This window comes from Sphingomonas mangrovi (assembly GCF_047975845.1).
Taxonomy (GTDB): Bacteria; Pseudomonadota; Alphaproteobacteria; order Sphingomonadales; family Sphingomonadaceae; genus Sphingomonas.
On sequence record NZ_JBIUCZ010000031.1, the window covers coordinates 1 to 43,985 of the forward strand.

Sequence of the window (43,985 nt, forward strand, 5' to 3'; positions counted from 1 at the left end):
CACCCGATCCCCGCCGCGTCGCCACTCCCGCCGCCGCAACCACCATTCACGCCACCGCTTCACCAAAAAACCGGTTATGCAAATGTCCCGCCTTCGCTGGGATACTTCGGGGGATCGTTGCGGAGGCTCCGCCACGCCGTGCCCCAGGCGGGACACTCGTCAGAGAGGTTCCCATTTCCGACGACACCGCACCTGGACCCCGGCCTTCGCCGGGGTACGCTTGGGGCTCGGGATGGCGGCAGACTGGGACGTGCGGCCCGCCGCTCGCTACTCTACCCCCTTACGGATGGCGCCGCGGCATCTCATGCCGCACGGCCAGCGCCTCCAGGATCGCGTCGCGCGTGTCGGCGAAGCGCAGGCCGTTCGCCTCCCCGGTCGCCAGATCCGCCGCCGCATCGTCGCCAAGGATCAGCAAGGGAAGCGACTGGTGCGCCTCCCCCACCAGCGACACCACGCGCTCCCGCGGGCGCGCCCAGACGACGTGCTCGACGTCGATCCGCTCGCGTAGCTGGGGGTACGCGGCCAGCACCCCCTCGATCACGATGCAATCGAAGCAGAAAAAATGCGCGTCGGGGTAATCCGGATCGGTGCTCGCCGGGTCGATCAGGATCAGCCGGTCGCGCGTGCCCTGCCCCGGCTCACTCATTGTCGAAGCCGCCATAGCCTTCGCCGACATAGTCGCTGAAGCGGGTGATCGTCGGCTCGAACTTCATCGTCACCTTGCCGGTGGCACCGTGGCGCTGCTTGGCGATGATCAGCTCGGCCAAGCCATAGACGCGCTCCATGTCGACCGCCCATTTGGCGTGATCCTCGAACACGCGCGCGTCGTCGCCATCACGCGGGCGCTTTGGCTCCTTGGCGGCGACATAATAGTCCTCGCGATACACGAACCATACCATGTCGGCGTCCTGCTCGATCGAGCCGGATTCGCGAAGATCGGAGAGCTGCGGGCGCTTGTCCTCGCGCTGCTCGACCGCGCGGCTGAGCTGCGACAGCGCGATCACCGGCACGCCGATGTCCTTGGCGAGCGTCTTCAGCCCGCGGCTGATCTCCGAGATTTCGTTGACGCGATTGTCGGAGCGGCCGCTGCCCTGGAGCAGCTGGAGATAGTCGACCACCACCAGCCCGAGCTGGTCGTCCAGACGCCGGTGGAGACGGCGGACGCGCGTGTGCAGGCCGCTGATCGAGAGGCCGGCGGTGTCGTCGATGTAGAGCGGCAGCGATTCGAGGTCGGCGGCGGCATCGGCGAGCTTCACGAACTCCGCCTTGCTGATCTTGCCCATGCGCAGCGCTTCGGAGCTGATGCCCGACTGCTCGGCGAGCACGCGCGTCGCCAGCTGGTCGGCCGACATTTCCAGGCTGAAGAAGGCGACCTTGGCGCCGACCGACTTGCCCTTCTCCACGCCCGCGCGCTGGTCGTCCATGAAGCGGCGCGCGGCGTTGAAGGCGATGTTGGTCGCAAGCGAGGTCTTGCCCATGCCGGGACGCCCGGCGAGAATGATCAAGTCGGAATGGTGCAGACCACCGATCCGCGAGTTGACGCTGTCGAGGCCGGTCGTCACGCCCGACAGCCCGCCGCCCGAGTTGAGCGCGCGGTCGGCCATCTGCACCGCCATCGTCGTCGCCTGCGCGAAGCTCTTGACCGTGTTGGCGGTCGTGCCCTCCGCCGCGACGCGGAACAGCGCCTCTTCCGCCTGCTCGATCTGCTTGCGCGGGTCGATCGTCTGGCTGGTGTCGAGCGCATTCTCGACCAGCGTGGTGCCCACGGTGATCAGCGCGCGCAACTGGGCGAGGTCGTAGATCTGCTCGGCAAACTGCTTGGCGCCGAGCAGGCCGGCGCCGCTGCCGGTCAACTGGGCGAGATAGCCCGGCCCGCCCAGCTCGCGCATGCCGGCGTCGTCCTCGAACAGCGGGCGCAGCGTCACCGGGTTGGCGAGCATGTTCTGCCGGCGCACGTCGCGGATCCGCTCGAAGATGCGCGCGTGGACCGGCTCGAAGAAATGATCGGGTTCGAGTCGCTCGACGATGTCGTCCGCCAGCCGGTTGTCGATCATCATCGCGCCCAGCAGCGCCGCTTCCGCCTCGACGTTCTGGGGAAGGCGCGCAGCCGGGGACGGAGCGGGCGTGCCGCCGATTTGTGCAAGGGTTGCCATGCCCGCTTTTCCCAGACGCGGGCGCTTTGCTCAAGCGAGCTGCGGCGAAACGTCTGTGGACAGGCGCGTTTCGCCAGCTTGGGCGTTGCCTTGCCACGCCAAACGGCTAAGCGCTGGCCGTCATGGCCGATCCGCGGATCATCGACGTCTCGCTCGACGAGCGCACCATCCTCTGGCGCAGTTCCGACGTCGAGCAGGAACGGCGGATCGCGATCTACGACCTGCTGGAGGGCAACCGCTTCGCGCCGCAGCGCGTGCATGCCGACGGCTATGCCGGGCCGTATCGCGTGCGGCTGCGTGTCGACGACGGGCGGCTGGCGATCGACATCCGGCGCGCCGACGACAGCCCGCTCGAGACGCTGGTGCTCGGCCTCGCCAAGTTCCGCCGGCCGATCCGCGACTATTTCGCGATCTGCGACAGCTATTACCAGGCGATCCGCCAGGCGACGCCGCAGCAGATCGAGACGATCGACATGGCCCGGCGTGGCCTCCACAACGACGCGGCCGAGCTGCTGATCGAGCGGCTTCAAGGCAAGATCGACATCGATTTCGACACCGCGCGCCGGCTTTTCACGCTCATCTGCGTGCTGCACATCAGGGGTTAACGGGTAGCGATGCGGGTTGTTAGGGCGATGCTGGTCATCGCGGCGGCGTCGAGTCTCGCCGGCGCGGCTGCCTGGAACTATGCGGTCGGATGGCACCCGTCGACCGGCGAATACCCCATCCAGGGCATCGACGTGTCGCAGGAGACCGGTCCCGTCGACTGGCTGACCGCGCGCGCCCGCGGCGTCGACTTCGCCTATGTCCGCGCGATCCGCGACGGCACCCGCCGCGACCGGCGGTTCCAGTCGAACTGGGCCGCGCTCGGCGAGGCGGGGATGCGGCGCGGCGTGCTCCACCAGTTCTCGCTATGCCGCCCGGCCGAGTCGCAGGCCGACGCCTTCGTCACCTTCGTGCCCCGCGCGATCGACGCGCTGCCGGCGGTGCTGGAGCTTGATCTCGACGCGGGTTGCGCGGCGCGACCCGATCGGGCGGCGGTGCTCGCCGCGATCCGCAGCTTCCTGGCGGTGGTGGAGCACCACACCGGATCGCCGATGCTGCTCAAGATCTCCGAGCCGTTCGAACAGGCCTATCCGGTGAGCGGCGCGATCGCCCGGCCGCTCTGGGCCAGCCAGGACTTCTTCGCCCCCCTCTATCTGGCACGTCCCTGGCGGATGTGGCAGGCGAGCACCATCCGGCGGATCGACGGCGTCGACCGCCCCGTCCATTGGGATGTCGTCGCACCATGACCGAACCCGAAGCCCTCATCGCGGCCGCGCGCGCCGCGGCTCGCAACGCCCACGCCCCCTATTCGCGTTTCGCCGTCGGCGCGGCGCTGCGCATGACCGACGGCAGCATCGTCACCGGCGCGAATTTTGAGAATGCGAGCTACGGCCTGTCGCTGTGCGCCGAAACGGTGGCGATCGCGACCGCCAGTGCGCAGGGGCGGCTGGGCGAGGTCGCCGAGGTGGCGGTGATCGGCGGCATGCTGGTCGAGGGCGTCCCCACGGGCGACGCGCCGATCCGCCCGTGCGGGCGCTGCCGGCAGGTGCTCAACGAGGCGGCGCAGATCGGCCGGCGCGATTTGACGGTCTATTGCGCCGGCGCCGAGGGGGACGCGTTCGAGGAGCACCGGCTGTCGGAGTTGCTGCCGCATGCGTTCGGCCCCGCGGACTTAGGGCTGTAAAGCGTCTCGTCATCCTGACGGGTGTTGTGGGGTACGAGTGCCGTTCAAGGTATCGCGTGCCCCGGCGAAGGCCGGGGCCCAGTTGCGGTGGTCTACCCGCATCGCACCTCACCGCCGCCTTCCCAACTGGGCCCCGGCCTTCGCCGGGGCACGCAAGCTGTCAGGCCGCCACCTCCGACGCCTCGGTGATCCACCCCAAGTGCGGCAGCGTGATCGAGCGCCGCCCGGACAGGTCGGTGCGGCACACGAACAGCTCGCGGCTTTCGATATAGGCGACCAGCCGCTTCACCCGCCCCATCGAGCTGGTGCCATAGGTGCGCGCGATCTCCTCGTCGCTCGGGCACGGCTCACCCGCACGCGCGGCGCGGGCGATCAGCAGGAACGGCCCGAGCATGTCGTCGGGCAGCGAGGCGGCGAGTTGAAGCGCGTCGCCCCATTCGGCTTCCGGCGATTCAAAGATGCCGGCGCGCGCGCACGACAGCCGGCGGGTGAAGGCCGGCAGGTCGAGCGGCGGCCGCGACAGCCCAGCCATGCGGCAGCGCACGCCGAAATCCTGGTAAAGCATCGCCGCAGGACGCTGCGCCGCGTCCTCGTCGGAGAGGATCGCGCGCAGCACGTCGGCGACGATCGTGTCGGTCTCTTCCTCCGAACGCTCCGGCAGCGCCGGGGTGGCGACCGGGCCGGCGGGGCGCTCGATCGCCGCCATCACCTCTTCGGGCGGCGGCGTCGGGCGCGGCGGCATGGCGAGCGGCAGCATTTCCTCGACCGGGGCTAGGAGCAGATCCTTGATGTCGGCGACCTGGCCGGAGGGCAGCGGCGTCAGCTTGGGGCTGCCGCTGCGCGCCGAGGTCTCGACCGCGCCGATCCGCACCGCCACCGGCCGGCGCGACACCGCAGGGCCCAGCGCCAGGAAGGTGCCGCGCTGCAGGTCGCGGATCTGCTCGGCCTGGCGCCGCTCCATGCCGAGCAGATCGGCGGCTCGCGCCATGTCGATGTCGAGAAAGGTGCGCCCCATCAGGAAGTTCGACGCCTCGGCCGCGACGTTCTTGGCGAGCTTTGCCAGGCGTTGAGTCGCAATCACGCCGGCCAGGCCGCGCTTGCGCCCGCGGCACATCAGGTTCGTCATCGCCGACAGCGACGCGCGGCGGACTTCCTCGGCCACCTCCCCGCCGGTGGTGGGGGCGAACAGCTGCGCCTCGTCCACCACGACGAGCGCGGGATACCAATGCTCGCGCGGCGCATCGAACAGCGCCGACAGAAAGGCGGCGGCGCAGCGCATCTGCCCCTCGGCCTCCAGCCCTTCCAGGCTGAGGACGACGGAGGCGCGATGCTCGCGTGCACGGGCGGCGAACTTCGCGACCTCGCGCTCGCTGTGGTCGACCGCATCGATGACGATGTGGCCATAGGCGGCGGACAGGGTGACGAAGTCCCCTTCCGGGTCGATCACCACCTGCTGGACGTGGCGCGCGCTGCGTTCGAGCAGGCGGCGCAGCAGGTGCGACTTGCCCGAGCCCGAATTGCCCTGAACCAGCAGGCGGGTGGCGAGAAGTTCTTCGAGATCGATCGGAACCGGCTTGCCGGCCGGATCGGTTCCCATGTCGACGGCAACGGTCATGCCAGCGCGTTTGGACGATGGCGGGGGGCTGCGGCAAGGGGGAAGCGTGGGTTTTCGCGGGCGACCCAATCCCCTGCCGGCCTCTCCCGATCCGTTCGCCTCGAGTAGCCGTCGAGCTTGTCGAGACGGCGTATCGAGAGGTCGGCGTGTGGGGCTCTCTCGATACGGGCTCTCGACAAGCTCGATCCCTACTCGAGACGAACGGGGGGAAAAGAGGCAAGGACCTCAGGCGAACAGCTGTCCCACCAGCGCCCCCACCGAGGCGATCGCCGCATCCGCCTTCTCCGGCGCGATTCCCGGCGCATCGAGGTAGCAGGCGATCAGGATCGGCTTGCGGTTCGGCGGCCAGACGACGGCGATGTCGTTCGCCTGCCCCTCGCCGCTGGTGCCGGTCTTGTCGCCGACTCGCCAGCCCTTGGGGAGCCCCGCGCGCAGCCGCTTGTCGCCGGTGCGGCTGCCGACCATCCATGCCGCCAGCCGGTCGCGCGACGCCGGCTCCAGCACGTCGCCGGTGAACAGCGCCTCAAGGAGCGTCGTCATCGCCATCGGCGTGGTCGTGTCGCGCAGCTCGCCGGGCTGGTACTCATTGAGCTCGGGCTCGACCCGATCCAGGCGGGTGATGCCGTCGCCGGCCGAACGCACGAAGCGGGTGAAGCCGGACGGCCCGCCCAGCTGCGGCAGCAGCAGGTTCGCGGCGGCGTTGTCGCTCCACTCGACCGCCGCCGCGCACAGCTCGGCAAGCGTCATCTGACCCCGTGGGAGGTTCTTGCGCACCACCGGTGCGTAGTCGAGCAGGTCCCCCTGGCTGAAGCGGATCGGTCGCTGGAGGTCGAGCTCCCCGCGATCGGCCCGCGCCAGGATCGCCGCGGCAAGCGGAACCTTGAAGGTCGAGCACAGCGGATAGCGCGACAGCGCGTCGCGCCACAGCCGGCGGCCGGTGCCGGTATCATACACCGACACGCCCAGCCGCCCGCCGGTCGTCGCGGCGATCGCCGCCAGCGGATCGGCCGGTGCAGCGAAGGCGGCAGTGCCCAGCGCCTCCAGCCAGGTCGGCAACAGCACCGCGGCCGCTGCCCCGGCGACGAACTCGCGCCGGCGCATCAGCCGCGCCGCGCGTCGGCGTGCGCGCCGGGGATGTGGACGGTCAGGCCGTCGAGCCCGTCGGCGAGCGTGATCTGACAGGCGAGCCGGCTGGTGCGGGTAGCACCGGGGGCGAAATCGAGCATGTCTTCCTCTTCGTCGGAGGGGGGCGGCAGGCGGTCGGCGAACTCGGCCGCGACGATGACATGGCAGGTCGAACAGGCCATCTGCCCGTCGCACGTGCCCTCCAGCGGCTGGCCATAGGCCTGCGCCAGATCGAGCAGGCGGTCGCCGGCGGCGCCCCGCGCGTCCTCGACCACGCCGTCGACGCCGATGAAGCGGACGATCATGCCGCCACCTGCTGCGCGCGCGCCGCCGTTTCGATCCGGGTGATGGCGTCCACCAGTTCCTCCTGCGTCGTCGTGCGGCCAAAGCCAATGCGGATGCTGCCCCTCGCCTCTGCGTCCGAAAGGCCGATCGCGGTGAGCACATGGCTGGGCCGGCCCGAGCCGCTGGCACAGGCGGAGCCCGCCGAAAAGGCGATGTCGCGCAGGTCGCTCATCAACCGCGCCACATCGAGCCCTTTGCGCCGCAGGTTGAGGTTGCCGCGGTAGCGATGCTCGGCCGAGCCGTTGACGATCCAGCCCGGTCCCAACGCTGCAAGCGCGGCGTGCGCGAGCCTTGCGACATGGCCCGCATCTGCGTCCATCCGCTCGCCCGCGAGCTTAGCGGCGGCGCCGAAACCGGCACACAGCGCCGGCGACAGCGTGCCCGAGCGGCCCGGCGCCTCCTGCCCGCCGCCGTGAAGCAGCGGCGCGAGCGCGACGCCGTCGCGGATCCACAGCGCACCGATCCCCTTCGGCCCGTGGATCTTGTGCGCGGAGACGGCGACCAGGTCGCAGCCGTCGGGCACCGGCATCCGGCCATAGCCCTGCACCGCATCGCACAGGAAGCGCGCGCCGGCGGCATGGGCGAGCGCCGCGAGTTCGGCGATCGGCTGGGTCACGCCGATCTCATTGTTGACCAGCATCGCCGCCACCAGACCGGTGCCCGGCCGGATCGCCCGCGCCGCCGTGTCGAGGTTCACGAGGCCATCCTCGCCGACCGGCAAGACGGTGACTTCGCGGCCCTTGCGCATCTCCGCGGCCACCGTGTCGAGCACGGCTGCGTGCTCGGTGGCGAGGGTGACGAGCGGCCCCGCACTGCCTTGGATCGCCCAGTTGAGCGCCTCGGTCGCGCCGGAGGTGAACGCAAGCCTGCCGTCCTTCGGCAGCAACTTCGCCACCTGATCGCGCGCCACCTCGACCGCGGCGCGGGCGGCGCGCCCCTCGCGATGCGGCGAGTGCGGGTTGGCGTGCTGGCGTTCGAGCCAGGGCAGCATCGCCGCCAGCGCCTCGGGCGCGAGCGGGGTCGTCGCCTGATAGTCGAGATAGGTCATGCCGCGCGGCTCCGCGCCTCGCGCGCGATGGCAGCCCAGGCATTGACGAAGCGGCGGACGTCCTCGGCACGCGTGGTCCAGCCGAAGCTCACCCGCACCACCTCCCGCGCCGCCTGCGCGTCCCAACCCATCGCGCCAAGAACATGGCTGGGCTTGAGGCTGCCCGACGAACAGGCGCTGCCTGCCGACACGGCGATGCCGCCGCCGTCGAAGCGGATCAGCTGCGCCGCCGCGGCCACCCCCGGCATGCGATAGGCGGCGATGGTGGAAATCCGCGGTGCAGTCCCGGCGACCACCGCCCCGCCCTCGGCGAGCACCGCCGCGTCGAGCAGCGCGCGCCATTCCGCCGCTTCGGCGAGCCAGTCGCGGGGCGCCTCCAGAGCGGCCGCGAACCCCAGGACGCCCGGCAGGTTCTCCGTGCCGCCGCGATAGCCCTGTTCCTGCCCGCCGCTCGGTTCGAGCACGCCGAGGTCGCGCACCAGCAGCGCACCGACGCCCGGCGGACCGCCTAGCTTGTGCGCCGACACCGCGATCAGGTCCGCGTCGGGAAGCGGCAGCTTGCCCGCGGATTGCGCGCAGTCGGCGAACAGCAGATCGCCGCACGCGCGAATCTCTGCCGCGAGCGTGTCGAGGGGCTGGAGCACCCCCGTCTCCGAATTGACCGCCTGGATCGCGAACAGCGTCCGCGCGTCGCCCGAGTCGGGCAGCACCACCTGCCCCGCGGCATCCACCGCCAGCCGCGCCGCGTCGCCCGCGGCGCGCAGCACCGCATCATGCTCCGTCGGCGCCACGGCGACGCGCACGCCCTTCGCGCGGCGGAGCGCCAGCGCGATCGCCTCGCTCGCCCCGCTGGTGAGGATCACCTCGTGCCGCCAGCCGAGCGCCCCAGCGATGCGCGCGCGCGCATCCTCCAGCGCGCGGCGGGCGGCGCGGCCTTCGGCATGGGGCGACGACGGATTGGCCCAGCGCGCCATGCCGTCCGCCACGGCGGCGATCGCCTCGGGCCGCATCGGCGTGGTCGCGGCATGGTCGAGATAGAGTCGGTCGGCCAAGAATCGTTCCGATTGCGCGGGAAAGCTCCCCGCCTATATAGCGCGCAGCTTGCTGCGCCCAACCGCGCGCCCCATTTCTCTCGGCAGGAAGCCCATGCCCGAAGTCATCTTTCCCGGCCCGGAAGGGCGCCTCGAAGGTCGTTTCGCCCCAGCCCCGCGCCCGCGCGCACCCGTGGCGATGATCCTCCATCCGCATCCCAACGCCAGCGGCACGATGAACAACCGCATCGTGCAGGAGCTCTACAAGACCTTCCAGCGCCGCGGCTTCGCGACGCTGCGCTTCAACTTCCGCGGCGTCGGCAAGAGCCAAGGGACGTTCGACAACGGCGTCGGCGAGCTGTCGGATGCGGCCTCCGCGCTCGATTGGGTGCAGAGCTTCCACCCGGAAGCGTCGACCACCTGGGTTGCCGGCTTCGGCTTCGGCGCGTGGATCGGCATGCAGCTGCTGATGCGCCGTCCGGAAATCCGCGGCTTCATCTCGATCGCGCCGCCGGCGAACATGTTCGACTTCACCTTCCTCGCGCCCTGCCCGTCGTCGGGCATCATCATCCAGGGCGAGGCGGACGAAGTGGTGACGCCGCTCGCGACCCAGAAGCTCGTCGACAAGCTGCGCACCCAGAAGCACATCACCATCCACCACGACGTCATCCCGGGCGCGAACCACTTCTTCGCCGACGAGATGCCGGAGCTGATGGGCAGCGTCGACCGCTACCTAGACATGCGGCTCGACCCCAACTCGCCGATCCGGTGAGGCGAAATCGCCCGGAGGAGTGCGCTCCTCCGGGCAGCTTCTTCAACATGATTGCCGCCCCCGCGGGCGCGGTGTAGGCGCGCCGTCGATGCGTGCGGCGCCCGTTCCTTCCTCGTCGTACCGCGCTTCGGGTCGGCCGCGCACGGTCGCGCTGGCGCTGGCGATCGGCATCAACCTGCTGATCCTGGTGATGCTGCTGACGCTGGCGCCCCGGCTGGTGGCCCCGCCGCCCAAGACCGAACCGCCGGTCTTCACGACCACCCCCGATCCGCCAGAGACCCGCGCCGCCGGCGATCCGCAGGCGGCCAAGACCGGCGGCGGGGCGACCGCACGCAGCCGCCCCAAGGACACGCTGACCGCGCCGCCGCCGCCGCCCAGCGCCCCGCCGGCGCCGGAACCGGCCCCCAACATGCTGGTGCTGAGCAGCGAGGATTTCGCCGCGTCCGATATCGGCGCGATCCGGTCGAGCCGCGGCGAGGAGGTCGCCGACAGCGGCGCGGCCAGCCAGGGCGGCAACGCCGCCGACAGCGGATCGGCCTATGGACCCGGCGACGGGCCGGGCGGCGAGCGGCTGTACAACGCCGAATGGTATCGCCGGCCGACCGACACCGAGCTCGGCGCCTATCTGCCGCCGCAGGGTGCCCCGGCCGGCGCCTGGGCGATCATCGCCTGCCGTACCATCCCCGACAATCGCGTCGAGGACTGCCGCGAGCTGGCGGATTCGCCGCGCGGGTCGCGCCTCGCCGGGGCGATCCGGCAGGCGGCGTGGCAGTTCCGCGTTCGCCCGCCGCGCGTCGGCGGCAAGCCGATGGTCGGCGCCTGGGTCCGTATCCGCATCGACTTCACCGAGAAACCCGGCCGCTGAGGCCACCGATACGACGCGCTGCGCGGATCAGGGCACCGAAATCGGCTCCGACCGCCCCGCCGCCAGCTGCCGCATCAGGGCCGACGCGAGCTTCGGCGCGATCGTCGCCGGGCCGTCGGCGGCGGCGCCCTCGACCTGGACGGTGGTGGCGCGCCCGCTCCAGACCGGCGTGGCGGCGCCGCGCAGCCGGATTTCGACGGCGAGGTCGGTGGCGACCAGCCCCCGGATTTGGTTCTTGCCCGACGGCAGCGGCACGAAGACCTGTCCCAGCGCCGCCATCGCCGGCAGCCCCCTCGCGTCGGCGGGCACGATACCGCGCGGCGTGCGCGTCACCGTCACCCGCGCGATGTAGCGGCTGTGGCTACGCAGCGGCAGCGGCGTGAAGCGCACGTCCGACAACGCCCGCGTGACCGCATCGCCGAACAGCCGCTCCGACGCCGGCGCGTCGTCGGCGATCTCCACCGCGATCGTTCCCGGCGTCACCGGGGCAGGCACCGCGGCCGAAGCCTGGGAAAGCAGCGCCCACGCCAGGAACGCCGCCGCTGGAATACCCGTCATCTTCTATCCTCCGGAACGCGCCGCCTTCGTGCCACGCCAGGCACGGCAAGAACAGCGATGCCGGAGTCGTTCAGGCACCCGGCTCCTCCGGCGGAAGGCCGCCATAGCCCATCTTGAACTGCACATGCTCGACGCAGCCCGTCCGCCCCGTGTTCGACGCCTGCTTGCGCGCGCTGCGTAGGACCTGCAGCGCGTGGTCGCCGAAGTCGGCGCTCGGCTCGCTGGCCAGCACGCGCAGGTTGCCGAGCTCGCCCCAGGGCGCCACGTCGAACATCACCGTCGCCCAGCCCTCGATCGAGCGACGTTGGTACGCCTTGGGATAGCGCAACACGGGCGCGGTGGCCCAGCCGCCGTCGTGCGGACAGCTGCCGTCCGGCGGGCGCTGCGCCGACGCCTCGGGAACGGCCGGCGCGGCGAGCGCGACGGGGCCGCGGGCGAAGGGGGAGCCGCAGCCGGTCCGTGCGCCGCCGGTGAACCGCGACGCCCGCATCGCCTTCACCGCAGCCGCATCCAGCGCGGCGTTGCCGGTGCTGTGGGTGGTGCGGACGCGTATCGGACGGCCGCTTGCGTTCAGATCATAGGCTACCATCGACCAGTCCTTAGCTCCGGGCGCGGCGGGGATGCGGTCGTAATCCGGATAGCGCATCGCCAGCGGTCGAGGTCGCGGCTCGATCCGGCACGACGTCTCCGGGGCGATCCGCGCCCACCCCTCCGGCGGCAGTTTTCCGGACAAGGGCGTCAGCGAGTAGGAGATCAGGTCCCCCACCGGCGAGTCCGCCGGCAAGGTGAGGCGCGGCGCATAGGCGATGGTGCAGTCGGCGCGCGGCGCGCCTGCGGCGAACCGGCTGGCGGCAAGCGACGGCGCCACATCCTCGCTGCCGGGCGCGACGCCGGCGCTATGGCGACGGATCGACAAGGGCCGACCGCTTTCGTCGATGCGGAAGCGGTAGCGTAGCCGCGCAATCTCCTGGTCGCGACTACCCCACTGCAGCGCGGTCAGCGGCCGCAGCATCGCCGCCGCCTTCACCGACGTGCCTTCGCAGCGCACCTCCTCCGGCATCCACGTCAGCAAGTGCCGAACGGGGGCCGCGCCCAGTTCCGTGGGCGTCTGCATCTCTGCCAGTGGAAAAGGCACGGCGGCGGCAGCGAGCAGCAAGAGCGTCTTCATTCGAACATTCTGCTTACCGTTTGTTTCGCGCGCAAGTCTTGCGTCGAAGGGAGATTTTCTTGGAGAGTTCTGGCGTCCATTTTTGCATGTAGGAACATCTTGCACGAAATTCGGCTACAGGCGCTCCACTGCAACCGGCACGGCATCGCCAACAGCTGCCTAAAATACGGGCACCGCCTCCCGATTTGCCGAAAAGCCGGGCAGGATCGACACGCGCGGCCGGATCGCCGATGCTGGTTCGCGTGAGTCGTGCCCTGGCACGGTTCTTGATTGGCAGCGCGCGTGCGCGAGGGCCGCTTCGGCCGGGGGGAAGACGCAAGGCATGAAGAAGATCGAGGCCATCATCAAGCCGTTCAAGCTGGATGAGGTGAAGGAGGCGCTGCACGAAGTCGGGGTGAGCGGCATCACCGTGACCGAGGCGAAGGGCTTCGGCCGCCAGAAGGGCCACACCGAACTTTATCGCGGCGCGGAATATGTCGTCGACTTCCTGCCGAAGGTGAAGCTGGAGGTGGTGGTCGAGGACGGCCTCGCCGAACGCGTGGTCGAGGCGATCGCCGGCGCCGCGCAGACCGGCCGCATCGGTGACGGCAAGATCTTCGTCATCCCGGTCGAGACGGCGCTGCGCATCCGGACCGGCGAGCGCAACGAAGACGCGATCTGATCCGCACCATTTGACGCATTGCAGCAAGGGCTTCGCCGCGGCTAATCGCAACATGGTTGCGCGATTCGCGGCTCGGTTGTTTTTTCCAGAAAGGGTTTAGTTCGATGGCCAACACCGCCAGCACGATCCTCAAGAAGATCAAGGACGAGGAGATCGAGTGGGTCGACCTGCGCTTCACCGATCCCAAGGGCAAGTGGCAGCACCTGTCGATGGTCGCGAGCCTGCTCGGTGAGGAAGAGCTGACCGACGGCCTGATGTTCGACGGCTCGTCGATCGAGGGCTGGAAGGCGATCAACGAGTCCGACATGGTGCTCAAGCCGGACCTCGACGCCGCCTATGTCGATCCGTTCTCGGCGACGCCGATGCTGATTCTGTTCTGCGACGTGGTCGAGCCGTCGACCGGCGAACTCTATGCCCGCGACCCGCGCTCGACCGCGAAGCGCGCCGAGGCGTACCTCAAGACCACCGGAATCGGCGACACGGTGTACGTCGGCCCCGAGGCCGAGTTCTTCATGTTCGACGACGTCCGGTTCGAGAACAGCTACTCGACCAGCTACTACAAGCTCGACGACATCGAGCTGCCGCACAACAGCGGCCGCGAATATGAGTCGGGCAACATGGGCCACCGCCCGCGCGCCAAGGGCGGCTATTTCCCGGTCGCGCCGGTCGACAGCGCCGTCGACATCCGCGGCGAGATGGTCTCGACCATGCTCGAGATGGGCCTGCCCTGCGACAAGCACCACCACGAGGTGGCGGCCGCGCAGCACGAGCTTGGCCTGACCTTCGGCACGCTCACCCAGACCGCCGACCGCATGCAGATCTACAAGTACGTCGTGCACCAGGTGGCGCACGCCTACGGCAAGACCGCGACCTTCATGCCCAAGCCGATCAAGGAAGATAACGGCTCGGGCATGCACACCCACTTCTCGATCTGGAACGAGGGCAATCCCCTGTTCGCGGGCGAGGGCTATGCGGGCCTGTCGGACACCTGCCTCTATTTCATCGGCGGCGTCATCAAGCATGCCAAGGCGCTCAACGCCTTCACCAACCCGTCGACCAACAGCTACAAGCGTCTGGTGCCGGGCTATGAGGCGCCGGTGCTGCTCGCCTATTCGGCGCGCAACCGCTCGGCGTCGTGCCGCATCCCGTACGGCACCGGCCCCAAGTCGAAGCGCGTCGAAGTCCGCTTCCCCGACGCGATGGCCAACCCCTATCTCGCCTATGCGGCGCTGATGATGGCGGGCCTCGACGGCATCCAGAACAAGATCCATCCGGGCGAGGCGATGGACAAGAACCTGTACGACCTGCCGCCGGCAGAGCTCGCCCAGGTTCCGACCGTCTGCGGCTCGCTGCGCGAGGCGCTCGACAGCCTGGAAGCCGACCACGACTTCCTGCTGAAGGGCGACGTGTTCTCGGCGGACCAGATCGAGGCCTATGTCGAGATCAAGCGCGGTGAAGTCGCCCGCTGGGAAATGACGCCGAGCCCGGTCGAGTTCGACATGTACTACTCGGCCTGATCGACACGCTCGATCGGCAAAGGAGGGGCGTCCGGAGCGATCCGGGCGCCCTTCGTGCGTTCAGGGCGGTTGCGCGCACCGGGGCCGAGGCCGAAAGGGCAGCTATGCGCAACGCTCACTATATCGACGGCCGCTGGGTCGAGAGCCTGGGGCGCCGGAGGGCAGACATCCTCGATCCGGCGACGGGCACTCCTTGCGGTCAGCTGACGCTCGGCACCGCCGCCGACGTGGACCGCGCGGTCGCGGGGGCGCGGCAGGCGTTCGAAGCCTTTTCGCGCACCCGCGTCGCCGACCGCGTGGCGCTGCTCGAAGCGATCCTGGCGGGCTACACCGCGCGCGTTGACGCGTTCGCCGACGCGCTGTGTCGCGAGGTCGGCTGCCCGATCGACATGGCACGGGACGCGCAGGCGGTGGCAGGAGTCGACCACCTGCGCGCCACCATCGCCGCGCTTGAAGGCTTCGTGTGGGAGGAGCGCGTCGGCACCCACGCGATCGTGCGCGAGCCGATCGGCGTCGCCGCGCTGATCACCCCGTGGAACTGGCCGCTGAACCAGATTGTCGCCAAGGTTGCGCCCGCGCTCGCCGCCGGCTGCACGATGGTGCTCAAGCCGTCGGAAGAAGCGCCGGGATGCGCGGCGCTGTTCGCCGAGGTGCTGGCCGAGGCCGGCGTTCCGGCCGGCGTGTTCAACCTGGTGCAGGGCGACGGCACCACCGTCGGTGCGGCGCTTGCCGCCCACCCCCAAGTGGACGTGGTGAGTTTCACCGGCTCGACGCGCGCGGGCATCGCCGTGGCGCAGGCGGCGGCACCGACCGTCAAGCGCGTGCACCAGGAACTCGGCGGCAAGGCACCAGCGCTGGTGCTGGCCAGCGCCGACCTCGCCGCGGCGGTGCGCGCGACGGTGGGCAGCGTGATGTTCAATTCGGGGCAAAGCTGCCTTGCCCCCACCCGCCTGCTGGTGCCCGAGGAGCGCTATGCCGAGGCGGTGGCGATCGCCCGCGAAGCGGTCGCCGCGACCGCAGTGGGCGACCCGAAGCGTCCCGGCGGCCACATCGGCCCGCTCGTCAACCGCCGCCAGTGGGAGCACGTCCAGCGGCTGATCGCCGGCGCGATCGACGCGGGCGCGACGCTGGAGGCGGGCGGGCTCGGCCATCCGGCGGGGTTGGAGCGCGGCTTCTTCGTCCGGCCGACGCTGTTCTCGAACGTCACCCCGGACATGACGATCGCCCGCGAGGAGATCTTCGGCCCGGTCGTGACGCTGATCGCCTTCGCCGACGAGGAAGACGCGATCCGCATTGCCAATGCCACCGACTACGGCCTCTCGGCGGTGGTGTTCGGCGCCCCGGAGGACGTGCGCCGCGTGGTGCCGCGGCTGCGCGCGGGCATGGTCTACGTCAACGGCGGCGTGCCCGATCCGACGATGCCGTTCGGCGGCACCAAGCGCTCCGGCAACGGTCGCGAATACGGCGCGCACGGCATCGCCGAATATCTGGAGGTGAAGTCGGTGCTCGGCGCCTACGCCTAGTGCACCGGCCACACCCATAGAATGAGCGGCGTGCCGAGCAGCAGCACGAGCAGCGAGAGCGGCGCGCCCAATCGGGCATAGTCGCCGAAGCGATAGCCGCCCGGCCCCATCACCAGCGTGTTGCACTGGTGCCCGATCGGCGTGAGGAAGTCGCAGCCTGCGCCCACCGCGGTCGCCATCAGGAACGCCTCCGGCCGATAGCCGAGGTCGTTGGCGAAAGTGGCGGCGATCGGCGCCATCACCAGCACCGTCGCCGCGTTGTTGAGGAACGGCGTCACCGCCATCGCCGCGACCAGGATCAGCGCCACCGCGCCCCAGGGCGGCAGCGAGGCGGCGGTGTGCGACAGCCACACGCCGATGATGTCGCTCATCCCCGTGGTGCGCAGCGTGTCGCTGACCGGGATCAGCGCGCCGAGCATCACCAGGATCGGCCACTCGATATGGCTATAGGCTTCGCGCACCGGCAATGCCCCGCTGAGGATCACCAGCGCCGCGGCGGCGAAGAAGGCCACCGCCACCGGCACCAGCCCGGTCGCCGTCGCGGCCATCGCCGCCGCCAGGATACCGAGCGGAAGCAGTCCCTTGGGCGCGCTCCCCAGCCGCAGCGAACGTTCGGCGAGCGGCAGGCAGCCGAGCGTCCGCAGCCGCTCGGGCAGCAGGCTCAGCGGCCCCTGCAGCACGATGACGTCGCCGGGGCACAGCACGGTGTTGGCGAGGCGGCGGGTCAGCCGCTCGCCGCGCCGCGAGATCGCGATGAGGTTCACGCCGTAGCGCGCCTGCAGCAGCATCTGTCCGGCGGTCTGGCCGACCAGCACCGAATCGGTGCCGACCACCGCCTCGATCACGCCCACGTCGTCGCGTTCGCTGCCGGCCGGGCGGGCGCGGTCCTGCCCCTCCAGTTCCAGCGCGTCGCCGGCGATCACCTGTTCGAGCGTGTCGGGTGCACCGCCCAGGATCAGCACGTCGCCGGAGCGCAGCTCCAGCTCGGGCCAGGGCATGCTGCGGATCCCGGCACGCAGCACCTGGGTGACCGCGACGTCGTGACCATGGCGCGCGACGAAGGCGGCGATCGTCTCTCCCGCCGCTTCCGACCGCTCCGCCACCCGCGCCTCGGTGATGTAGTGCTGGATGTCGAGCGCCTCGCCCATCGTCGGCGTCGCCCGGCGGTCCTGCGGCAGCAGGCGATAGCCGAAGCGCAGGAACAGCAGCCCCATCAGCGTGAGGCCCAGGCCGACCGGCAGATAGTCGAACATGCGGAACGGCGTGCCCGTCATCTCCTCCCGCACGCGGCTGACGATGATGTTGGGCGAGGTGCCGACCAGCGTCATCAATCCGCCGAGCAGCGAGGCGAAGGACATCGGCATCAGCAGCGCCGAGGGCGAGCCCTTCGACTTCTTCGCCATCTGGAACGCGGCGGGCATCAGCATCGCCAGTGCGCCGATGTTCTTGACCAGCGCGGAGGCGAACCCAACCGAGCCGCACAGCACCATCAGCTGCGACGGCAGCCGGGTGACGTGTTTCTGCACCAGCCGAAGCAGCCGCTCGATCACGCCCGATCGCTGGACCGCGCCGCTGATCACCAGCGCCGAGGCGACGATCACGACGAGATCGTCGGAGAAGCCGGTGAACGCGTCCGCGGGCTTCACGAGCCCGAGCGCGACGGCCGCGAGCAGCGCGATCACCGCGGTCACGTCGTAGCGGAACTTCCCCCAGATGAAGAGCAGCATCATGCCCGTCAGGACGCAGACGGACAGGATTTGCGGCGTGGTCATGCGAACGCGGTTCCCCCGGGACCTTTGATGATAAGGCAAACGCCCGACACGCGACGCGGGTGCCGTGTCAATAGTCGCGCGATACACGAAGGTTGGCGCTCTGCCGGCCGATCGTCGAAATCGACGACAGCAGCGAAAGCCAGCGGGTGACCCGGAACTCGACGTTGGTCGCCGAATAACCCTGCCCGTCGGTGACGATCTCGGCATAGAGCCGCCGCGTCAGATATTTACCCGCGGCGACCGACGTGCCCTGCCCGGTCTGCGGATCGGCGGGCAGGATGCGCAGGCGGTCCAGCCCGGTCGCGCGACGCACCGCATTGATCGGGTTGAGCCCGCCGTCGCCGTTCTGCAGCGCCGCCACCGCCGCCGCCAGCTGCAGCGCCTCGGGCGCCGACAGGTTGGTGATGGAGGTGCCGAACAACAGCCGCGACAAGAGCTCGTCCTGCGGCAGCGCAGGCGTGCTCGCAAAGTCGATCTCCGGCTTCAACGCCGTGCCCGTCACCCGGATGATGGCGTTGAGCCCTTCGGTATCCGCATCCGCGGCGATGTCGAGCGCGGGGTTGGCCGGCACCGATCCGTCGAAGCGGATGATGCCGCGCTGCAGCTCGAACTCACGCCCGGCGAACTCGACGTCGCCCTGCACCAGCGTGGCGCGGCCGGTGATCGCCGGATTGGTCGGCTCGCCGCGGATCTGCAGGTCGGCCGACCATTCGCTGGTGAGGCCGAGCCCGGTCACCGTCAGTCCCTTGCTGGCGCGTGCGTGCAGGTTCATCCGCCACGGCCGGCTGGGCGCATCGTCCTGCTCGTCGCCGCCGGGCAGGTTGATCTCGCGGACATTGATCCGCGGCAGCGGTGCGGAGGCCGCGGCGCGACCGAGCTGGTAGCGGCCTTCGTTCAGGCGCACGTCGCCGCCGATCACCCCGCCCGATCCGTCCGAGCGGATCGTGATCGGCCCGGTGACGGTAGCGGCAAGCGTATCGGTGTTGATCAGCCGCGCGCGCTGCGCGTCGATGTCGAGCGCGATGCCGAAGCCGCGCACCGCCGCCAGATCGAACGCGCCGGTGCCGCTCACCTGCCCCGAGCGGCCGTCGCTGGCGGTGAAGCGGTCGATCACCAGCCGCGACCCGCCGAAGCGGCCCTGCGCGTTGACCTGGGTGAGCACGGTGCCGGTCGCCCCGCTCTCGATCCGCGCGTTGGTGGCGCGCAGCGATCCGCGGATCTGCGGGTCGGCGAGCCGGCCGCTGACGTCGGCGCCGATCGCGAGCGGACCGGACAGGTCGAACAGCTCGATCCCGGTCATCCGCCACAGCGTGTCGGCGGGTCCGTCGTAGCGCAGCTGCGCAGCGAGCGGCGCGTTGGCGATGCGGCTCGCGAGTGTCCCGCCACTGCCGAGCGGCGACAGCCGCGCCTGCGCGCGGCCGATGATCTTGCCGCCGCTCGCCAGCAGCGCCCGCGCGCCGATCTTGTTCGAATCGAGCACCGCCGCCAGGCCGATGTCGATCGGACGCGAGGCGAGCACCAGTCCGGCGCGCGAGAGGCCGCGCACCGTCATGTTCACGCGCCCGCTCGGCACCCCGTCGCGCAGCGCATAGTCGAGCTTGCCCGAGGCGTTGCCGCTCAGCCCGAGGCCCGGATAGCCGATGTCGAGCACCGACAGCGGCATGCGCGTCAGTTCCAGCGCGACCTGGGTATCGCCGCCGCCGAACCGGCCCGACGCCTGCGCCTCGCCGCCCGCGAAGGTGAAGCGGGTCGGCGCGATCCGCCAGCCGCCGTCGGGGTCGCGGCGGATCACCGCCGGCGTCTCGAGCTTGAGCGGCCGGCCGTCGAGCGTACCCTGCGCCTGGACGCGATACTCGTCGGCGGTGACCTGGGTGATCGACTGGATGGCGAAGGCGCGCCCCTGCGATCCGGCGATCGAGGCGCGCACTTCGCCCTCGCCGCTGCGCAGCTTGGCGTTCGCGGCGAGCCGCGCGATCGACAGCGCCCCGCGCCGCAGGCCCTGCGCGGTGACGGTCGCGTCGACGGTGGTGCCGGCCGGGTCGAGCAGCACGCTCGCTTCCAGCCGGCCGGTGCGGACCCGCGCCGCGCCGCCGCCAAGCTGGGCGTTGCGGGCATCGGCGGCGATATCGATACGCTGCATGCCGTCCTGCGGCACGAAGCGAACCTCGCCGCTCAAGCCGCCACCGCCGAACGCCAGCCGCCCGTCGAACCCGTCCTCGACGATCGCGATCGCCCCGCTCGCACGGGTGCCGCTGACGTCGATCCGGTCGACGGCAATGCTGGCGGTCTGCCCCGCCGGCAGCAGGATCCTTCCCGCGCCGGTGAACGGTCCGAGCCGCGAGCCACCCTGCGCGGTGAAGGCGAAGCCCTCCGCCGTGGGATCGAGATGCGCGGTGACGTCGGCCAGCCCGAGCGTGTCGTTCGGCCGCTGGAACTTGAGGTCGAGCGTCGGCTTATCGATGCGTCCGTCGAGCACCAGCGTCAGCGGCCCGTAGGTGCGCTGCCGGCCCTGCCCCACGAAGCGGAAGGTGCCGTCGCGTCGCCGCATCCCGTTGCCGGTCAGCGTCAGACCCGGCGAGGTCAGCACGAGGTTGCGGAAGTAGAGCACCCCGTCGGTGCCGCGCTCCAGCCCGGTGGTGATGCGCGGCAGTCCTTCGGTGAGCGAGCGGAAGAAGCCGTTGTCGAGCCGCACCACCTGCGCCGCGCCGCGTCCGACGATGCGGGTGCCGCGGCCGTTCGGCCCCGGCACCGCCGTCAGGCGCGACTGGACGTCGACGATGCCGAGCCCCGGAATCAGGTAACGGCGCAGGCCGCCGGTCAGCCCCACCTCGTAGCGGCCGGTGCGCAGGTCGAGCACCAGCATGATCGTGCCGTTAAGCTTGTCCGACCGCAGCCGCAGGTTGCTGCCGGTCAGCGTCGTCGCGGTGACCTTGAGCGCGCCGTCTACCGACAAGTTGCGCAGGATGCCGCCAGCGACGTCGCCGACACCGGTCACGCGCTGGGCCGTGACGCGGATCGGCACGGTGATCGGCGCAGCGGACAGCCGCCCCTTGCCGCTGGCGCGCGCGCCTTCGAAGCCGGTATCGTCGAACGCCAGCCGATCGGCGGTGATGCGATAGTCGAAGCTCGCGGTGGCGAACGCCCCCTCCAGGATCGCGCGCAGCTCGATGTTGCGGCCGGTCATGTTGGGAAACAGCGCCGGCGGACGCAGCAGCCGCGCGCGCACCCGCACGTCGCGATAGGCGCTGAGCGCGAGGTCGAGCGCCCCTTCCGCGTCGAGGGTCAGCGCGGCCGAGCGCAGCCCCAGCCGCCCCTCCAGCCGCCGGTTGGCGAGAGTCGCGGCCCCCTCGACCCTGATGTTCGGCGACGACAGCCGCTGGAGCTTGCCCTTGAGCAACGACGCCGGCGCGAGCGTTCCGCCCAGCGTATAGGCGCCCGAGCGGTTGCCGAGCCGCAGGTCGATCACCCGGGCGTCCCCGGCGACGGCCAGCGCGCTCCCCTGCCACTGCCGCCACGTGCCGTCGCCGACGATGCGCAGCGAAAGCGACCGGCGGATCCCCGAAACCTGCGCCAGCACGCCGTCGGCACGGCCGACCGCGCGCGCGGCGACGTCGAAGCGGTCGCGATCCGGCTCGGCATCGAGGTGGATGCGCAGCAGGTCGCTACCGCCGACGCTCGCGTCGAGATCGACCAGCGCACGACCCGATCGAATGTCGGCGCGGCCCTTGACCTGGCCGACCCGCGCGACGCCGGTCACCGCAGGGGCGATCTCCAGCCGCTCGATCGAGAGCGCGCCGATGCGGATGTCGAACCCGGGCAGGATCGGGCCCTTGCGACCGGTCGGCCGCGGTTCCGGCAGCTTCGCGAGAACGGCGCGCGACACCGTCAGCGAGTCGATGTCGAGCCGGTTCGACAGCCAGGCGAAGGGGTTCCAGTCGAGGTGCGCCAGCGGCGCGCGGAAGACGAGCCCCTTGGGATCGTAGACGCGCACGTCGATCAGCCGCGCCTGCCCGTAGATCGATCCCTCGATCCGTCCGACGCGATAGCGCATGCCGTCGCTGGGCTGGAGCGCGGCGATGCGGTTGGCGATCAGGCGGTGCCCCGGCCCGGTGTCGAGCAGCAGCAGCAGCGCGGCGATCGTACCGAGCACCGCCAGCAGGATGGTGGCGACGCGACGCGGCCAGCGCCGGCGGCGGCGCACCACCACCGTCTCCTCCGCGGGCGGCTCCTCGCTCAAAACGCCTGCCCCAGCGAGACGTAGACGGCGACCTTGGCATCGCCCTTCTGCGGGTTGAGCGGCGTGCCGACGTCGACGCGGATCGGTCCGAAGCTCGAATAATAGCGCACGCCGAGGCCAGCGCCGTAGCGGAAGCCGGAGAAGTCGGGCAGCGTCGAGGTGTAGATGTTGCCGCCGTCGAGGAACGGCACCACGCCGAACACGCCGAAGGTGCGCACCCGCGCCTCCAGCGCGAATTCCGCGAGGCTGCGGCCGCCGATCGGATCGTTGTTCGGATCGCGCGGACCGATGTCCTGATAGCCGTAGCCGCGCACCGACGCGCCGCCGCCCGCATAGAAGCGCCGCGATGGCGCCACCGCGTCGCGCGGCGCGCCGAGGATCGAGCCGACCCGCACCCGCCCGGCGAGCACCACGCCGTCGCGGATGGGCCGATAGGCGCTCGCGTCGATCTGCGCACGAGTATAGCCGAACGCCTTGCCCGACAACGACAGCTCGGGGCTCAGCCGCCCGCCCAGCCGGAAGCCGCGGGACGGATTGAGCAGGTCGTCCGAGCCGTCGTAGTTGAGCGAGGTCGGCAGCGCGGCGATGAAATAGGTCCGCCGCCGCGGCTCGCCGGTGGAGACGATCACGTCGCGCTCGTCGGTCGCGACCAGTTCGGCGCCCAACGACCAGGTCCAGGTCTTCTGGAAGAAGATGTTGGTCTGGCGTTCCAGCGCGCCGGAGATCGAGAAGGTATCCGCCTCATAGGCGTCGCGTTCGAGGTGCGAGGCGGAGATCTGCCCGGTGAGCACCCGGTCGCGCCCGTGGAAGTTGTTGCGACGGAAAGTGAGCGCGCCGAGCTGCTCGCGGGTGCCGAGCACGCCGCGCACGGTGAGCCCGCCTTCGGGCGGGAACAGGTTGCGGTGCGTCCAGCTGAGTTCGGCGCGCGCGCCCTCGCCGGTGCCGTAGCCGAGCTCGCCGGCGATGGTGCGCGGCGGCGCGGGCTCCATCGCCACCGCCAAGTCGACGGTGCCCGGCGTCACCCCTTCGGTCTCGCGCACCCGCACCGAAGAGACGAGCCCGGTCTGGACGATCGCCCGGCGCAGGTCGTCCACCTCGGCCGCATCGTACGGGTCGCCCGGATCGAAGCGCGCGATTTCCTGGACGTGATCGCCGTCGAACACCCGCGCATCGGGGGTGGTGATGCGGCCGAAGCGGCGCTCGCCGCCCGGAGCCACCGGCAACTCCAGCGTCGCGGTGCGGGTGGCGTGGTCGACCACCACCACCGGCGGAGTCACCCGCGCGAACGGGAACCCCTCGCGGCCCACCGCGGTGCGTACCCGCTCCTCGCCCGCCGCGATCGCGTCGCCGTTGACCGGATCCTGCGCCGCGACGCCCAGCGCGGATTCGAGCGCCGGCGCCTTGGCGCCCGCATCGGCGACGCCGGGCAGCGTCACCTGGTCGAAGCGGTAGAGCGGCCCCGGCTCGGCACGCAGCGTGACGACCAGCTTGCCACCCTCGGTGTCGGTGGTGGTGCCGACATGGGCGTCGTAATAGCCCTCGTTGCGGAGCAGATCGACGAGCAGCGACGCATCCTCGCGCGCGCGGCGATCGATCTGCGCGGCGTTGGCAGGGCGCGATTCGTTGGTACGCAGCGTCGACAGCTCGTCGAAGCGCTGACGGAACAGGTCGCCGCCGATCCCCTCGATCCCGGTGACGCGATAGTCGTAGCGCCGCTCGACCGCGGCCAGATCGACGCTCGGGTCGGCCGCGACCGCCGCCTCGGCCGGATCGAGCGCCAGGTCGGGCCACTCGACGCCGATGTCGGGCATCGGCGCCAAGGGGGATGCCGGATCGAGCGAGGAAGCGGGAACGTCGGGCGTGGCGGGCTGGGCCGGCGTCTGCTGCGCGCGCGCGACTGCGGGCGCGAGTGCGGCGGTGCACCCGGCGGCAGCGAGCAGGACGAGCCGGCGGGAAGGCCACGACATGCCGATCCCCTAGCCCGAGTTCGCGCCGCTCGCCAATCGTTTAGGCGGCGGCGACCGTCACGCGTCGCACATGCCGGGCGCTTCGCTGCATCGCGGGGCTCCTGCGGCGGCTGGCGTCGCGGTGCGGCGCGTGGCACAGGCCGGCGATGCACCCGCGTTCCCCCCGCAGTTCCGCCGCCGGCGGCATCGCCATCGCGATCGGTGCCCTGGGCGGCGCGCTGGCCGGCGCCGCGCTCTACCATCAGCCGACGATCGGCCTGCTCGTCGGGGTCGCGGCCGGCATCGTGATCGCACTCGGCGTCTGGCTGGTCGATCGCCGTTGAGGCTCAGCGCAACCGGCGCGACATCCACACCACGCGGCCGACGATCTCCAGCCGATCGCCGACCGCCACCGCGATCGGCGGATAGTCGGGATTGTCGCTGACCAGCTCGACCGTCGCGCCGCGGCGCCGCAGCCGCTTGACCAGCAGCACGCCGTCGTGGCGCACCACCTGGATGCCCTCTCCGCCGCTTCGCGCACCGGTGTCGACGAGGATCGCGTCGCCGTCCGCCAGCGTCGGCAGCATCGAATCGCCGCGCACCGCGATCATCGACAGGGCCTCGGGCTTGGCGCCCAGCCCCCGCGCGAACGCCGCGTCTAGGCGAAGCGGCGCCGCCATTTCCTCGTCGACCAGCGTCCCCGGCCCGGCCGAGGCCGCGAGGTCGAGCCGCGGCACCGTCACGCTCGCCGCTACGGTCGGCCCGCCGAGCTGCACCTCCGCCACGCCGAAATAGCGCGCCAACTTCGCGCGGTCCTCCTCGTGCAGCAGCCGGGGGCTGCCGCGTTCGAGATACTGCTGGAGGTAGGCGGCGTTGCGCCCGAGCAGCCGCGACAGCCCTGCCAGGCTCTCGCCACGCTCGGCAACCAGGGCGGCGAGCGCCGCGCGCTGTTGGTCCGGTTCCACCATCACAGCCTACCCGTAGGAAACTTCCTAGACAAGTTGGATTTGGCAGAACAGAACCGGAACATGCTCAAGCGACTCGGGAGATTGCGAGGTGACCATTCTGCGGAAGATCGACGAGTTCCTGCGCGCCAGCGGGATGCCGCCGACGCTGTTCGGGCGGAACGCGGTGCACGACCCACGGCTGGTGCGAGACCTGCGCAACGGCCGCGAACCGCGGCCCGAAACGGTGGCGCGGATCGAGACCTATATCGCCGAGCAGGAGCACCGGGCATGAGCCGCGGCCCCGACGCCGCGACGCTGCTGACGCGCCGCCTGCAGATCGCCGCCGATGCCGCTGGTCAGGCGCTCACGATCGGCGACACCGTATCGGTGCCCTGGGCGAGCGCGACATTCTCGGGCGAACGTCATCGGCTGACGGTCTCCGGAAGCGGTCCGACGTTCGAGCACTGGCTGCAAAGCCTGCCCGAGGCGGACTTGCCGCTGCGCGGGCATCTGGTCGCCGATCTCGCGCTTCTGGCAGTCGCGGTGGACCACGACAGCGTGCGCGCGGACATCGAGGTTCTCACGGTCGAGGACCGCTGAGGTTCAGCCGGTCGCTGCCCAGTTGCGCAGCGAGGCAAGCGTCGCCTGGAGCGTGTCGTCGCGCGGGCCGCCGCGGGCCAGCCGCTGGAGCGCATCGCCCTGCTCGCGCCGCGCGAGGCCGCGCTCCAGCCGCGCGAGCAGGTCCTGGTTCGACGCCTCGTCGAGCGGTGGCGCCTCCTCGACCGGCGGCACGGCGAAGCCGGCGCGGATCTGGGGCACGAGCGGCGTCGCGGGACGCGCGTCGTCGCCGGCTTCCTCGATGCGGAACAGAGGCCGGACCGGCGGCGCGAGCGGCGCCGGCACCGCCTGCGGATCGAACGCCGCCATCGGCTGGTCGAGGTCCTGGGGCAACGGCTGCTCGACCGGCTCGATGGCGACGGCCGGCTTCGCGGCAGTGCCGTTCGCGGCCGTGACCTCAAGGAAGGGCGTGCCGAGATCGCGCATCGCCAGCACCGGCGCACGAGCCGGCGCGTCGGGGTGGGCATCGCCGCGTCGCAGCACCGGGATCGCGGCGACCTCGCGCGGCGTGGCAGCGCGGCGGCGACGGGGAAGCGGCACCACCACCGGCAGACGGCCGAACGCCAGCCGCCCGAGGCCCCACAGCACCGCGGCCGCCAAGCCGCCCAGCAGCAGCAGCAGCGCGATGCGGGCGGTCAGGCCCAGCGGCGGCTCGGCCGCGGCGAGCAGGCCGGGCAGTCCGCTGCTGCGCACCCCCGCCTCGATCCAGGCGGTCGGCAGCAGCAGCACGATCAGCGCGACCGCACCCCCGCCGCACACGGCGGCGGCACTGGCGGCGGAGACGATCAGGCGTCGGGGAGCGACCGTGGCGTTCATGATGCGTCCGTTGCAAAGCCTCTGACGAGCGCGTGATAGACAGGTTCGTAGCGCGAAACGTTTGACGACCAGTTACGCTCGCGCTCGACGAAGCGGCGGCCGCGATCGCGCATCGCGTCCCAGCCGCTGCGGTCGGCGAACAGCCCGGCGACGCGCTCGGCCAGCGCCCCCGGATCGTCGGCCGGGAACAGCGTGCCGGTATCGCCGTCGCGGATCAACTCGCGATGGCCGCCGACGTCCGACGCCGCGACCAGCCGCCGCTGCGCCATCGCCTCCAGCGGCTTGAGCGGAGTGACGAGGTCGGTCAGCCGCATATGCTTGCGCGGATACACCAGCACGTCGACGAGCCCGTAATAGCGCTCGACCGCCTCGTGCGGCACGCGGCCGACGAAGCGGATCGCCCCGGCCGCTGGCGATGCCGCCGCCTGCGCCCGAAGCGCCGTCTCCATCGGCCCCCCGCCGACCAGCAGCAGCTTGAGCCGCGGGCGCCGGGCGACGAGCGCCGGCATCGCCGCGATCAGGTCGTCGAGCCCCTCATAGTCGTAGAAGCTGCCGATGAAGCCGATCGTCTCGGCATCTGCCACGTCCAACTCGCGTGCCAGCGCCGGATCGGCGGGCGGCGGCGCGCCGAACAGCGTCATGTCGACGCCGTTGGGCGAGACGAAGATCTTCCCCGGATCGATCCCGCGTGCGACGAGGTCGCCGCGAAGCCCCTCGCAGATCACCGCCACCGCATCGGCGCGGCGGACGAGCCAGGTCTCCAGCGCGCGGGTGGCGCGGTAGCGCGGCGATCCCTCGCGCCCGGTGCCGTTTCCGACCGCGGCGTCTTCCCAGAAGGCGCGGACCTCGTAGACTAGCGGCAGCCTGCGCCGGCGCGCGACGACCAGCGCCGCCAGACCGTCGAGCAGCGGCGAGTGCGCGTGCAGCACGTCCGGACGGAACTCGTCGGCCACCTGCTCCACCCGCCGGGCGAGTGCCGCCACCTCACGCAGTTCGCCGAGCGGCGCCCGCGCCGGGCGAGGCGGCACGGTGCGGAAGAAGTCGAGCCCGTCGACCCCCTCGGCCGCCGCGCCGGTCGCGCCCTGCCGCGCTCCGGTGACGCCCGCAACCGTCCAGCCGCGGGCGATCTGCGCCTTCAGGATCGCACGGGTGCGGAACGTGTACCCGCTGTGCAGCGGCAGGCTATGGTCGAGGACGTGCAGAATGCGCATGACTGGTGTCCTGCCTTCAAAGCATTTAACGCTGCGTCAACCGTCCTCGTGCAGGGAGGTGGCCGGAAACGGTAAGGAAGCGGGACGATGATCGATAATTTCTCGCTCGCGCTGTCGCACGGGCTGATGCTGCTGGCGGCTTGGCTGATGCTGCGGCGTCCCGATCTCGACCGGGAATCGCCCTCCGATCCGGAAACCAAGCCACGGCGCCGGAATCGCTTCGGTGCGTGATCTCGCCTTCGTCGGCTTCCTGGCGGCGCTGTTCGCGTTCGGCGCGCGGCGGCCGTTCCTGTTCGTGCTCGCCTATGTCTATATCGACATCGTCTCGCCGCAGCGGCTGACCTATCTGCTGCTCAACTCGGTGCCGATCTCGTTGGTGGCCGCGGCGCTCGCGGTCGGCGCCTGGATCGTTGCCGACGACAAGCGCGGCGTCCGCGTCGCGCCGCGCCAGTTCCTGCTGCTGCTGCTGCTCGCATGGTGCGGCTACACCACGCTCAACGCCGACTTCGCGGTCGAGGCGCTCGAGAAATGGGACTGGGTATGGAAGGCGCTGGCGTTCGCGGTCTTCCTGCCGCTGACGCTGCGCACCCGCCTGCGCATCGAGGCGTTGCTGCTGTTCATGCTGCTGTCCGCCTCGTCGATCATCGTCGTCGGCGGGATCAAGACGCTGGTCACCGGCGGCGGTTACGGCGAACTCAACCTGATGGTTTCGAACAACGCCGGGCTGTACGAGAGCAGCACCATCTCGACGGTCGCCGTGGCGATCGTGCCGATCCTGCTGTGGTTCACCCGCCACGGCACGATCTTCCCACCGGACTGGCGGGTGAAGACCTATTGTTACGCGCTCAGCTTCGCCTGCCTGCTGATCCCGGTCGGCACCTCGGCGCGCACCGGACTGCTGTGCATCGGACTGCTCGCGGTGCTAATGCTGCGCGAGGTCAAGCGCCGGCTGCTCTACCTTTCGACGCTCGGCGCCGCGGCACTGCTTGCTGTCCCCCTCCTCCCGTCCGCCTTCACCGAGCGGATGGACACGATCCGCACCTATCAGGCCGATGCCTCTGCTTCGACCCGGATCGCCGTGTGGCAGTGGACGCTTGATTATGTAAAGGAACACCCTTGGGGTGGCGGGTTCGAAGCGTACCGCCAGAACCATATCCGCTACGACAAGGTCGCCGTCGTCGGCGATAACAATAACGCAACTATCGAACGTTCGCTCGAAGTCGATAAGGCACGCGCCTATCACAGCGCTTATTTCGAGATGTTGGGCGAGCAGGGCTATTTCGGGCTAGCGCTCTGGCTGATGATCCACCTATCGGGCGTCTTCCGCATGGAGGTGCTGCGCCGCCGCTATGCTAAGGCTGGGCCGGCGCTTGGCTGGGCGGCGCCTCTCGCCACCTCGCTCCAGCATGCGCATCTGATCTACCTGCTCGGCGCAGCGTTCGTTGGGATTGCGCTCAACCCTTTCACCTTCATGCTCCTAGGTACGCAAATGGGACTTGATCTCTATCTCGGCGGTAAGCGCATTGAGGAACGCTGGCGTCCGATCAAAAGCAGCCTAGACGGCTGCTCAGCACGGCCATCGGTGGCGCAGAGCTAAACGTCGTGGGGGGACTGTTTCTCACGCGTAGCCACGACCGCGAATTTTGCGAGAAAGCGCTGGCAGGCGCGCGTGCTCAGGCGATCCGCACTGGAATTGGCACAGTCAGTGCGCACGCCTTTCCCGGATGGTCGCTGCTTCACTTTGCCTCGGGTCAGAGCGAATCGGCGGGGCTGCTGGTCGAGGGTGACGATCTCGTCGCCGTCGCAGGCACGCTGGTGTTCGACGGCCGGATCGGCCCGCCCGCCCTCGCCGCGTTCCTGCGCGAGACGCCGCTGCCACAGCTCGATTGGTCGCGGATCGGCGGAGAGTTCGTCGCCCTGGTGCGCCGCGGCGGTCGCAACTTCATATTCGCCGATTACTTCGCTGCTTTCCAGCTGTTCCACGACGAGGAGCAGCGACTCTTCTCCACTTCGCTGCTCGCCGCGGTACAGGCGCTACCGAGCGTCCGCTTCGACGCACAGGGCGTCTACGAGCATGCCTTCAACGTCGTTCCGATCGGCGACGACACCGTTTTCGCCGAGCTGAAAACGCTGGGGCCGAAGTACTTGATCGAGCTAGCTCCGGACGGCGCAAAGCGTCATCCGCTGACCAAGCCAATGCCGCTCGCGCCCGTCCGGCAGCCTGTGACCGAGCGTCTCGCAGAGCACGCCGAGCGACTCCGCGCTGCGGTCGCGCCCCATGTCGCCAGCTTCGGCGACCGTATTCAGTGCCCGCTGTCAGGAGGGATCGATTCGCGGCTGCTGCTCGCGGCGCTGCGCGCGGCCGGCGCAACGCCGTCGCTCTATGTCTACGGCCCGGCAAGCACCGCCGACGTCCGGATCGCCCGCGCGATCGGCGCGGCAGAGGGATCGGAGGTCGCGTGGATAGACAAGCAGGCCGCCGGGATCAGCCCGGATGCTTTTCCCGATCAAGTCAAGGCGAACTTCCACCGCTTCGACGCGCTGCCGACCTACGGCAACATCTTCGATAACGGCGGCCATGCCGCGGCGCAGGTGGCGCGCCATGCCGGAGGCGCGCTTGCCGCCTCAGGTGGCTGCGGCGAAGTCTACCGCGACTTCTTCCTGCTGCCGGACCGGCCGCTCAGCGCCCGAACTCTCGCCCGCAGTTTCTTCGCGCGCTTCACCCCCGGTGACGCAACCGCAGAGTTCGACGGGCGTGCATTCCTCACGCGCATCGCCGACAAGGTTGCCGATGCGCTCGACCTGCCCGACGCGGCCGCTCGCATGCCGCGAACGCAGGCCGAACAGGCTTATCCGCGCGTGCGCTGCCGTGCCTTGTTCGGGCGTGAGATCAGCCTGGAGGCGCAGCACGGCGCCTATCTGATGCCGTTCCTCGATCACCGGCTCGTCGCCTCGGCACTAACCCTGCCGATGGCAACCAAGTACGCTGGCAAATTCGAAGCGCAGTTGCTTGCCGCGATCGATCCCGTGCTCGCCCGTTACCCGTCCGCCTACGGGCACAACTTCGCCGGGCCGCCGAGCCGGCGCCACCGCTTCAATGAATGGTCGTCGCGCATCCGCCCAACCTGGCTGCGGCAGCGCAGCTACGCGATCCAGCGCCACTTGCGGCCGATGCGCGACGAGCACGGCGGGCTGCTCTCGCCGGAGTACATGCACCGAGTGATTGATCCCGACTTTCCGGCTATGCGACGCTACTTCGCTATGGACCGCATCACCGATTCCGGGATGTGGCGACGGATCGCCTGCCTCGAGTATCTCGCCGGCCAACTAGGTATGCGGCTGCGCAGTTGAGCCTCAATGGTCCTCGTAGGGGGTGATCCGCTCGCCGAGCTGGTTGTTGCGCACCACCACCTTGTCGGCCGTCCAGTTGCCGACGAACGCCGTCTTCCACTGAAACGCCGGCGCCAGCCAGGCGCGGTTGTTCTCGATCACCAGGCCGTTGGACGGGTTCTGCGCCCCTTCCGGCGCGACGGTGATCAAGGTCGAGTGATTCTCCTTGTTGCCGCCCACCGCGAAGCTGTTGCCGGAAATCTGGCCGACCGCGCCGTTCGAGAGGTCGATCATGTAGTTGGTCGACTGCCCGGCGGTGTCGTCGAAGCTGTTGTCGACGATGGTGACGTGCGGCGCGCGGCTCTTGAGGTAGTGGCCGCCGGTACCGCGCTCGAAGCGCGAGCGCATGACCTTCAGCGCGCCATATTCGCCGACATAGATGCCGTGTGCGCCGTTGCCGGTCGGGTCCTTGCCGAGCCCCGCGAAGGTCGAGCGATCGACGGTGATCGTCGAGTTGGGATCCGCCGCCGACAGGATGCCCGACTGGTTGTCGATGAAGCGGCTGTTGCTGACGATCAGGTCGCCCTTTTCGATACGGATGCCCGCACCGTTGCCGTCGGGCACCAGCAAATGGGTGAACACCAGCCCGTCGACACGCGCCCGCGTGCCGCGCAGCACCAGCGCCGCCTTGTCCTCGCAGGTCCGGCGGTCGAAGATCGCGTTGCCGGGCTCGACCGCGACATAGGCGATGCTTCCGGCACCCTGGACCGCACAGTCGCGGTAGGTTCCCGGTGCGATGCGGATCGTGCCGCTTCCCTCCCCGATCGCGTCCACCGCCTGCTGCAGGAGGCGGAAGCTCTGCCCCGTCTCCGCGACGGTGAAGGGGCCGCCCGACTGCGCGGCGAGGGGTGCCGCCAGGGTCGCGGCGAGCAGCGGAAGGAAAAGGGCGGAAGGACGCATGCTCGATCCTCAGTGGGACGGCCCGGCGCCGCCTCCGCCCGCGTACCAGAACGGGACGGCGGAGGCAGCCACCTGCCCCGCCGCCCTGTGCCAATCCGGGTCAGTCCTCGTCGTCGTCCCCCAGGTCGCTTTCCAGCGCCTCGATCAGCGCGCGGCTGAACGCGGGGATGTCGTCGGGCTTGCGGCTGGTGATGAGGTTGTCGTCGACCACCACCTGCTCGTCGACCACCTCGGCGCCGGCATTCTCCAGGTCGGTGCGGACCGAGGGCCAGCTGGTGACGCGCCGCCCGTCGACCACGTCGGCCTCGACCAGCAGCCACGGCGCATGGCAGATCGCCGCGACGATCTTGCCGTCGTCCATGAACTCGCCGACGATCTCGACCGCGCGCTCCTGCATGCGCATCTTGTCCGGGTTCGCGACGCCGCCGGGAAGCAGCAGCGCGTCATACGCGTCGACGTCGACGTCGCCGAGGGCGAGGTCCGGGGTGATCGTCCGCCCCTTCTCGCTGTCGTGAACCACGCCCTGGATCGGATCGGTCTTGATCGACGCCAGGGTCACCGTCGCGCCCGCATCGATCAGCGCCTGACGCGGATCGAACAGCTCCGACTCCTCGAAGCCGTCCGCCGCCAGGATCAGCACGCGCGCATCGCCAAGGTCTGCCACTCGAAATCTCCTATCCTCTTGGGAACACGCGTCTTCGAACCAGCCGGCGCCGGCCCGGTTCCGGAACGAAGCGACGAGCCGCGCATTGGAAGCGACGTTCGAGAGGATGAAGATGCACGGCGGGGAAATTCAGTTCGTCGATCAGGCCCAACCCGGGATCACGCGCCGCAAGATGCGCCACGGCTGGGGATATTACGCGCCCGGTGGCGACCGCATCACCGACCGCGACGAGATCGACCGGCTGAATGCGATCGGCCTTCCCCCCGCCTATCGCGACGCCTGGTACGCGCCCGACCCCAGCGGCCATATCCAGGCGATCGGCTGGGACGAACGCGGCCGCAAGCAATATCGCTACCACACCGCCTTCCGCGAAGCGCGCGAGGCGGAGAAGTACGACCGCTGCGTCCAGTTCGGCCATCTGCTCCCCAAGCTCCGCGCCAAGGTGGAGGCAGACCTGCGCCACCGCCGGCTCGACAAGGATCGCGCGGTCGCGGCGGTAGTGCGGCTGCTCGACCTGGGGCGCGTCCGCGTCGGCAACGAGGGCTATGCCAAGGAGAACAAGAGCTTCGGCGCGACGACGCTGCGCAAGCGCCACGCGAAGCTCAAGGGCGACCGGCTCAAGCTGCAGTATCGCGCCAAGTCGGGCAAGATGCGGCTGCTGACCGTCACCGACCGCTCGCTGAGCCGTTTCGTCAAGCGCTGCCAGGATCTGCCCGGCCAGCATCTGTTCCGCTGGATCGACGCGGAGGGAGAAACGCACCCGGTCACCTCGACCGACGTCAACTGCTACATCCGTGAGGCGATGGGCGCGGACTTCACCGCCAAGCATTTCCGCACCTGGGGCGCGAGCGTGCTCGCGTTCGACACGCTGGCGCAGGCGCCGCACGACATCAGCCTCAAGACGATGCTCGGGCCGGTGGTCGATGCGCTGGGCAACACGCCGGCGATCGCGCGCAAGTCCTACGTTCACCCGCGCCTCATCGATCTGGTGAAGGATGGGCAGACCGCGTTTCGCGAGACGCTGCGGCTGCCGCGCTCGACGCGCCACCTCAGCCGTGCCGAGCGCGGGCTGGTCGCCTTCCTCGAAGCAGCGGTCGAAGAAGAGGTGAAGGCGTCGGCGCCGACGCGCAAGGCGGCCTGATCCCGCGCGCAGTCGCGCTCCTTTTTCGTCTTCGGCTCGTCTTTCGCTGCGGCTGTGACCGCTTCGGCACGGCTGCAGGCTTGCTTTGCGGCACCTGCTTGTCCAGCATGACGAGGTCCGGCGCGGGGGCGCCGGCCGAGGGGGAGAGCAGATGACGAAGGGACGTTGGGCCTCCGGTCGAGTCGCGACCGTGGGGAGCGTGGTGGCGTTGGCCGCCGTGGCGATGGGCGGCTGGGCCGAGCCGGTACGAAGCGCCGCACCGCCGCAGGCCGCAGCCAAGCCGGCGAACGCCCCGGCAGCCAAGCCGGGAAGCCGCCGTCCCATCCAGGATTTCGCAACGCTGCCGACGCTGCAGGGACCCGCGCTGTCGCCCGACGGCAAGGCCTTTGCCGGGCGGATCGCGATCAACGGCACGCTCTATCTCGCCATCGTTCCGCTGGAGGGCGGCAAGCCGCGCATCGTCGGACTGGGCGACGCCGACCTCAACTGGTGGCGCTGGGTCAACGACGACTGGCTCGTCATCGGCGTCGGCAAGACCGACCAGGTCGAAGGCAACGAGTGGTACATCAGCCGCGCCGTGTCGGTGAGCGCCGATGCGAGCAAGGTCCAAGTCCTCGCGCGGGACGCCGCGCAGAGCGGCGACAACCTGCTGTGGGCTGCGAACGACGGCACGCCGCGCATCCTCCTCGGCTACCAGACCTCGATCTACAGCAACCTGCCCGGCTTCTGGCCGCGGGTCGACCTGTTCGATCTCTCCACCGGCCGCCGCACCCGCGTCATGGACGGTCAGAACGGGGTGATGCGCTGGTTCGCCGATGGCAAGGGCGCGGTACGGATGGGGATCGGTCGCTCGGAAGACGGGCGCAAGACGCGGCTGCTCTATCGCCCCGGCGATCGCGGCCGCTTCCGCACCGTCGACCGCAACGACGACGGCGACATGACCGTCCCGGCGCTGTTCCTCGACGATCCGGCCAAGGCGCTGACGATCACGGACGACGAGAACGGCTTCAGCGCGCTCTACGACTTCGACCTGACGACGATGACGCGCGGCAAGCAGATCGCGGCGAGCAAGGGGTTCGACCTCGCCGGGCTGATCTCCGACGCGGACGAAAGCCGCCTGCTCGGCGTCGAGGTGCAGGGCGACCGTCCCGAGCAGCAGTGGCTCGACCCGGAACTCACCGCCCTCGCCAAGACGCTGTCGGCACGCGTGCAGGGCGGTAGCACGCGGCTCGTCTCGTTCAGTCGCGACCGTTCGCGGGCCATCCTGTTCGTCGGTGGCGCCGACGCGCCGGGGGCCTACTATCTCTACGACAAGGCCACCGACTCGTTCGCCGAACTCGGTTCGATCAACACCAGCATCGGCATGAAGCGGCTGCATCCGGTGCGCACGCTCCGCTACAAGGCGCGCGACGGGCTGGAGATCGCCGCGGTGCTGACGCTGCCGCGCGGGGCCGCGCGCGACCTGCCGCTGATCGTGCTGCCGCACGGCGGCCCCTTCGCGCGCGACATCGAGGAGTGGGACTGGTGGACCCAGTTCCTCGCCGATCGCGGCTATGCGGTGGTGCAGCCCAACTATCGCGGCTCCTCGGGCTACGGCACGCCCTTCAGCGAAAAGGGCGAGGGCCAATGGGGTCTCGCGATGCAAGACGACCTCAACGACGCCGTCGCCGAACTGGCCAAGCAGGGCATCGCCGATCCCAAGCGGGTGTGCATGGTCGGCGCGTCCTACGGCGGCTATGCGGCGCTGCGCGCGGCAGAGCGCGATCCCAAGCTCTTCCGCTGTGCGGTGTCGTTCGCGGGCGTGTCCGATCTCAACGCGATGCGCCGCTACGACGGCCGCTTCCTGTTCTCGGGCGTGCGCAGCGATTGGCTGAAGAAGCAGGCGCCGGACCTGGCGGCGGTGTCGCCGCTCAACGATCCGGAGGGCTTCGGCATTCCCGTGCTGCTCGTCCACGGCGTCAAGGACCGGGTGGTGCCGGTCAAGCAATCGCGCATGATGGCGCAGCGGCTGCAGCGCGCCGGCAAGCCGGTCGACTATCTCGAGCAGCCGCTCGCCGACCACCATTTCTCGCGCGAGCAGGATCGGCTGGAATTCCTCCAGGCGCTCGAGACGTTCCTCGCCAAGCACAATCCGGCGTGATCTGACGCCGATCGCGGCGCGGCGGGAAACCGTCGCGCCCGCGCCTCGTTGTCCCGGGTGAACCGATCCAAGGAGGATGACGATGCCGGACAAGAGCCCGAAGGAAATCCGCGAGCAGATGTGGAAGGCGATGGCCGCCAGCCCGTTCGTGATGCTGGGCACGACCACCGACCGCGAGCACTTCGAGCCGATGTACGCGGTGCTGGACGAGGACGCGGACAGCGAGTTCTGGTTCTACACCAAGAAGGACAACCGCGCAGCCGGCGGCGGTCCGGCGACCGTGCAGTTCGTATCGAAGGGCCACGACCTCTACGCCTCGCTGCGCGGAACGCTGACCGAGGAGCGCGACCCGGCGGTGATCGACCGCTACTGGAGCAACCAGGTCGAGGCCTGGTACGAGCAGGGCCGCCAGGACCCCAACCTGCTGATGCTGCGCTTCGAGCTCGCCGACGCGGAGGTCTGGGAGACGGACTCGAGCCTCACCGGCAAGCTCAAGATGCTGACCGGCAACACCATCTACGACGAGGAAGCCGGCAGCCACACGCGCGTGACGCTGTAAGCCAGCACGAATGACGACCCCGGCCCCGGCGATGTCCAGGGCCGGGGTTCCCCGGTCGCTACTTCGGCAGGCGGTAGCGGAACGTGTAGAAGTGCTTTCCGTCGCGGATGTCGATCGCCATCGTGCCGGTGATCCCGGAAAGCTGGCCGGTGCCGGAATCCGGCACCACCGTCACGCTGAGGGTGGGCGCCCCGCGATCCATCGTTCCACTATGCTGGAGCACGAAGCTGCCGTCGCGTCCATCGAGCGTGCCGGTCACGCGCTCCATCGCGACATAGCCGGCCGAGCCCGGCGTGTCGGTCTGCACCGCCAGCATCTCGCCGGCGCCGGTCGCCTCCAGCGGACCGTGAAAGGTCTTCGCCAGGGTCATGCGTGCGGTCGGCGCATCGGCCCCGCTCGCCGGGGTGACCGTCACGTCGAAGGCGCCCCGCGCCTCGGTTTCCGTCATCGGATGCCCCTTCCCGTTCGGCGCCTTCCACGTGGCCGCGCCGCTCCCGGTCGCGAGCAATGCCGAACAGGCGAGCCAAAGCGGCAGCGTGCGTTTCATCCTAGCACTGTGCGCCTACACGATACGGCCGACAAGCGGGCTTTCACCCGCCGTGACTCGCCATCCATTCCTCCAGCACCGGCGCCACCCGGCCGCGCCACTTGGAACCGTGGAAGATGCCGTAGTGGCCGACGCCCTCGGCCATGTAGTAGCGCTTCTTGTCCTCGGGCAGCGCGGTGGCGAGCGTCAGCGCCGCCTTCGTCTGGCCCAGCCCCGAAATGTCGTCGCGTTCCCCCTCGATCGCGAGCAGCGCGGTGTCGGTGATCGACTGGGCAACGACCGGCTGTCCGCGGTGGGTCATCGTGCCGTTGGGCAGCGCATGCGTCTGGAACACCAGCTCGATCGTCTGGAGATAGAATTCCGCGGTCATGTCGCAGACCGAGCGGTATTCGTCGTAGAAGTCCTTGGTCGCGGTTGCGCTGTCGCCGTCACCCTCGACGAGATGCTTGAACATCTCCCAGTGCGAAATCAGGTGGTTGCCCAGGTTCATCGTCATGAACCCGGCGAGCTGCAGGAAGCCCGGGTACACCCGCCGTCCCGCGCCCGGATAGGTCATCGGCACGGTGGCGATGACGTTCTGTTCGAACCAGGCGTGCGGCCGCTCGGTGGCGAGCGTGTTGACCGCGGTCGGCGCCTCGCGCGTGTCGATCGGCCCGCCCATCATCGTCAGCGTGTACGGCCGGCTCGGGTGCCGCTCGCGGCCCATCGTCGCGGTGGCGGCATAGGCGGGCACCGACGGCTGGCACACCGCCAGCACGTGCGCGCGCGGATCGCCCTCGGCCCCGATCTCGGCCAGGAAGTCGATCAGATAGTCGATATAGTCGTCCAGGTCGAAGCGCCCCGCCGCCATCGGCACCAGCTTCGCGTCGCGCCAGTCGGTGATGTAGACGTCGGCGGAAGTCAGCATCCGCCGCACGGTGTCGCGCAGCAGCGTTGCGTAATGCCCGGACATCGGCGCGACGATCAGCAGCTTGGGACCGCCGGTCACGCCTTCGCGCACGAAATGCTTGAGCTGACCAAAGGGTTTGCGCGCGACGATCTCCTCGCGCACCGCCACTTCCTTACCGTCGACGACGGTGTGGGTAATGCCGAAAGCCGGCTTGCCGCGGGGCGCCGCCGCATGGGCGAACACCTCCAGCGCCGAGGCGAGCACCGGACCGCCGCCGAAGTAGGAAAAGGGGTTTGCCGGATTCTGGAGCAGGCCCGCGCTGAAATTCGCCATCGCACTGGCACCGGCCAGCATCGACCGGTGAAACTCATAGGTATCGTACAGCATCAACAACCCGTCCCTCGTCCGCGCGCCCGCGCGGGACGACACTTCTTCTTCAAATATAGAGCGCTCGCGCGCCGCCGCAAAGGTTGCGACTTGGCAGCGGGAAACGCGCATCGTCGCACGGAGGTTTCGCCGCGCGGCGGTTCGCGCTAGGCGGACGGCATGGCTCTTCGTCCTTCGCATCGTGCCGCTCCGGCCGAGCCGACCACGCGCATGCTGCCCGCGCTCAAGCTCGTGTGGCGCTTCACGATCCGCTACAAGCTGCAACTCGCCGCAGCGCTGGTGTCGCTGCTGATCGCGGCGCTCGCCACGCTGTGGATCCCGCGTACCTTCCAGAAGGTGGTCGACAACGGCTTCGCCGCGGGTGCCGATCCATCGAACATCGGCGGCTATTTCGAAGGGCTGCTGTTCGTCGTGCTCGCGCTGGCGTTCGCGACAGCCGGGCGCTTCTACTTCGTGTCTTGGCTGGGCGAGCGCACGGTGGCCGACATGCGCGCGGCGGTGCACCGCAACCTGCTGCGCATGCCACCGCGCTGGTTCGAGGAGAACCGCCCGTCGGAGATCGCCTCGCGCCTCACCGCCGATACCGCCATCGTCGAACAGATCGTCGGTACCACCGTGTCGACGGCGCTCCGCAACCTGCTGATCGGGATCGGCGGAGTGATCTACCTGTTCGCGCTCGCGCCCAAGCTCGCCGCCTATCTCATCATCGGCATCCCGCTGGTGGTGACGCCGATCATCTGGCTGGGCTCGCGCGTCCGCAAGCTGTCGCGCTCCAGCCAGGACCGGATCGCCGACATCGGCGCGATCGCCTCCGAAACGCTCGGCGCGATGAAGATCGTCCAGGCCTTCGGACAGGAGACGCGCGAGGCTGTGCGATTCCAGACCGCCGTCGAGGAAGGCTTCGGCGTCGCCCGCCGCCGCTTCGGCACGCGCGCGATCATGACGGCGATGGTGATCGGGCTGCTGTTCGGCGCGATCACGCTGATCCTGTGGGATGCGGTGAGCGACGTCGCGTCCGGACGCACGACCGGCGGCGCGCTCACCGCCTTCGTCATCACCGCCGCGCTCGTCACCGGATCGTTCGGGGCGCTGACCGAAGTCTATGGCGACCTGCTGCGCGCATCGGGCGCCGCCGGCCGGCTAGGCGAACTGCTGGCCCAGGAGCCGGAGATCCGCGCCCCCGCTAGCCCGGTGGCGCTGCCGCAGCCACCGCGTGGCGCGCTGGCGTTCGATCATGTAGACTTCCGCTACCCCACCCGCCCCGACGTCGCCGCGCTCAGCGACTTCTCGCTCGACGTGGCACCGGGCGAGACGGTGGCGGTGGTCGGGCCCTCGGGTGCCGGCAAGTCGACGCTGTTCCAGTTGCTCCAGCGCTTCTACGACCCCGCCGCAGGCACGGTGGCGGTCGACGGGGTCAACGTGCGCGAGGCCGATCCGGCCGACGTACGCGCGCGCATCGCGATGGTGCCGCAGGAGACGGTCATCTTCGGCGCCTCGGCGCGCGACAACCTGCGCTACGGCCGCTGGGACGCGAGCGACGACGCGATCTGGGCCGCGGCCGACGCCGCCAACGCCAGCGAGTTCCTGCGCGCACTGCCGGACGGGCTCGACACGTTTCTGGGCGAAGGCGGCGCGCGGCTGTCGGGGGGCCAGCGTCAGCGCATCGCCATCGCCCGCGCACTGCTGCGCGACAGCCCGATCCTGCTGCTCGACGAGGCGACCTCCGCCCTCGACGCCGAAAGCGAGCGGCTGGTCCAGGACGCGCTCGAGCGGCTGATGGCCAACCGCACCACGCTGGTGATCGCCCACCGCCTCGCGACCGTGCGCGCCGCCGGCCGGATCGTGGTAATGGATGAGGGCCGCATCGTCGAAACCGGCACCCACGCGCAGCTCAACGCCGCCGGGGGTCTCTACGCACGGCTGGCGGCGCTCCAGTTCAGCCAGGTGGGTTGAGCATCGGCAAAAACGGGCAGACCGTTCGACTTGGCTCGGCGGGCTGCGTCTTTGCACTTTTACGGCGACCGTCTTCACGATAGTTTCGCCCCAACTCAAGGAAGGGCGTAACGATGCGGGCGATGATTTCAGCGGTGCTTCTGGCGGCGGCAGCGAGCGGCGTGGCGATGGCGCAGGACACGCCCGCCGATCCGGCCAGCGGCAAGAAGGGCGGAGCGTCCACCGAGAAGAAGGTCTGCCGTCGCACCCAGACTACCGGCAGCATCCTCGCCGGCAAACCGATCTGCCACACCAAGGCCGAATGGGCGCAGATCGACAACGCCAGCCAGGAGGGCGTCGATCAGTTCCGACGCGCGGCCGCCAACCGCTGACAGGGATCAGTGCAGCCTGGGCAGGCGGTGACGACACGACGCCAGGCGATCGCTAGTCCCTCTCGTCGCGCGCGGGGCAGGCCGCGCGGGTGAGGGCGTAGCGCGCAAAAGGCTGTTCCTTTCCCGCCGCATCGCGGGCGACGATTTCCCAGCCGAGTTCATCGCCGTTCGCGCGCCAGCGATTGACGAAGGTCGCGTCGCCGTAGCGATAGCCGATGTCGAACCCACCGGGGCGCACGGTGCCGCTGCCGGTCGCGGTCATGGTGCCACCGAAGCTGTCGGACCAGAAGCCGGTCACCGCCGCGGCATCCTTGCCGCCGCCCAGCAGCAGATGCGCGGCATAGCGATCATCGGGGTCGGCAGTGGCGACGCTGTCGGCGTCGACCGCGATCATCGCTCCCAGCACGACCGGGTGAACGACAAGCACGATCGTCACCGGCTTGTCCATCACCGTACCCGTCCCGCGCCAGCAGCCCTCCAGCCGCCGCACGTTCTCCGGCACCGGCGTCGACTCCTCGGCCCCGACCGGCGCCGCTGCCAGCAACGCCATCGCCCACAGCACCTGCTTCATCGCCTTCCCCCCGAACTGCCCCGGTGGAAGTCTGACGGCCGCCGAGACCGCAGGCAAGCGGCTAGCGCTTGCGCCCCTGATGGCGAATGTTGCCGGGGCGGCCGCGACGCTTAAGCACGCGGGGCGGGCGGCGGCCGGGCTCGCGATTGCCCTCAGGCGTCGCGCCCGCGGAGCCCTTGCCGTCGACCAGCTCGAAGCGCAGCGCGCCCGATACCGGGTTCGCTTCCACAAGCCGCAGCGGCAGCCGCTGCCCCAGCGTGAACTCCTCGCCGCTATGGTCGCCGACCAGCCGCTGGCCCTTCTCGTCGTAACGGAAATACTCGCGGCCCAGGTCGCGCGCCGGCACCAGCCCATCGCCGCCGATGCCGTCGACCGTCGCGAAGAAGCCGAAGCTCTGCACGCCGGTGATGCGCGCGTCCATCACGCTGCCGACATGCTCCGACAGGTACGCCGCGACATAGCGGTCGACGGTCTCGCGCTCCGCCTCCATCGCCCGGCGTTCGAGCGCGCTGATCGCCTGGCCGATGCGGTCCATGCTCGCATCGTCCTCGGCGACGCCGCCCGGCCCCAGCGCATAGGCGGCGACAAGCGCGCGATGCACCACCAGGTCGGCATAGCGGCGGATCGGCGAGGTGAAGTGCGCATAGCTGCCGAGCGACAGCCCGAAGTGGCCGTGGTTGGCGGGCCCGTAATAGGCCTGCGTCTGCGAACGCAGGACCTGCTCCATCACCTGCGGGCGGAACGCCGCCTCCCCCACTCGGTCGAGGATGCGGTTGAAGGTGGCGGGCTTCACGACCTGTCCCAGCGCGAACGGGATGTCGAACGTCTCGAGATAGTCCTTGAGCGCGACCAGCTTCTCGCGGCTCGGCGGCTCGTGGATGCGATACATGACCGGCGCCTTCTTCGCCTCCAGCGCCTTGGCCGCCGCGACGTTGGCGGCGATCATATACTCCTCGATCAGCTTGTGCGCATCGAGCCGCTCGCGCGGCGCGACCGACAGGATGCGGCCCTTTTCGTCGAGCACGATCCGCCGCTCGGGCAGGTCGAGGTCGAGCGGCTCGCGCGCCTCGCGTGCTTTGTAGAGCGCGCGCCAGCAGTCCCACAGCGGGAGGAGCGCGGTTTCGACGAGGTCGCTCGGCACCGCCTCGCCCGCGCCACCGTCATCCCAGCGCAGGCTGGGATCTCGTTCCGCAGGAGTGTCGCCCGTGGCGGGAGACCCCAGCTTTCGCTGGGGTGACGAAGCGGTCCACGCATCCACCGCAGCCTGCGCATCCTCATAGGCGAGGTTCGCCGCCACCCGGATCACCGCGCGCGAGAAGCGCCAGCCCTTGAGCTTGCCGTCCTTCGCGACCTGCAGGTGGCAGGCGAGCGCCGCGCGGTCGACGCCTTCCTTCAGCGAGCACACGTCGGCCGACAACGTCTCCGGCAGCATCGGCACCACCCGGTCGGGGAAGTAGACGCTGTTGCCGCGCTTGCGCGCCTCGCGATCGAGCGCACCGCCGGGGCGGACGTAGAAGCTCACGTCGGCGATCGCGACGATCGCCTTCCAGCCGCCCTCGTTGGCGGGATCGTCGTCGGGCGCCGCCCAGACCGCGTCGTCGTGATCGCGCGCGTCGGCGGGGTCGATCGCGACGATCGGCAGATGTCGCAGGTCTTCGCGATCGTCGCCCAGCGGCACCTGAGCGATGCGTTCAGCTTCCTCGATCACCTCGGCGCCGAACACGTCGGGGATGCCGTGCTTGTGGATCGCGATCAGCGAGAAGCTGCGTGCCTCGAACGGGTCGCCGAGCCGCTGCGTCACCCGCGCGGTGATCCGCGGCGGCCGCCCGGCCTTTTCGGCGAGCACGAGGTCGCCCGCCTGCGCACCGCCGGCGTCGGACACCACGAAGTCGCGCCGCTCCTTCTTCTCGACACCTTGCAGCCACAGCCGCCCACCCTCTTCGTGGAGCACGCCCAGCATCAGTTCCTCGCCGCGCGCGAGCGTCTTCATCGGGTGCGCGATCCAGCCCGAGCCCGCCTCCTCGGTCCGCGCCAGCACGCGATCGCCGACACCGAGCGCCGAGCGCTTGCTCCGTTCGCGAAGCCGCAGCCGCGGCGGCGGCGTCTCCGCCTCCCAGCGCTCGGGGACCGCCCAGACGGTCCCGGAATCGTCGACGTCGGCGACACGCAGCACCGTCACCTTGGGCAGACCGCCCATCTTGTGGAAGGCGCGACCGGGGGCGCTGTCGATCAGCCCCTCGTCCGCCATGTCCTTGAGCAGCGCCTTCAGCGCGATCTTCTGCTGCGCCGAAAGGCCGAAGGCGCGCGCGATCTCGCGCTTGCCCGCCGGCGTGTCCGACGTGGTGATGAAATCGAGGATCTGCTCGCGCGTCGGGAGGCCTGGGGCGGTTTTCTGGTTTGCCATGCGCTCGACAAGATAGGCGGGCGCGGCGCCGAATGCACTACGGGTTACCGCTCGTTAATCCCTGCCGCCTAGCGTTCTCTCCGGGGCGGGGGTCCCAGAGAGGTGCCTAGATGCCCACCAACCAACTCGTCGTCGTTTTCATCGTCCTGGTCGTCGCGGCCGCCTTCCTGTTCATCTGGCGCCGCCGCGACACCGGCCACACGTCCGACGATCATCGCTGAGAGCTCGGGGCGGCGTCTGTCCGTCCCGAGCAAGCGATAACGGCAGACGTCCGCCGTTATCGCTCGAACCGTGCCCCCGTCATGCTGACGAAAGTCAGCATGTGGATTCACATTCGAAGTGCAACAGTTGGAATGCCTCGGCGGGGGTACGGAAGCCGAGGCACTTTCTGGGGGTGTTGTTGTAGGCGCGCGCG

The 43,985-nt window shown here is 70.0% G+C and carries 40 protein-coding genes; 19 read left to right on the forward strand and 21 right to left on the reverse strand.

Annotated elements, in window-relative coordinates:
• Positions 1-280 precede the first annotated feature (280 nt).
• Both ACBY01_RS13720 and ACBY01_RS13725 read right to left on the reverse strand, forming a co-directional pair.
• Positions 281-646 carry a DUF3088 domain-containing protein gene (locus tag ACBY01_RS13720; RefSeq protein ID WP_416461470.1) on the reverse strand — a complete coding sequence of 122 codons (366 nt, stop codon included), beginning with the start codon at positions 644-646 and terminating at the stop codon, positions 281-283.
• On the reverse strand, positions 639-2,153 hold the full coding sequence (locus ACBY01_RS13725) for a replicative DNA helicase (protein ID WP_416461471.1): 1,515 nt from the start codon (positions 2,151-2,153) through the stop codon (positions 639-641). Before ACBY01_RS13725 ends, ACBY01_RS13720 begins: the two co-directional genes overlap by 8 nt.
• Before the next feature lie 122 nt (positions 2,154-2,275).
• Between ACBY01_RS13725 and ACBY01_RS13730 the strand changes: the two genes are divergently transcribed.
• The 3 genes from ACBY01_RS13730 to ACBY01_RS13740 are packed head-to-tail and all read left to right on the forward strand — an operon-like array spanning position 2,276 to position 3,879.
• Positions 2,276-2,758: a UPF0262 family protein gene (locus tag ACBY01_RS13730; RefSeq protein WP_416461472.1), complete on the forward strand. Its 483-nt coding sequence runs from the start codon at positions 2,276-2,278 to the stop codon at positions 2,756-2,758.
• Between the two features lie 9 nt (positions 2,759-2,767).
• A complete protein-coding gene (locus ACBY01_RS13735; protein ID WP_416461473.1) occupies positions 2,768-3,442 on the forward strand; it encodes a glycoside hydrolase family 25 protein in 675 nt (224 codons plus the stop codon).
• Entirely contained in the window at positions 3,439-3,879 is a 441-nt protein-coding gene (locus ACBY01_RS13740) for a cytidine deaminase (protein ID WP_416461474.1), read from the forward strand. Before ACBY01_RS13735 ends, ACBY01_RS13740 begins: the two co-directional genes overlap by 4 nt.
• A gap of 160 nt (positions 3,880-4,039) precedes the next feature.
• Here ACBY01_RS13740 and ACBY01_RS13745 read toward each other — a convergent pair whose 3' ends face one another.
• The 5 genes from ACBY01_RS13745 to ACBY01_RS13765 all read right to left on the reverse strand — a co-directional run bounded on the left by ACBY01_RS13745 (position 4,040) and on the right by ACBY01_RS13765 (position 9,064).
• On the reverse strand, positions 4,040-5,494 hold the full coding sequence (locus tag ACBY01_RS13745; RefSeq protein ID WP_416461475.1) for an ATP-binding protein: 1,455 nt from the start codon (positions 5,492-5,494) through the stop codon (positions 4,040-4,042).
• Between the two features lie 225 nt (positions 5,495-5,719).
• Positions 5,720-6,595, reverse strand: coding sequence for a class A beta-lactamase (gene bla, locus ACBY01_RS13750; protein WP_416461476.1), 876 nt, complete (start codon positions 6,593-6,595; stop codon positions 5,720-5,722).
• Entirely contained in the window at positions 6,595-6,924 is a 330-nt protein-coding gene (locus ACBY01_RS13755) for a 2Fe-2S iron-sulfur cluster-binding protein (protein ID WP_416461477.1), read from the reverse strand. Before ACBY01_RS13755 ends, bla begins: the two co-directional genes overlap by 1 nt.
• Positions 6,921-8,012 (reverse strand): cysteine desulfurase family protein, encoded by a 1,092-nt coding sequence (locus tag ACBY01_RS13760; protein ID WP_416461479.1) that lies wholly within the window; start codon positions 8,010-8,012, stop codon positions 6,921-6,923. Before ACBY01_RS13760 ends, ACBY01_RS13755 begins: the two co-directional genes overlap by 4 nt.
• Positions 8,009-9,064 (reverse strand): cysteine desulfurase family protein, encoded by a 1,056-nt coding sequence (locus ACBY01_RS13765; RefSeq protein WP_416461480.1) that lies wholly within the window; start codon positions 9,062-9,064, stop codon positions 8,009-8,011. Before ACBY01_RS13765 ends, ACBY01_RS13760 begins: the two co-directional genes overlap by 4 nt.
• A 94-nt stretch (positions 9,065-9,158) precedes the next feature.
• Between ACBY01_RS13765 and ACBY01_RS13770 the strand changes: the two genes are divergently transcribed.
• Entirely contained in the window at positions 9,159-9,815 is a 657-nt protein-coding gene (locus ACBY01_RS13770) for an alpha/beta hydrolase (protein WP_416461481.1), read from the forward strand.
• 88 nt (positions 9,816-9,903) lie between these two features.
• The gene (locus ACBY01_RS13775; RefSeq protein WP_416461482.1) at positions 9,904-10,680 is read left to right on the forward strand and encodes a hypothetical protein; all 777 of its coding nucleotides are present in this window, start codon (positions 9,904-9,906) and stop codon (positions 10,678-10,680) included.
• Positions 10,681-10,707: 27 nt separating this feature from the next.
• On the opposite strand, the gene ACBY01_RS13780 is transcribed toward ACBY01_RS13775, so the two are convergent.
• Complete coding sequence (locus tag ACBY01_RS13780) at positions 10,708-11,238, reverse strand: hypothetical protein (RefSeq protein WP_416461483.1); 531 nt, start codon at positions 11,236-11,238, stop codon at positions 10,708-10,710.
• A gap of 70 nt (positions 11,239-11,308) precedes the next feature.
• On the reverse strand, positions 11,309-12,406 hold the full coding sequence (locus tag ACBY01_RS13785) for a TonB family protein (RefSeq protein WP_416461484.1): 1,098 nt from the start codon (positions 12,404-12,406) through the stop codon (positions 11,309-11,311).
• A 322-nt stretch (positions 12,407-12,728) separates the two neighbouring features.
• Between ACBY01_RS13785 and ACBY01_RS13790 the strand changes: the two genes are divergently transcribed.
• The 3 genes from ACBY01_RS13790 to ACBY01_RS13800 all read left to right on the forward strand — a co-directional run bounded on the left by ACBY01_RS13790 (position 12,729) and on the right by ACBY01_RS13800 (position 16,107).
• Positions 12,729-13,067: a P-II family nitrogen regulator gene (locus ACBY01_RS13790; RefSeq protein WP_129340651.1), complete on the forward strand. Its 339-nt coding sequence runs from the start codon at positions 12,729-12,731 to the stop codon at positions 13,065-13,067.
• A 104-nt stretch (positions 13,068-13,171) separates the two neighbouring features.
• The gene (glnA, locus tag ACBY01_RS13795; protein WP_416461485.1) at positions 13,172-14,584 is read left to right on the forward strand and encodes a type I glutamate--ammonia ligase; all 1,413 of its coding nucleotides are present in this window, start codon (positions 13,172-13,174) and stop codon (positions 14,582-14,584) included.
• Positions 14,585-14,688: 104 nt separating this feature from the next.
• Positions 14,689-16,107 carry an aldehyde dehydrogenase family protein gene (locus tag ACBY01_RS13800; protein ID WP_416461486.1) on the forward strand — a complete coding sequence of 473 codons (1,419 nt, stop codon included), beginning with the start codon at positions 14,689-14,691 and terminating at the stop codon, positions 16,105-16,107.
• Here the strand turns inward: ACBY01_RS13800 and ACBY01_RS13805 are convergent.
• The 3 genes from ACBY01_RS13805 to ACBY01_RS13815 all read right to left on the reverse strand — a co-directional run bounded on the left by ACBY01_RS13805 (position 16,104) and on the right by ACBY01_RS13815 (position 24,083).
• Complete coding sequence (locus tag ACBY01_RS13805; RefSeq protein ID WP_416461487.1) at positions 16,104-17,879, reverse strand: SLC13 family permease; 1,776 nt, start codon at positions 17,877-17,879, stop codon at positions 16,104-16,106. The genes ACBY01_RS13800 and ACBY01_RS13805 overlap by 4 nt on opposite strands.
• A gap of 67 nt (positions 17,880-17,946) precedes the next feature.
• Positions 17,947-22,116: a translocation/assembly module TamB domain-containing protein gene (locus tag ACBY01_RS13810; protein WP_416461488.1), complete on the reverse strand. Its 4,170-nt coding sequence runs from the start codon at positions 22,114-22,116 to the stop codon at positions 17,947-17,949.
• Positions 22,113-24,083 carry an autotransporter assembly complex protein TamA gene (locus ACBY01_RS13815; protein ID WP_416461489.1) on the reverse strand — a complete coding sequence of 657 codons (1,971 nt, stop codon included), beginning with the start codon at positions 24,081-24,083 and terminating at the stop codon, positions 22,113-22,115. Before ACBY01_RS13815 ends, ACBY01_RS13810 begins: the two co-directional genes overlap by 4 nt.
• A gap of 146 nt (positions 24,084-24,229) precedes the next feature.
• Here ACBY01_RS13815 and ACBY01_RS13820 point away from each other — a divergent pair, with 146 nt between their 5' ends.
• Positions 24,230-24,406 (forward strand): hypothetical protein, encoded by a 177-nt coding sequence (locus tag ACBY01_RS13820; RefSeq protein ID WP_416461490.1) that lies wholly within the window; start codon positions 24,230-24,232, stop codon positions 24,404-24,406.
• Positions 24,407-24,409: 3 nt separating this feature from the next.
• On the opposite strand, the gene ACBY01_RS13825 is transcribed toward ACBY01_RS13820, so the two are convergent.
• Positions 24,410-25,030 (reverse strand): S24 family peptidase, encoded by a 621-nt coding sequence (locus tag ACBY01_RS13825; RefSeq protein WP_416461491.1) that lies wholly within the window; start codon positions 25,028-25,030, stop codon positions 24,410-24,412.
• An 88-nt stretch (positions 25,031-25,118) separates the two neighbouring features.
• Here ACBY01_RS13825 and ACBY01_RS13830 point away from each other — a divergent pair, with 88 nt between their 5' ends.
• Both ACBY01_RS13830 and ACBY01_RS13835 read left to right on the forward strand, forming a co-directional pair.
• On the forward strand, positions 25,119-25,301 hold the full coding sequence (locus ACBY01_RS13830) for a hypothetical protein (RefSeq protein WP_416461492.1): 183 nt from the start codon (positions 25,119-25,121) through the stop codon (positions 25,299-25,301).
• On the forward strand, positions 25,298-25,609 hold the full coding sequence (locus ACBY01_RS13835; RefSeq protein WP_416461493.1) for a hypothetical protein: 312 nt from the start codon (positions 25,298-25,300) through the stop codon (positions 25,607-25,609). The genes ACBY01_RS13830 and ACBY01_RS13835 overlap by 4 nt, the downstream gene beginning before the upstream one ends.
• A 3-nt stretch (positions 25,610-25,612) precedes the next feature.
• On the opposite strand, the gene ACBY01_RS13840 is transcribed toward ACBY01_RS13835, so the two are convergent.
• Together ACBY01_RS13840 and ACBY01_RS13845 are read right to left on the reverse strand one after the other, a co-directional pair.
• Positions 25,613-26,443: a hypothetical protein gene (locus ACBY01_RS13840; protein WP_416461495.1), complete on the reverse strand. Its 831-nt coding sequence runs from the start codon at positions 26,441-26,443 to the stop codon at positions 25,613-25,615.
• Positions 26,440-27,654 (reverse strand): TIGR04063 family PEP-CTERM/XrtA system glycosyltransferase, encoded by a 1,215-nt coding sequence (locus ACBY01_RS13845; protein WP_416461496.1) that lies wholly within the window; start codon positions 27,652-27,654, stop codon positions 26,440-26,442. The genes ACBY01_RS13840 and ACBY01_RS13845 overlap by 4 nt, the downstream gene beginning before the upstream one ends.
• Before the next feature lie 87 nt (positions 27,655-27,741).
• Between ACBY01_RS13845 and ACBY01_RS13850 the strand changes: the two genes are divergently transcribed.
• From ACBY01_RS13850 to ACBY01_RS13860, 3 genes are read left to right on the forward strand one after another with little or no spacing between them, the layout of a single operon-like run.
• Positions 27,742-27,885: a hypothetical protein gene (locus tag ACBY01_RS13850; protein WP_416461497.1), complete on the forward strand. Its 144-nt coding sequence runs from the start codon at positions 27,742-27,744 to the stop codon at positions 27,883-27,885.
• Entirely contained in the window at positions 27,878-29,251 is a 1,374-nt protein-coding gene (locus ACBY01_RS13855) for a putative O-glycosylation ligase, exosortase A system-associated (RefSeq protein WP_416461498.1), read from the forward strand. Before ACBY01_RS13850 ends, ACBY01_RS13855 begins: the two co-directional genes overlap by 8 nt.
• Before the next feature lie 5 nt (positions 29,252-29,256).
• Positions 29,257-31,005, forward strand: coding sequence for a hypothetical protein (locus ACBY01_RS13860; RefSeq protein WP_416461499.1), 1,749 nt, complete (start codon positions 29,257-29,259; stop codon positions 31,003-31,005).
• 3 nt (positions 31,006-31,008) lie between these two features.
• On the opposite strand, the gene ACBY01_RS13865 is transcribed toward ACBY01_RS13860, so the two are convergent.
• Both ACBY01_RS13865 and ACBY01_RS13870 read right to left on the reverse strand, forming a co-directional pair.
• The gene (locus ACBY01_RS13865; protein ID WP_416461500.1) at positions 31,009-31,944 is read right to left on the reverse strand and encodes a right-handed parallel beta-helix repeat-containing protein; all 936 of its coding nucleotides are present in this window, start codon (positions 31,942-31,944) and stop codon (positions 31,009-31,011) included.
• Positions 31,945-32,044: 100 nt separating this feature from the next.
• On the reverse strand, positions 32,045-32,608 hold the full coding sequence (locus ACBY01_RS13870; protein WP_416461501.1) for a type 1 glutamine amidotransferase domain-containing protein: 564 nt from the start codon (positions 32,606-32,608) through the stop codon (positions 32,045-32,047).
• A 112-nt stretch (positions 32,609-32,720) separates the two neighbouring features.
• On the opposite strand from ACBY01_RS13870, the gene ACBY01_RS13875 reads away from it, so the two are divergent.
• The 3 genes from ACBY01_RS13875 to ACBY01_RS13885 all read left to right on the forward strand — a co-directional run bounded on the left by ACBY01_RS13875 (position 32,721) and on the right by ACBY01_RS13885 (position 36,448).
• Positions 32,721-33,749, forward strand: coding sequence for a DNA topoisomerase IB (locus ACBY01_RS13875; RefSeq protein ID WP_416461512.1), 1,029 nt, complete (start codon positions 32,721-32,723; stop codon positions 33,747-33,749).
• A 151-nt stretch (positions 33,750-33,900) separates the two neighbouring features.
• Positions 33,901-35,889 (forward strand): alpha/beta hydrolase family protein, encoded by a 1,989-nt coding sequence (locus tag ACBY01_RS13880; RefSeq protein ID WP_416461502.1) that lies wholly within the window; start codon positions 33,901-33,903, stop codon positions 35,887-35,889.
• Positions 35,890-35,971: 82 nt separating this feature from the next.
• Entirely contained in the window at positions 35,972-36,448 is a 477-nt protein-coding gene (locus tag ACBY01_RS13885; protein ID WP_416461503.1) for a pyridoxamine 5'-phosphate oxidase family protein, read from the forward strand.
• Positions 36,449-36,506: 58 nt separating this feature from the next.
• Here the strand turns inward: ACBY01_RS13885 and ACBY01_RS13890 are convergent, their stop codons facing one another.
• Both ACBY01_RS13890 and ACBY01_RS13895 read right to left on the reverse strand, forming a co-directional pair.
• Positions 36,507-36,896, reverse strand: a complete 390-nt coding sequence (locus ACBY01_RS13890; protein WP_416461504.1) for a DUF3224 domain-containing protein — start codon at positions 36,894-36,896, stop codon at positions 36,507-36,509.
• A gap of 142 nt (positions 36,897-37,038) precedes the next feature.
• On the reverse strand, positions 37,039-38,271 hold the full coding sequence (locus ACBY01_RS13895) for a polyhydroxyalkanoate depolymerase (RefSeq protein ID WP_416461506.1): 1,233 nt from the start codon (positions 38,269-38,271) through the stop codon (positions 37,039-37,041).
• A 210-nt stretch (positions 38,272-38,481) separates the two neighbouring features.
• Here ACBY01_RS13895 and ACBY01_RS13900 point away from each other — a divergent pair, with 210 nt between their 5' ends.
• Together ACBY01_RS13900 and ACBY01_RS13905 are read left to right on the forward strand one after the other, a co-directional pair.
• Positions 38,482-40,224: an ABC transporter transmembrane domain-containing protein gene (locus ACBY01_RS13900; RefSeq protein ID WP_416461514.1), complete on the forward strand. Its 1,743-nt coding sequence runs from the start codon at positions 38,482-38,484 to the stop codon at positions 40,222-40,224.
• Positions 40,225-40,346: 122 nt separating this feature from the next.
• On the forward strand, positions 40,347-40,595 hold the full coding sequence (locus ACBY01_RS13905) for a hypothetical protein (RefSeq protein ID WP_416461508.1): 249 nt from the start codon (positions 40,347-40,349) through the stop codon (positions 40,593-40,595).
• 52 nt (positions 40,596-40,647) lie between these two features.
• Here ACBY01_RS13905 and ACBY01_RS13910 read toward each other — a convergent pair whose 3' ends face one another.
• Positions 40,648-41,166, reverse strand: coding sequence for a hypothetical protein (locus ACBY01_RS13910; RefSeq protein WP_416461510.1), 519 nt, complete (start codon positions 41,164-41,166; stop codon positions 40,648-40,650).
• A gap of 61 nt (positions 41,167-41,227) precedes the next feature.
• Positions 41,228-43,570: a ribonuclease R family protein gene (locus ACBY01_RS13915; RefSeq protein ID WP_416461511.1), complete on the reverse strand. Its 2,343-nt coding sequence runs from the start codon at positions 43,568-43,570 to the stop codon at positions 41,228-41,230.
• Positions 43,571-43,985: the final 415 nt, after the last annotated feature.

Bases quoted from the DNA above. Each gene is read 5' to 3' on its own strand.
- ACBY01_RS13720 (WP_416461470.1), bottom strand. From the start codon at position 646: ATGAGTGAGCCGGGGCAGGGCACGCGCGACCGGCTGATCCTGATCGAC.
- ACBY01_RS13725 (WP_416461471.1), bottom strand. From the start codon at position 2,153: ATGGCAACCCTTGCACAAATCGGCGGCACGCCCGCTCCGTCCCCGGCT.
- ACBY01_RS13730 (WP_416461472.1), top strand. From the start codon at position 2,276: ATGGCCGATCCGCGGATCATCGACGTCTCGCTCGACGAGCGCACCATC.
- ACBY01_RS13735 (WP_416461473.1), top strand. From the start codon at position 2,768: ATGCGGGTTGTTAGGGCGATGCTGGTCATCGCGGCGGCGTCGAGTCTC.
- ACBY01_RS13740 (WP_416461474.1), top strand. From the start codon at position 3,439: ATGACCGAACCCGAAGCCCTCATCGCGGCCGCGCGCGCCGCGGCTCGC.
- ACBY01_RS13745 (WP_416461475.1), bottom strand. From the start codon at position 5,494: ATGACCGTTGCCGTCGACATGGGAACCGATCCGGCCGGCAAGCCGGTT.
- bla (WP_416461476.1), bottom strand. From the start codon at position 6,595: ATGCGCCGGCGCGAGTTCGTCGCCGGGGCAGCGGCCGCGGTGCTGTTG.
- ACBY01_RS13755 (WP_416461477.1), bottom strand. From the start codon at position 6,924: ATGATCGTCCGCTTCATCGGCGTCGACGGCGTGGTCGAGGACGCGCGG.
- ACBY01_RS13760 (WP_416461479.1), bottom strand. From the start codon at position 8,012: ATGACCTATCTCGACTATCAGGCGACGACCCCGCTCGCGCCCGAGGCG.
- ACBY01_RS13770 (WP_416461481.1), top strand. From the start codon at position 9,159: ATGCCCGAAGTCATCTTTCCCGGCCCGGAAGGGCGCCTCGAAGGTCGT.
- ACBY01_RS13775 (WP_416461482.1), top strand. From the start codon at position 9,904: ATGCGTGCGGCGCCCGTTCCTTCCTCGTCGTACCGCGCTTCGGGTCGG.
- ACBY01_RS13780 (WP_416461483.1), bottom strand. From the start codon at position 11,238: ATGACGGGTATTCCAGCGGCGGCGTTCCTGGCGTGGGCGCTGCTTTCC.
- ACBY01_RS13785 (WP_416461484.1), bottom strand. From the start codon at position 12,406: ATGAAGACGCTCTTGCTGCTCGCTGCCGCCGCCGTGCCTTTTCCACTG.
- ACBY01_RS13790 (WP_129340651.1), top strand. From the start codon at position 12,729: ATGAAGAAGATCGAGGCCATCATCAAGCCGTTCAAGCTGGATGAGGTG.
- glnA (WP_416461485.1), top strand. From the start codon at position 13,172: ATGGCCAACACCGCCAGCACGATCCTCAAGAAGATCAAGGACGAGGAG.
- ACBY01_RS13800 (WP_416461486.1), top strand. From the start codon at position 14,689: ATGCGCAACGCTCACTATATCGACGGCCGCTGGGTCGAGAGCCTGGGG.
- ACBY01_RS13805 (WP_416461487.1), bottom strand. From the start codon at position 17,879: ATGACCACGCCGCAAATCCTGTCCGTCTGCGTCCTGACGGGCATGATG.
- ACBY01_RS13815 (WP_416461489.1), bottom strand. From the start codon at position 24,083: ATGTCGTGGCCTTCCCGCCGGCTCGTCCTGCTCGCTGCCGCCGGGTGC.
- ACBY01_RS13820 (WP_416461490.1), top strand. From the start codon at position 24,230: ATGCACCCGCGTTCCCCCCGCAGTTCCGCCGCCGGCGGCATCGCCATC.
- ACBY01_RS13825 (WP_416461491.1), bottom strand. From the start codon at position 25,030: ATGGTGGAACCGGACCAACAGCGCGCGGCGCTCGCCGCCCTGGTTGCC.
- ACBY01_RS13835 (WP_416461493.1), top strand. From the start codon at position 25,298: ATGAGCCGCGGCCCCGACGCCGCGACGCTGCTGACGCGCCGCCTGCAG.
- ACBY01_RS13840 (WP_416461495.1), bottom strand. From the start codon at position 26,443: ATGAACGCCACGGTCGCTCCCCGACGCCTGATCGTCTCCGCCGCCAGT.
- ACBY01_RS13845 (WP_416461496.1), bottom strand. From the start codon at position 27,654: ATGCGCATTCTGCACGTCCTCGACCATAGCCTGCCGCTGCACAGCGGG.
- ACBY01_RS13850 (WP_416461497.1), top strand. From the start codon at position 27,742: ATGATCGATAATTTCTCGCTCGCGCTGTCGCACGGGCTGATGCTGCTG.
- ACBY01_RS13865 (WP_416461500.1), bottom strand. From the start codon at position 31,944: ATGCGTCCTTCCGCCCTTTTCCTTCCGCTGCTCGCCGCGACCCTGGCG.
- ACBY01_RS13875 (WP_416461512.1), top strand. From the start codon at position 32,721: ATGCACGGCGGGGAAATTCAGTTCGTCGATCAGGCCCAACCCGGGATC.
- ACBY01_RS13880 (WP_416461502.1), top strand. From the start codon at position 33,901: ATGACGAAGGGACGTTGGGCCTCCGGTCGAGTCGCGACCGTGGGGAGC.
- ACBY01_RS13885 (WP_416461503.1), top strand. From the start codon at position 35,972: ATGCCGGACAAGAGCCCGAAGGAAATCCGCGAGCAGATGTGGAAGGCG.
- ACBY01_RS13890 (WP_416461504.1), bottom strand. From the start codon at position 36,896: ATGACGGAAACCGAGGCGCGGGGCGCCTTCGACGTGACGGTCACCCCG.
- ACBY01_RS13895 (WP_416461506.1), bottom strand. From the start codon at position 38,271: ATGCTGTACGATACCTATGAGTTTCACCGGTCGATGCTGGCCGGTGCC.
- ACBY01_RS13900 (WP_416461514.1), top strand. From the start codon at position 38,482: ATGCTGCCCGCGCTCAAGCTCGTGTGGCGCTTCACGATCCGCTACAAG.
- ACBY01_RS13905 (WP_416461508.1), top strand. From the start codon at position 40,347: ATGATTTCAGCGGTGCTTCTGGCGGCGGCAGCGAGCGGCGTGGCGATG.
- ACBY01_RS13910 (WP_416461510.1), bottom strand. From the start codon at position 41,166: ATGAAGCAGGTGCTGTGGGCGATGGCGTTGCTGGCAGCGGCGCCGGTC.
- ACBY01_RS13915 (WP_416461511.1), bottom strand. From the start codon at position 43,570: ATGGCAAACCAGAAAACCGCCCCAGGCCTCCCGACGCGCGAGCAGATC.